At 63.9% G+C, this 56,077-nt stretch carries 56 protein-coding genes and 2 tRNA genes (2 of these 58 only partly in view); 29 read left to right on the forward strand and 29 right to left on the reverse strand.

Features of this window, described 5'->3' with window-relative positions; all coding sequences use genetic code 11:
• A protein-coding gene (locus F1C58_RS02230) for an aminotransferase class V-fold PLP-dependent enzyme (protein ID WP_185202406.1) crosses the window boundary here: on the forward strand, nt 1–697 show its 3' portion. 458 nt of this gene lie to the left of the window's left edge; the window shows 697 of its 1,155 coding nt (coding positions 459–1,155); its start codon lies beyond the left edge, outside the window; the stop codon is at nt 695–697.
• A gap of 137 nt (nt 698–834) precedes the next feature.
• Here F1C58_RS02230 and F1C58_RS02235 read toward each other — a convergent pair.
• The 3 genes from F1C58_RS02235 to F1C58_RS02245 all read right to left on the reverse strand — a co-directional run bounded on the left by F1C58_RS02235 (nt 835) and on the right by F1C58_RS02245 (nt 4,521).
• Nucleotides 835–908, reverse strand: a tRNA-Pro gene (locus F1C58_RS02235).
• A gap of 38 nt (nt 909–946) precedes the next feature.
• Nucleotides 947–1,909 (reverse strand): metallophosphoesterase, encoded by a 963-nt coding sequence (locus F1C58_RS02240; protein ID WP_185202407.1) that lies wholly within the window; start codon nt 1,907–1,909, stop codon nt 947–949.
• Nucleotides 1,906–4,521: a transglycosylase domain-containing protein gene (locus F1C58_RS02245; protein WP_185202408.1), complete on the reverse strand. Its 2,616-nt coding sequence runs from the start codon at nt 4,519–4,521 to the stop codon at nt 1,906–1,908. The genes F1C58_RS02240 and F1C58_RS02245 overlap by 4 nt, the downstream gene beginning before the upstream one ends.
• Nucleotides 4,522–4,571: 50 nt before the next feature.
• Here F1C58_RS02245 and F1C58_RS02250 point away from each other — a divergent pair, with 50 nt between their 5' ends.
• Together F1C58_RS02250 and F1C58_RS02255 are read left to right on the forward strand one after the other, a co-directional pair.
• On the forward strand, nt 4,572–4,733 hold the full coding sequence (locus F1C58_RS02250) for a hypothetical protein (protein WP_185202409.1): 162 nt from the start codon (nt 4,572–4,574) through the stop codon (nt 4,731–4,733).
• Nucleotides 4,733–5,194 carry a RidA family protein gene (locus tag F1C58_RS02255; RefSeq protein ID WP_185202410.1) on the forward strand — a complete coding sequence of 154 codons (462 nt, stop codon included), beginning with the start codon at nt 4,733–4,735 and terminating at the stop codon, nt 5,192–5,194. The genes F1C58_RS02250 and F1C58_RS02255 overlap by 1 nt, the downstream gene beginning before the upstream one ends.
• 85 nt (nt 5,195–5,279) lie before the next feature.
• Here F1C58_RS02255 and acs read toward each other — a convergent pair whose 3' ends face one another.
• On the reverse strand, nt 5,280–7,250 hold the full coding sequence (acs, locus tag F1C58_RS02260) for an acetate--CoA ligase (RefSeq protein ID WP_185202411.1): 1,971 nt from the start codon (nt 7,248–7,250) through the stop codon (nt 5,280–5,282).
• 364 nt (nt 7,251–7,614) lie between these two features.
• Between acs and F1C58_RS02265 the strand changes: the two genes are divergently transcribed.
• From F1C58_RS02265 to F1C58_RS02350, 18 genes are all read left to right on the forward strand, one after another.
• A complete protein-coding gene (locus F1C58_RS02265) occupies nt 7,615–8,670 on the forward strand; it encodes a TadA family conjugal transfer-associated ATPase (RefSeq protein WP_185202412.1) in 1,056 nt (351 codons plus the stop codon).
• Nucleotides 8,660–9,589 carry a type II secretion system F family protein gene (locus tag F1C58_RS02270; protein ID WP_185202413.1) on the forward strand — a complete coding sequence of 310 codons (930 nt, stop codon included), beginning with the start codon at nt 8,660–8,662 and terminating at the stop codon, nt 9,587–9,589. Before F1C58_RS02265 ends, F1C58_RS02270 begins: the two co-directional genes overlap by 11 nt.
• 103 nt (nt 9,590–9,692) lie before the next feature.
• Nucleotides 9,693–9,872, forward strand: a complete 180-nt coding sequence (locus F1C58_RS02275; RefSeq protein ID WP_185202414.1) for a DUF4244 domain-containing protein — start codon at nt 9,693–9,695, stop codon at nt 9,870–9,872.
• A 37-nt stretch (nt 9,873–9,909) separates the two neighbouring features.
• On the forward strand, nt 9,910–10,215 hold the full coding sequence (locus tag F1C58_RS02280; RefSeq protein WP_255461217.1) for a hypothetical protein: 306 nt from the start codon (nt 9,910–9,912) through the stop codon (nt 10,213–10,215).
• On the forward strand, nt 10,215–10,607 hold the full coding sequence (locus F1C58_RS02285) for an Rv3654c family TadE-like protein (RefSeq protein WP_185202416.1): 393 nt from the start codon (nt 10,215–10,217) through the stop codon (nt 10,605–10,607). The genes F1C58_RS02280 and F1C58_RS02285 overlap by 1 nt, the downstream gene beginning before the upstream one ends.
• A 164-nt stretch (nt 10,608–10,771) precedes the next feature.
• Entirely contained in the window at nt 10,772–13,666 is a 2,895-nt protein-coding gene (gene topA, locus F1C58_RS02290; protein ID WP_185202417.1) for a type I DNA topoisomerase, read from the forward strand.
• A gap of 8 nt (nt 13,667–13,674) precedes the next feature.
• Nucleotides 13,675–14,307: a dTMP kinase gene (tmk, locus tag F1C58_RS02295; protein WP_185202418.1), complete on the forward strand. Its 633-nt coding sequence runs from the start codon at nt 13,675–13,677 to the stop codon at nt 14,305–14,307.
• Between the two features lie 202 nt (nt 14,308–14,509).
• Nucleotides 14,510–14,890, forward strand: coding sequence for a hypothetical protein (locus F1C58_RS02300; protein WP_185202419.1), 381 nt, complete (start codon nt 14,510–14,512; stop codon nt 14,888–14,890).
• A gap of 211 nt (nt 14,891–15,101) precedes the next feature.
• Complete coding sequence (locus F1C58_RS02305) at nt 15,102–15,380, forward strand: hypothetical protein (RefSeq protein ID WP_185202420.1); 279 nt, start codon at nt 15,102–15,104, stop codon at nt 15,378–15,380.
• 4 nt (nt 15,381–15,384) lie between these two features.
• The gene (locus tag F1C58_RS02310; protein WP_185202421.1) at nt 15,385–16,335 is read left to right on the forward strand and encodes an FAD:protein FMN transferase; all 951 of its coding nucleotides are present in this window, start codon (nt 15,385–15,387) and stop codon (nt 16,333–16,335) included.
• Nucleotides 16,328–16,885, forward strand: a complete 558-nt coding sequence (locus F1C58_RS02315) for a ferric reductase-like transmembrane domain-containing protein (RefSeq protein ID WP_255461218.1) — start codon at nt 16,328–16,330, stop codon at nt 16,883–16,885. Before F1C58_RS02310 ends, F1C58_RS02315 begins: the two co-directional genes overlap by 8 nt.
• Nucleotides 16,882–18,141, forward strand: a complete 1,260-nt coding sequence (locus F1C58_RS02320) for an NADH-ubiquinone oxidoreductase-F iron-sulfur binding region domain-containing protein (RefSeq protein ID WP_185202422.1) — start codon at nt 16,882–16,884, stop codon at nt 18,139–18,141. The genes F1C58_RS02315 and F1C58_RS02320 overlap by 4 nt, the downstream gene beginning before the upstream one ends.
• Entirely contained in the window at nt 18,134–18,379 is a 246-nt protein-coding gene (locus F1C58_RS02325; protein WP_185202423.1) for a ferredoxin, read from the forward strand. Before F1C58_RS02320 ends, F1C58_RS02325 begins: the two co-directional genes overlap by 8 nt.
• Nucleotides 18,380–18,421: 42 nt before the next feature.
• Nucleotides 18,422–19,597, forward strand: coding sequence for a DNA polymerase III subunit delta' (locus F1C58_RS02330; RefSeq protein WP_185202424.1), 1,176 nt, complete (start codon nt 18,422–18,424; stop codon nt 19,595–19,597).
• Nucleotides 19,598–19,605: 8 nt separating this feature from the next.
• Nucleotides 19,606–21,144 carry an alpha/beta hydrolase gene (locus F1C58_RS02335; protein ID WP_255461219.1) on the forward strand — a complete coding sequence of 513 codons (1,539 nt, stop codon included), beginning with the start codon at nt 19,606–19,608 and terminating at the stop codon, nt 21,142–21,144.
• On the forward strand, nt 21,138–22,667 hold the full coding sequence (locus tag F1C58_RS02340; RefSeq protein WP_255461220.1) for an alpha/beta hydrolase: 1,530 nt from the start codon (nt 21,138–21,140) through the stop codon (nt 22,665–22,667). Before F1C58_RS02335 ends, F1C58_RS02340 begins: the two co-directional genes overlap by 7 nt.
• Before the next feature lie 49 nt (nt 22,668–22,716).
• Nucleotides 22,717–23,358, forward strand: a complete 642-nt coding sequence (locus F1C58_RS02345) for a TetR/AcrR family transcriptional regulator (protein ID WP_185202425.1) — start codon at nt 22,717–22,719, stop codon at nt 23,356–23,358.
• 43 nt (nt 23,359–23,401) lie between these two features.
• Nucleotides 23,402–23,477 (forward strand) — tRNA-Thr (locus F1C58_RS02350).
• 332 nt (nt 23,478–23,809) lie between these two features.
• On the opposite strand, the gene F1C58_RS02355 is transcribed toward F1C58_RS02350, so the two are convergent.
• From F1C58_RS02355 to F1C58_RS02380, 6 genes are read right to left on the reverse strand one after another with little or no spacing between them, the layout of a single operon-like run.
• Nucleotides 23,810–24,964, reverse strand: coding sequence for a site-specific integrase (locus F1C58_RS02355; RefSeq protein ID WP_185202426.1), 1,155 nt, complete (start codon nt 24,962–24,964; stop codon nt 23,810–23,812).
• Nucleotides 24,961–25,146, reverse strand: a complete 186-nt coding sequence (locus F1C58_RS02360) for a helix-turn-helix domain-containing protein (RefSeq protein WP_185202427.1) — start codon at nt 25,144–25,146, stop codon at nt 24,961–24,963. The genes F1C58_RS02355 and F1C58_RS02360 overlap by 4 nt, the downstream gene beginning before the upstream one ends.
• Nucleotides 25,147–25,156: 10 nt before the next feature.
• Complete coding sequence (locus F1C58_RS17050) at nt 25,157–26,599, reverse strand: replication initiator (protein WP_185202428.1); 1,443 nt, start codon at nt 26,597–26,599, stop codon at nt 25,157–25,159.
• A 2-nt stretch (nt 26,600–26,601) separates the two neighbouring features.
• Complete coding sequence (locus tag F1C58_RS02370; protein WP_185202429.1) at nt 26,602–27,024, reverse strand: hypothetical protein; 423 nt, start codon at nt 27,022–27,024, stop codon at nt 26,602–26,604.
• Nucleotides 27,021–28,421, reverse strand: coding sequence for an FtsK/SpoIIIE domain-containing protein (locus F1C58_RS02375; RefSeq protein ID WP_185202430.1), 1,401 nt, complete (start codon nt 28,419–28,421; stop codon nt 27,021–27,023). Before F1C58_RS02375 ends, F1C58_RS02370 begins: the two co-directional genes overlap by 4 nt.
• Before the next feature lie 5 nt (nt 28,422–28,426).
• Entirely contained in the window at nt 28,427–28,834 is a 408-nt protein-coding gene (locus tag F1C58_RS02380) for a hypothetical protein (protein WP_185202431.1), read from the reverse strand.
• 170 nt (nt 28,835–29,004) lie between these two features.
• Here F1C58_RS02380 and F1C58_RS02385 point away from each other — a divergent pair, with 170 nt between their 5' ends.
• Complete coding sequence (locus tag F1C58_RS02385; RefSeq protein WP_185202432.1) at nt 29,005–29,757, forward strand: hypothetical protein; 753 nt, start codon at nt 29,005–29,007, stop codon at nt 29,755–29,757.
• Nucleotides 29,758–30,025: 268 nt separating this feature from the next.
• Here the strand turns inward: F1C58_RS02385 and F1C58_RS02390 are convergent, their stop codons facing one another.
• The 3 genes from F1C58_RS02390 to F1C58_RS02400 all read right to left on the reverse strand — a co-directional run bounded on the left by F1C58_RS02390 (nt 30,026) and on the right by F1C58_RS02400 (nt 32,531).
• Nucleotides 30,026–30,262 carry a hypothetical protein gene (locus tag F1C58_RS02390; RefSeq protein ID WP_185202433.1) on the reverse strand — a complete coding sequence of 79 codons (237 nt, stop codon included), beginning with the start codon at nt 30,260–30,262 and terminating at the stop codon, nt 30,026–30,028.
• A 119-nt stretch (nt 30,263–30,381) separates the two neighbouring features.
• On the reverse strand, nt 30,382–31,212 hold the full coding sequence (locus F1C58_RS02395) for an endonuclease (protein WP_255461221.1): 831 nt from the start codon (nt 31,210–31,212) through the stop codon (nt 30,382–30,384).
• A 2-nt stretch (nt 31,213–31,214) separates the two neighbouring features.
• On the reverse strand, nt 31,215–32,531 hold the full coding sequence (locus tag F1C58_RS02400) for a DNA cytosine methyltransferase (RefSeq protein WP_255461222.1): 1,317 nt from the start codon (nt 32,529–32,531) through the stop codon (nt 31,215–31,217).
• Between the two features lie 57 nt (nt 32,532–32,588).
• Here F1C58_RS02400 and F1C58_RS02405 point away from each other — a divergent pair, with 57 nt between their 5' ends.
• The gene (locus F1C58_RS02405) at nt 32,589–33,056 is read left to right on the forward strand and encodes a very short patch repair endonuclease (protein WP_185202434.1); all 468 of its coding nucleotides are present in this window, start codon (nt 32,589–32,591) and stop codon (nt 33,054–33,056) included.
• Nucleotides 33,057–33,253: 197 nt separating this feature from the next.
• The gene (locus F1C58_RS02410) at nt 33,254–34,957 is read left to right on the forward strand and encodes an ATP-dependent endonuclease (RefSeq protein ID WP_185202435.1); all 1,704 of its coding nucleotides are present in this window, start codon (nt 33,254–33,256) and stop codon (nt 34,955–34,957) included.
• 109 nt (nt 34,958–35,066) lie between these two features.
• Here F1C58_RS02410 and F1C58_RS02415 read toward each other — a convergent pair whose 3' ends face one another.
• The 5 genes from F1C58_RS02415 to F1C58_RS02435 are packed head-to-tail and all read right to left on the reverse strand — an operon-like array spanning nt 35,067 to nt 37,589.
• On the reverse strand, nt 35,067–35,327 hold the full coding sequence (locus F1C58_RS02415; protein WP_185202436.1) for a type II toxin-antitoxin system RelE/ParE family toxin: 261 nt from the start codon (nt 35,325–35,327) through the stop codon (nt 35,067–35,069).
• Complete coding sequence (locus F1C58_RS02420; protein ID WP_185202437.1) at nt 35,324–35,572, reverse strand: type II toxin-antitoxin system Phd/YefM family antitoxin; 249 nt, start codon at nt 35,570–35,572, stop codon at nt 35,324–35,326. The genes F1C58_RS02415 and F1C58_RS02420 overlap by 4 nt, the downstream gene beginning before the upstream one ends.
• Nucleotides 35,573–35,617: 45 nt before the next feature.
• Nucleotides 35,618–35,848: a hypothetical protein gene (locus F1C58_RS02425; protein WP_185202438.1), complete on the reverse strand. Its 231-nt coding sequence runs from the start codon at nt 35,846–35,848 to the stop codon at nt 35,618–35,620.
• Nucleotides 35,845–36,921, reverse strand: a complete 1,077-nt coding sequence (locus tag F1C58_RS02430) for a hypothetical protein (protein WP_185202439.1) — start codon at nt 36,919–36,921, stop codon at nt 35,845–35,847. The genes F1C58_RS02425 and F1C58_RS02430 overlap by 4 nt, the downstream gene beginning before the upstream one ends.
• Entirely contained in the window at nt 36,918–37,589 is a 672-nt protein-coding gene (locus tag F1C58_RS02435; RefSeq protein ID WP_185202440.1) for a hypothetical protein, read from the reverse strand. The genes F1C58_RS02430 and F1C58_RS02435 overlap by 4 nt, the downstream gene beginning before the upstream one ends.
• Nucleotides 37,590–37,905: 316 nt before the next feature.
• Between F1C58_RS02435 and F1C58_RS02440 the strand changes: the two genes are divergently transcribed.
• The gene (locus F1C58_RS02440; protein WP_185202441.1) at nt 37,906–38,763 is read left to right on the forward strand and encodes a hypothetical protein; all 858 of its coding nucleotides are present in this window, start codon (nt 37,906–37,908) and stop codon (nt 38,761–38,763) included.
• A gap of 170 nt (nt 38,764–38,933) precedes the next feature.
• Here the strand turns inward: F1C58_RS02440 and F1C58_RS02445 are convergent.
• Nucleotides 38,934–40,087 (reverse strand): IS3 family transposase gene (locus F1C58_RS02445; protein ID WP_185202442.1). Its coding sequence is split into 2 segments (ribosomal slippage): nt 38,934–39,814 and nt 39,814–40,087, totalling 1,155 coding nucleotides; the frame shifts between segments, so codons are not numbered across the junction.
• 354 nt (nt 40,088–40,441) lie between these two features.
• Nucleotides 40,442–41,014 (reverse strand): dienelactone hydrolase family protein, encoded by a 573-nt coding sequence (locus F1C58_RS02450; protein ID WP_185202443.1) that lies wholly within the window; start codon nt 41,012–41,014, stop codon nt 40,442–40,444.
• A gap of 56 nt (nt 41,015–41,070) precedes the next feature.
• Between F1C58_RS02450 and F1C58_RS02455 the strand changes: the two genes are divergently transcribed.
• From F1C58_RS02455 to nhaA, 3 genes are all read left to right on the forward strand, one after another.
• The gene (locus F1C58_RS02455) at nt 41,071–41,676 is read left to right on the forward strand and encodes a transcriptional regulator (protein ID WP_185202444.1); all 606 of its coding nucleotides are present in this window, start codon (nt 41,071–41,073) and stop codon (nt 41,674–41,676) included.
• A gap of 288 nt (nt 41,677–41,964) precedes the next feature.
• Nucleotides 41,965–42,372 (forward strand): nuclear transport factor 2 family protein, encoded by a 408-nt coding sequence (locus tag F1C58_RS02460; RefSeq protein ID WP_185202445.1) that lies wholly within the window; start codon nt 41,965–41,967, stop codon nt 42,370–42,372.
• A 129-nt stretch (nt 42,373–42,501) separates the two neighbouring features.
• Nucleotides 42,502–43,680, forward strand: coding sequence for a Na+/H+ antiporter NhaA (gene nhaA / locus F1C58_RS02465; RefSeq protein WP_185202446.1), 1,179 nt, complete (start codon nt 42,502–42,504; stop codon nt 43,678–43,680).
• Nucleotides 43,681–43,746: 66 nt separating this feature from the next.
• Here nhaA and F1C58_RS02470 read toward each other — a convergent pair whose 3' ends face one another.
• From F1C58_RS02470 to F1C58_RS02490, 5 genes are all read right to left on the reverse strand, one after another.
• Entirely contained in the window at nt 43,747–44,220 is a 474-nt protein-coding gene (locus F1C58_RS02470) for a MarR family winged helix-turn-helix transcriptional regulator (protein WP_185202447.1), read from the reverse strand.
• 78 nt (nt 44,221–44,298) lie between these two features.
• Complete coding sequence (locus F1C58_RS02475) at nt 44,299–46,854, reverse strand: transglycosylase domain-containing protein (RefSeq protein ID WP_185202448.1); 2,556 nt, start codon at nt 46,852–46,854, stop codon at nt 44,299–44,301.
• A gap of 187 nt (nt 46,855–47,041) precedes the next feature.
• Entirely contained in the window at nt 47,042–47,944 is a 903-nt protein-coding gene (locus tag F1C58_RS02480) for a glycine betaine ABC transporter substrate-binding protein (protein WP_185202449.1), read from the reverse strand.
• Between the two features lie 43 nt (nt 47,945–47,987).
• Nucleotides 47,988–48,932, reverse strand: coding sequence for a proline/glycine betaine ABC transporter permease (locus F1C58_RS02485; RefSeq protein WP_185202450.1), 945 nt, complete (start codon nt 48,930–48,932; stop codon nt 47,988–47,990).
• A complete protein-coding gene (locus tag F1C58_RS02490; protein WP_185202451.1) occupies nt 48,929–50,239 on the reverse strand; it encodes a glycine betaine/L-proline ABC transporter ATP-binding protein in 1,311 nt (436 codons plus the stop codon). The genes F1C58_RS02485 and F1C58_RS02490 overlap by 4 nt, the downstream gene beginning before the upstream one ends.
• Nucleotides 50,240–50,741: 502 nt before the next feature.
• Here F1C58_RS02490 and F1C58_RS02495 point away from each other — a divergent pair.
• On the forward strand, nt 50,742–52,538 hold the full coding sequence (locus F1C58_RS02495; protein WP_185202452.1) for a chloride channel protein: 1,797 nt from the start codon (nt 50,742–50,744) through the stop codon (nt 52,536–52,538).
• A gap of 10 nt (nt 52,539–52,548) precedes the next feature.
• Here F1C58_RS02495 and F1C58_RS02500 read toward each other — a convergent pair whose 3' ends face one another.
• The 4 genes from F1C58_RS02500 to F1C58_RS02515 form a co-directional block, all read right to left on the reverse strand.
• Nucleotides 52,549–53,763: a redoxin domain-containing protein gene (locus F1C58_RS02500; protein WP_185202453.1), complete on the reverse strand. Its 1,215-nt coding sequence runs from the start codon at nt 53,761–53,763 to the stop codon at nt 52,549–52,551.
• Nucleotides 53,760–54,623 carry a cytochrome c biogenesis CcdA family protein gene (locus tag F1C58_RS02505; RefSeq protein ID WP_185202454.1) on the reverse strand — a complete coding sequence of 288 codons (864 nt, stop codon included), beginning with the start codon at nt 54,621–54,623 and terminating at the stop codon, nt 53,760–53,762. The genes F1C58_RS02500 and F1C58_RS02505 overlap by 4 nt, the downstream gene beginning before the upstream one ends.
• Complete coding sequence (locus F1C58_RS02510) at nt 54,620–55,603, reverse strand: cytochrome c oxidase assembly protein (RefSeq protein ID WP_185202455.1); 984 nt, start codon at nt 55,601–55,603, stop codon at nt 54,620–54,622. Before F1C58_RS02510 ends, F1C58_RS02505 begins: the two co-directional genes overlap by 4 nt.
• A 108-nt stretch (nt 55,604–55,711) precedes the next feature.
• Nucleotides 55,712–56,077, reverse strand: the end of a protein-coding gene (locus F1C58_RS02515; protein WP_185202456.1) for an ATP-dependent DNA ligase. Its footprint extends 2,142 nt past the window's final position; 366 of the gene's 2,508 nt are visible here — the last part of the coding sequence; its start codon lies off the right edge, out of view; its stop codon occupies nt 55,712–55,714.

A 56,077-nucleotide genomic window follows, 5' to 3' on the forward strand; every position in this document is an offset into this window, starting at 1 on the left:
CGATGACAGGACACGGGTTGTCGCGATCAGTGCAGTGCAGTACTCCTCGGGCTACCGCTACGATTTGGCGCAAATCGCTGCGCTGTGCAGGAAGCGCGACGCGCTGCTGGTCGTCGATGGAACCCAGGCCGTTGGCGCGCTCTGGGTTCACGCGGACAGGGACGGGGTCGACGTTCTCGCCGTCAGCGCTCACAAGTGGATGCTCGGTCCGCTCGGAGTGGGTTTCGCACATTTCTCTGAACGCGCGATGCATCGCATACAGCCCTCCGTGGTCGGCTGGTTGAGCGTCGCGGATCCCTACGCCTTCACGCACGAACCGGTCTTCGCGAGTGACGCCCGACGCTTCGAATCCGGCACCGAGGTAGTGGCCAATATTGCTGGACTTTCCGCAGCAGCTGACCTTGTCGCGGAGATCGGACGAGCCAAGGTCGAAGAAGTGGTTTTGGACCGCACAGCTGAATTGGCTGTCGCGCTCTCGGGCGTTGGATTGACTATCACCCGTGACAGCGACCGAGCACATTGGTCCGGCATTCTGATCGCCACCAGCGGTCAGGGCGACGCGATATTGCATCGCCGCCTCTTGGCGGCCGGGGTGCGCTGCTCATTGCGGAATGGGCTTCGATTCGCACCCCACTTCTATTCCGCAGCCGAAGACTTCGAGGTTGCGTGTGATGTACTTCGAGGCGGATCGAATTGATGTTAAAGCCAATTGCGGCAGGCAAGCGCGGCGCGCCAAGTGAAACAATGAAGGACCGGGATGGCCTTCAAACCATCCCGGTCCTTTATCGATCGAATTCCTAAAGGATTCCTAACGAATTCTAGAATTGCATTTTGTCGGGGTAACAGGATTTGAACCTGCGACCTCTTCGTCCCGAACGAAGCGCGCTACCAAACTGCGCCACACCCCGATGCCCAAGTATCGAGCCGATCCGCAAAACGGACCTTGTCAAGAATAGCTGATATCTCGGGCCGTGAGTGTCAACAGCGTCGCCTCGGGTCGGCAGGCGAAGCGAACCGGCGCGTAGATGGATGTTCCGAGCCCGGCCGACACGTTGAGATACGCGGTGCGGCGTGCGTGCGTCCAGAGGCTGAGGCCCTTCACCTGGTCCCGGGGGATGTCGCAGTTGGTCACCAGGGCGCCATAGCCGGGCACGCAGACCTGCCCGCCGTGGGTGTGGCCGGCGAAGATGAGCTCCGAACCGTAGTTGACGAGGGAGTTCAGTACGCGCTGGTATGGCGAGTGGGTGAGCCCGATGGTCACGGGATTCGGTCCGCCCGATTCATCCGCCCAGCCCACGTTTTCGCGCATCTCGTCCATCGCGCCCGGCAGCTTCGCGAGCTTGTCCCACCCGACGTGGGCGTCGTTCACCCCGAGGAATTCGAGTCGCGAACCCTTGATGCTCATCGCCCGGGCTGTGTTGTTGAGGTCGAGCCAGCCGAGTCCCTCGAGATAGGAGGTGAGCCTGCCGTTGTCCAGACGGGCTTGCGTGTGATCCGTCTTCGAGGGTGCGGTGAAATAGGTGAACGGGTTCTTGGCTACCGGCCCGAAATAGTCGTTGGAGCCGTGCACGAATACGCCCGGGATGCCGCGGAAGGGTTCGAGGGCATATTCCACGCCCTCGATCCCTCGTTCGTGACCGAGGTTGTCGCCGGTATCGACCACCAGGTCGGGCTCGTACACGGCGAGGCCGCGGATCCACTCCTGCTTCTCGCGCTGCCACGGGGCCATGTGGAGGTCTGCCAGGTGCAAAACGGTGAGGGGACGCGCCCCCGGCTGCAGCACCGGTAGGGTGTGCGTGCGCAGGGTGAACCGGTTGCGCTCGACCAGCGTGCCCCACGCGAGGCTACCGAGCCCGACCGCGGCGACCGCTAGGGCAGCCGAGGCCGCCCGTTCGGATGCCCTGCTCACTTGGGGCAGACCCCGCCCGGGTCACTTCCATCGGGCTTGCCATACACGGTGAGGGTGACCGGATCGGTCTTGGTGGCCGCCGATCCCGACGAGGGGTTCGAGGCCTGCACGATACAGACGCTGTCAGTCTGGCCGGGCAACGGATTGCCCTTCGCCCACTGGTAGCTGATCTTGCTCGGATCGAATCCCGCGCTCGCGATCGCCGCATCCGCTACCTGGCGGGTGAGCCCGGTCACGTTCGGCATCGTGGTGGAGAGGCTGCCATCGCTGGTGAAGACTGTGATGTTCGCACCGGAGGGCACCTTCGAGCCCGCGGCGGGATCCGTGCGGGTGATGCGACCGGCTGGCAGGCCTGAGGCCTCCGGGCCGCCATCCGTGTACTGGAACTTGAGGCTGGTGAGCAGCCTCTGGGCCTGGTCCGAGGTCTGGCCGGTGAGGCTCGGCACGATCGCCGACGAGCCACCGAGCATCGCAGCGGACGCCGCGGGGAACGACTTCTCTCCGCCGTACTTGGCGTCCGCCGGCTTCATGATGGCCTTGAAGATGTTGAAGCGCGCGTAGGAGGCGTAGTTCTGGCGCGTGATCGGGTTGGTGTTCCTTCGAAGGCTGGTGTGTCCCGAGATGTTGCCGGTCCAGACCGCGGTGCCGATCTTGGTCGTCGTTCCCATGATCCACACGTGGTCCGCCGTGTCGCTCGTACCGGTCTTTCCACCGATCGCCAGCCCGTCGCGAGGGTTACCGGGGGAGCTCGTTCCGCTCTGCATGCTTCCGGCCATCGCGTTGAGCGTGCCAGCAGCGACGTCGGCGGAGATGCCCTGGTTGCAGGTCTTGGCCTGCCCCGGCAGTGTCTTGCCCGCGGCATTCACCACACTGTCGATGATGATCGGCTCGCAGTGGTTTCCGTTCGCCCCGACGGCGGCGGCTGCGGCGGCGATGGTCAGCGGCGCCTGCTCGTTGGAGCCGAGGATGGTGTTCGGGTTGGTGTTCAGCGGGGTTCCGTCGGCGCGATGCGCACCGAGACTCGCGGCGGTGTCCCGGATCGAGCAGAGGTCCTGCCGCTGGGCCATTTGCATGAACGAGTTGTTGACCGATCCGATCAGGGCGGACTTGACGGTCATGTAGCTGCCGCTGCCGCTGTCGTTCTTGAGGAGGAAGGTACCTCCGTTGTCCAGCGGAACGCCTCCGCAGTTGAAGCTGGAGAACTTGTAGGTCTGCGGGCTGTGACCGTCGACGAGGTCGTTGAGGCCGTGTCCGGTCTGGAGCCAGTTGGCGAGATCGAACACCTTGTAGGTGGAACCGGTGGGGAAGCCCCGTGACCCGCCGTAGGGGAAATCGGTGCTGAAGTTCACCGCAGTGGTGGTCTGCGGATCTGCGCCCGGCGCGTCGTCGAAGAGCTTGTTCTGAGTCATCACCAGGATGCGACCGGTGCCACCCTCCACAGTGTCGGCCGCTGCGCCGAGCGGGAAGCGCGCTTCGGTCGGGGGAGCCTGCTGCGCGATGCTCGCGGAAGCGGCGTCCTGCAGGTCGAGGTCGATGGACGTATAGATCTTGTAGCCGCCCATGTCCCAGTTCGCCTGGCGTTCGGCGGCTGTGGCTCCGAGTGACTCGAGCACCGGAGCCGCCCCGGGGAACTTCTTGGCGTCGGCGGTGATTACCTTCGAGACGTAGTCGCAGGGCCACTTCGCGTTGGCCTCGATGGCGTTGCGGCATCCATTGAACTGGGGGGTGAGCTTGACGTACGACTCGATCGGGGTGGCGATCGCGTCGTCATGCTGCTTCTGGGCGATGTCCTTCTCCGCGAGCATGGCGTTGAGGATCTGGTCGCGGCGCAACTTATTGGCCGGATACCGCTTCGGGTCGAGCAGATTCTGAGCGGTGGGCTGCTGCACGATCGCGATCAGGCTCGCAGCCTGCGGAAGCGTCACGTCTTTCGCAGACACTCCGTAATAGAGCTGAGCCGCGGACTCCACACCATAGGTGTTCGAGCCCATTCCCACGATGTTGAGATACCCGAGCAGGATCTCCTTCTTCGTGTAGGCCTTGTCGAGGCCGATCGCGAGCTTCATCTCCTTGAGCTTGCGGTCGATGGAGTATCCGCTCGCTGCCGCGATCGCGGCGTCGCGCTCCTTGCCGGTCTTCGTCGTGAACGCTTCCTGCACGAGGATGTTCTTCACCAGCTGCATGTCGAGGGTAGAGCTTCCGCTCTGTTGGCCGCCCTGGGTGTTCGTGATCGCGGCGCGCGCGATCGACGGTACGTCCACTCCGCCGTGGTCGTAGAAGCGGCGGTCTTCACCGTCTACTGCGCCCTGTTTGAGGAACGGCGAGACGGCATCCCATCCAACTACCTGCCGGTTCTGCTTGTAGATCGTCGCGATCTTCTCCGGCTGTCCTCCGCGCATGGCGAAGATCTGGTTCTGTTGCGATGGCGCGCTGATCTTGATCGAGTCGGGAAGGTTCTCGAAGATGTCGATGGAGCCCTGGGCCGTCATGCTGGTGACGGCGATGGCAGGGGTGACCATCGCGGTGACCAGAACACCGGCGAGAACGCTGAAGCCGAGGAGGCCGAGCAGGCCTCCGAGCACGCCGGACGGCTTCAATTTTTGGGCAGACATAGAATCAGGGTAAGGGATGATCGCCCTGTCGAACCTGAAGGGATGCCGGGATGACCACGTGGGAATACGTCACCACTCCGCTTATCGTGCACAATACCGCCGCGATTCTGAACAACTGGGGTTCGGAGGGCTGGGAACTCGTGCAGGTGGTCACCGGGCCAGAAGGCGGCCTCGTCGCCTACCTGAAGCGTGCCAAGAACGAGGAGAACTGATGTCTGCGATCGACGACCGTCTCACCGAGCTGGGGTTGGAGCTTCCCGCCATCGCCGCTCCCGCCGGGGTCTACATTCCCGCTGTCGTCAGCGGCAATCTCGTGTTCACGTCGGGCCAGCTGCCTTTCACCGCGGGCGCGCTTCCCGCCACTGGCAAGGTCGGTGCGACCGTCACCGCCGAAGACGCGAAGACCTACGCCGCAACCTGTGTGCTGAACGCACTCGCTGCCGTGGAATCCGCGATCGGATCGCTGGACCGGGTCACCCGCGTCGTGAAGGTCGTCGGTTTCGTGTCGTCCGACCCGGCGTTCACTGGCCAGCCGGGCGTCATCAACGGGGCATCAGAACTGCTCGGAGAGATCTTCGGCGACCGGGGGGTGCACGCCCGGAGCGCGGTGGGCGTAGCGGTGTTGCCACTCGATTCGCCTGTCGAGGTGGAGTTGATCGTCGAGTTCGCTTGAGCCGGTCTCGATACGCGCCGTAGACGGCGCTACTCGGCCGGCGGGATTCGATGATCGAGTCGGCCGCCCAGCGGCCGGATCGAGATCACTTCATCCGGTCGCTGATGATCTGCATGACCGATGTGTCGGCGAGCGTTGTCGTATCGCCGATGTCCCGACCCTCCGCGACATCCTGCAGCAGCCGTCGCATGATCTTGCCTGAGCGTGTCTTCGGCAGTTCCGCGACGATGAAGATCTCGCGCGGGCGGGCGATCGCTCCGATCTGCTCGGCGACGTGGCCGCGGAGCAGCGCACTGGCGTCGTCCGCTCTGTAGGCCTCGGCGTGTTCGCCGCGCAAGATCACGAAGGCGACGACGGCCTGGCCGGTCGTCTCATCCGCGGCTCCGACGACCGCCGACTCCGCGACGATCGGATGCGACACGAGTGCCGACTCGATCTCCGCGGTCGAGAGCCGGTGGCCTGAGACGTTCATCACGTCGTCGACGCGTCCGAGCAGCCAGATGTCGCCGTCTTCGTCGAGACGCGCTCCGTCGCCGGCGAAATACAGCGGGCCACCCGGTGCATCCGCGAACTTCGACCAGTAGGTCTCGACGAAGCGATCCGGGTCACCCCAGATCCCGCGCAGCATCGAGGGCCACGGCTCGGTCACGACGAGAAGGCCGCCACCTCCGGCCGGCACCGGATGGCCCGCCTCGTCGAGCACATCGATCGAGATCCCCGGCAGCGCTACCTGCGCCGAACCCGGCTTCAGAATCGTGACGCCGGGCAGCGCGGAAACCATGATCGCGCCGGTCTCTGTCTGCCACCAGGTGTCGACGATCGGAGTCGTGCCTCCACCGATGACATCGCGGTACCAGACCCAGGCCTCCGGGTTGATCGGCTCTCCCACGCTGCCGAGCACGCGCAGCGAGCTGAGGTCGAAATCATCCGGAACCTGCCGTCCGAGCTTCATGAACGAGCGGATGGCGGTGGGTGCCGTGTAGAAGATGGTCACCCCGTATTTCTGGATGATCTCCCACCACCGCCCGCCGTGTGGCGCATCCGGGGTGCCCTCGTAGAGCACCTGGGTCGCACCGTTGGCGAGCGGTCCGTAGACGACGTAGCTGTGGCCGGTGATCCATCCCACGTCGGCGGTGCACCAGTAGACATCGGTCGCCGGGTTGAGGTCGAACACGTTCTTGTGGGTGAACGCCGCCTGCGTGAGATAGCCGCCACTCGTGTGCAGGATGCCCTTCGGCTTGCCCGTCGTGCCGGAGGTGTAGAGGATGAACAGCGGCGTCTCGGCGGGAAAACCCTCGGCCTCGTGTTCGGTCTCCGCCGCGGCCATCGCCTCGTGCCACCAGAGGTCGCGACCCTCGAACCAGTCGATCTCGTTCTCACCGCGCTTGACCACGAGCACGTTCTCGACAGTGTGGTCGCCCTCCTTGGCGAGGGCGGCATCCACCGCGGGTTTCAGGGCGCTGACCTTGCCCTTGCGCCATCCGCCGTCCGCGGTGATCACGAGCTTTGCACTCGCGTCATCGACGCGCGAGCGGATGCTGTCGGCACTGAAGCCTCCGAAGATCACCGAGTGCACCGCTCCGATGCGGGCCACGGCGAGCATCGCGATCACGGCCTCCGGGATCATCGGAAGGTAGACCGCGACACGGTCGCCTTTCTCGATGCCGAGGGAGGTGAGCAGGTTTGCCGCGCGCTTGACCTCCGCGGTGAGTTCGGCGTAGCTGAGGTCGCGGCTGTCGCCGGGTTCTCCCTCCCAGTGGAGGGCGATCCGGTCGCCGTTGCCGGCCAGCACATGCCGATCGAGGCAGTTGAACGCGACGTTCAACTCACCGTCTTCGAACCAGGTGGCGAAGGGGGCGTTCGACCAGTCGAGATCCTTGGTGAAGTCCTTGTTCCAGTGGAGCAACTCGCGGGACTGGGCGGCCCAGAAGGCGAGACGGTCGGCGAAGGCATCGTCGTACAGGGCTGCCGTTGCGACCGCGTCGGCTCGGAATTCCGGGCTCGGCGGGAAGCGTCGCTCTTCGTGCTGCAAGCTGTCAATGGAAGTGTTGGACATCGGTATCCCTCGCGAAGGCGGCGGGCGTCGATGCCCGAGCAGAGTAGTGATCCGATACTAGGCCGCTAGCGGGTTGCGCTCCGTTGCGCCCATTCTGGGAGTGTCCCCTGATCGCGGGGGTTTGTCTCTTGCGCCGGTGTTCTGCCGGAGTACACTGGGGTCGTTGAATGCAAATTCGATAAGCAACGCGCAGTGATTCCCCCCAATCCAGCGTTGCTGTGGCGGCGCCGGTTCCCCCCAACAGGCGCCGCCCCTCTTTTTTAATCGCCGTTCCTCCTTTCCTCCCCCGCACTCTCGGGCGCGAGTTCTCCCCGGTGGGGGAGCGAGGGCACCGGAGGCGCGAGGCGCGCTCTACCGTCGTGTCATGCCGACCGCTGCTCCGTTCGATCCGTCCACCTCGCTCGCCTCGGGCAAGGAGCGTTTCGTCGCACGCCGAGCGGGGGCGCAGCCCGCACCGGCAGTGCGACGGCGCACTCTCGCCGGATTCGAACTCGACGGGTTCGGACCGCTTTCTGACTTCGTCGCCGAGGCGGCGGTCACGGATGTCTTCGTGAACGGGCCGGCGGAAGTCTGGGTCGACCGCGGGCACGGCGCCGTGCGGCAAGAGCCCCTCGGATGGGACGAAGGCCTGCTGCGCGATCTCGCCGTGCGACTGATCGGGCTGGGCGGACGCCACATCGACGAAGCGACTCCTTGCGTCGATGTGCGCCTGCACGACGGCATCCGCATCCACGCGGTTCTTCCCCCGATCTCCCCGGCCGGCACACTCCTCTCTATTCGCCTTCCCCGAGTGGAGAGACTCGGGCTCACCGACCTCGACGCGGCCGGCTTCTTCTCGCGGATCGACCTCGAGACTGTGTCGCAGTTGGTGGCCCGGCGCGAAAACGTGCTCATCACCGGAGCGGGCGGCAGCGGCAAGACCACCCTGCTCGCGGCGTTGCTCTCGAGTGCACACGCTGGTGATCGGATCATCGCCATCGAGGATGTCGGAGAGCTGCGGGTGACCCACCCGCATTTCGTCTCACTCGAGGCCCGCCAAGCGAATCTGGAGGGTGCCGGGCACCTCGGACTCGATCGCCTGGTGCGGGAGGCTCTGCGGATGCGCCCCGACCGCCTCGTGCTCGGCGAGTGTCGCGGCGCGGAGATCCGGGAGCTGCTCGCCGCGCTCAACACCGGTCACGACGGGGGAGCGGGCACCCTGCACGCCAACTCGCTCGACGATGTTCCCGCGCGCATCGAAGCGCTCGGTGCGCTCGCCGGCATGACCGCGACGGCGATCGCGAGGCAGACGGTGAGTGCGATCGGCACCGTGTTGCACCTCGAGCGCGATCGCGACACCCGGCGACTGGCGCAGATCGGGCGATTCGCCCTCGATCGGCGAGATCGCCTCTGCATGGTGGAGTCTCGTGGTGAGGCGTGACCGCCGGGTCGATCTAGAGCCGCTCGCCGCCGTCGTGCAGAGGCTCGGAGTGCTGCTTGCCGCGGGAGTCGCTCCCGCATCGGGCTGGGCGTATGTCGCGGAAGCCGCCCACGGCTCCGCCGCCGCCGGAGCCCGAGCAGTCGCCGATGTCGCGGCCCGCGGTGGATCGGTGACCGAGGCGATCGTCTCCGTCGCTTCGGCACGCCGCGCGGATCGGGCGGCCTGGCGCGGTCTCGCCGCCGCCTGGCTCGTCGCAACAGAGGCGGGCGCCCCGCTGGCCCCGACCCTTTCCGAACTGTCCGCAACGCTCCGTTCACTCGCCCAGAACCAGCGGGATGTCGAGACGGCGCTTGCCGGTCCGGTAGCGACGGCCCGGATGGTGATGGTGCTGCCGGCCGTGGGAATCCTGTTCGGCCTCGCCCTCGGGTTCGACTCGCTCCATGTGCTCGTCGCCACGCCGCCCGGGCTCGTCTGCCTCGCACTCGGAATACTGCTGATGGGACTGGCCCAGCTGTGGAACCGGAAGCTTCTTCGCGGCGCCCGGCCGACCAACCTCACCCCGGGCCTCACGCTCGATCTCATGGCGATCGCGGTGTCGGGCGGCGCATCCCTGTCCCGAGCGCAGGGTGCGGTCGCCGGTGCCCGCGAGGCCTGCGGCATCGATCCCGACGACGGCGACGCGGCGATCGCGGAGGTGCTCGAACTCAGCCGACGGGCAGGCGTGCCGGCGGCGGCACTGTTGCGCGCGGAGGCTGTCGAGGCTCGCCGCTCCGCCCGGAGCGCCGGAGAGAGGGCGGCCGCGACGCTCGGGGTCACGCTCATGCTGCCGCTCGGCGTGTGCATCCTCCCTGCCTTCATGCTGCTCGGGGTGGCGCCACTGCTGATCGCCGTCCTCTCGTCCACAGTGACCGGATTGTGACGCCGGTGCACCGATGGGCGAGCGCCGACTCGGAGCAATCGCTTCCGGTTGCACGCTGAGGGGGCACGGCAGCCCGCCGGGCGCCTGACGAAAGGAATGATCGATGGGGAAGAGATTGCGTTCGAGGCTCCGTGAAGAAGACGGGGCGGCGACCGCCGAATACGCCATTGCCACTCTCGCCGCTGTCGGATTCGCGGGGCTGCTCGTCGCCATCCTGCGCAGCGACGAGGTGCGGGGCATGCTCACCGAGCTCGTGCATCGTGCGCTCACGTTCGCCGGGTGACCGGCCGGGCTGGCTAGGCCACGACGAGCGGGGCAGTGTGACCGCAGAGTTCGCCACTGTCCTCCCGGCTGCGCTGCTGGTGCTGGCTGCGTGCCTGACCGGGCTGCAGCTCTCCAGCCAGCACCTGCGGCTGCAGCAGGTGGCGGCGATGGCTGCACGCGGTGTCGCTCGTGGCGAGCCGGTCGGTGCCGCGAGCGGTCTCGTGCCCGGCGCGACCCTGCGGGTGGAGCACCGGGGAGAGCTGGCCTGCGTCACGGCATCCGCTCCCGGTTCGCGAGCCGTGGGGGTGATCGGTGCCGTCACTGTGAGCGCCGTGAGCTGCGCACTCGACGGGGGACGCTGATGCTGCGGGCGCCCGAGAGTGAGAGCGAGCGCGGGTCTGGATCGGTGCTCGCCGTCGCGATCGTGGCGGCGATGCTGATGCTCTTCTCGCTACTACTTCCGGTCGTCAGCGTGTTGTCGGTGCAGCAGCGCGCGGCCGGGGCGGCGGATGCTGCGGCGCTCGCCGCAGCGGATGTCGCGGTGGGCATCCGCTCGGGAAGCCCGTGTGAGGTGGCATCCACGGTCGCTCTCGCGAACTCGACCCGCCTGGACGGATGTGTCGTCGACGACGCCACCGCGACCGTGCGTGTCACGGCCTCCGTGCTCGGTTTCGAGGTGTCCGCCCGAGCCACTGCGGGGCGTCCGCCCGGCGGGACGGCGCAGCGGGTCGGGCTGACTGGGGGTGGTGGATGAAGCGGCCGTCAGGTTTCTGTGTGTATGGTGTGCGTGTCGGGACCACCACCGATATCTCCGATGCCCGGTGAAGAGCATCAGCGGGGCCGCCCTAGGCTGGGCGAGGTTTCGTTTCACCCGGAGACCCACAGAGGCGGCGGCAGTCGCAGTAGTCGAGGAGTCAAGTGCCTGGCACGAAGAAGCTGGTCATAGTCGAGTCGCCCGCAAAGGCGAAGACGATTGCCCAGTACCTGGGCGACGGATACGAGGTGCTGGCCTCGGTCGGTCACATCCGCGACCTGATCGAGCCGAAAAACCTGCCGCCGGAGCTCAAAAAGGGGTCTCTCGGCAAGTTCTCCATCGATGTCGAAAACGGCTTCCAGCCCTATTACGTCGTGTCGGACCAGAAGAAGAAGACGGTCGCCGAACTGAAGCGCGCGCTCAAGGGCGCCGACGAGCTCTACCTCGCAACTGATGAGGACCGCGAGGGTGAGGCCATCGCGTGGCACCTGCTCGACGAGCTCAAGCCCAAGGTGCCGGTCAAGCGCATGGTGTTCCACGAGATCACCAAAGAAGCGATCGAACGTGCCCGCGACAACACCCGTGACATCGACACCGCTCTCGTCGACGCGCAGGAGACCCGGCGCATCCTCGATCGTCTCTACGGCTACGAGATCTCGCCGGTGCTGTGGCGCAAAGTCGGCCCCGGGCTCTCCGCCGGTCGCGTGCAGTCCGCCGCCACCCGACTCGTCGTCGACCGGGAGCGCGAACGCCTCGCCTTCGTCGCGGCCGGCTACTGGGATCTCTCGGCGCTGCTCGCGGCATCCGATTCCTCCAGCCCGTTCGAATCCCGTCTCGCCCGCCTCGACGGGGTTCGCGTGGCCACCGGCCGCGACTTCGACGACAAGGGTCAGCTAAAAGCATCCACGAACGGCAAGGCGGATGCCGTGGCGCTCGATGAGCAGGCGGCCACCTCCCTCGCCGAAGCGTTGCGCGACCCCGCTGTGCCGGTGATCGTCTCGTCGGTCGACTCCAAGCCCTACACTCGGCGCCCGGCGGCGCCATTCAGCACCTCCACGCTGCAGCAGGAGGCCGCGCGCAAGCTGCGTTTCTCCGCTCGCCAGACGATGAGTGTTGCGCAGGGGCTGTACGAAAACGGGTACATCACCTACATGCGTACCGACTCGCTCAACCTGTCGCAGCAGGCGATGTCTGCCGCCCGCAGCCAGGCGGCATCCCTCTACGGCGCGGAGAGCGTCTCCGAGAAGCCGCGGACCTACGCCAGCAAGAGCAAGAACGCCCAGGAAGCGCACGAGGCAATCCGGCCGGCCGGGGACACCTTCCGCACTCCGTCCCAGCTCGAGGGAACCCTGCGGGGCAACGACTGGAAGCTGTACGACCTCATCTGGAAGCGCACAGTCGCGTCGCAGATGGCCGACGCCAAGGGCATGACCGCGTCCGTCGTCATCACCGCCGGTCCCGTGCAGGGCACGACGATGGCCGAGTTCGCGGCGAGTGGCACGGTCATCACCTTCCGCGGATTCCTTCAGGCCTACGAGGAGAGCCGGGACGAGGAGCGCAACGACGCCGCCGAGCCCGCCGAGGCGAAACTGCCTCCGCTCACGGTCGGCCAGAAACTGACCGTCGCGGATGTCGAGGCCAAGGGCCACGAGACCAGCGCGCCGCCCCGTTACACCGAGGCGAGCCTCGTGAAGACTCTCGAAGAGTTGGGGATCGGGCGCCCGTCCACTTATGCGTCGATCATCTCGACCATCATCGACCGCGGGTACGTCACCCCGCGCGGCACCGCCCTGGTGCCGAACTGGATCGCCTTCTCGGTCGTACGGCTGCTCGAGGAGTTCTTCTCCGACCTGGTGGAGTACCACTTCACCGCGGGCATGGAGGATGACCTCGACCGCATCGCCGACGGCAAGGAAGACCGGGTCGACTGGCTCAACAGTTTCTATTTCGGCAGCGAGAAGCACCGCGGCTTGCGCAGCGTCATCGACAACCTCGGTGAGATCGATGCGAAGAGCATCAACTCGATCAAGCTCGACGACGAGGTCACGCTGCGCATCGGCAAGTACGGTCCCTACCTCGAAGTCGTGGATGAGGATGCCGCCCCCGAGGCGACACCGCGCCGCGTGAACATCCCGCCGGAGCTCGCCCCGGACGAGCTCACCATTGTGAAGGCCCATGAGCTGATCGATGCGCCGGTCGTGGTGGATCGGGTGATCGGGGTCAACCCCGAGAACGGCAAGAACGTCGTCGCGAAGGACGGTCGTTTCGGTCCGTACATCACCGAGGTGGATCCCGAACCCGCCGCTGAGGCAGTCGAGACTCCGGCAGCCGAGCCGGTTGTCGATCCCGCCACCGGCGAGATCATCGAGCCGAAGAAGAAGCGGGCCGCGCCGAAGAAGGCAGCGGCGGTGAAGCCGCGCACCGCATCCATCTTCAAGTCCATGGATCTCGCGACCGTCGATATCGACACGGCGCTTCGCCTGCTCTCCCTGCCCCGCATCGTCGGCCAGGACCCCGAGAGCGGCGAGGAGATCACCGCCCAGAACGGCAAGTTCGGTCCGTACCTCAAGAAGGGCGCCGATACCAGGTCGCTCACCGAAGAGGACCAGATCTTCGAGATCGACCTCGCCGGGGCGATCGAGTTGTACGCCCAGCCGAAGTACGGCGCGCGCCGGGCATCCAGTGCGCTCAAGGAGTTCGATGCCGACCCCGAGAGCGGAAAGCCGATCCGTATCAAAGACGGGCGTTTCGGCGCCTACGTCACCGACGGCGTCACCAATGTGACGATTCCGCGCGGTGAGACGATCGAGGAGATCGACTTCGAACGCGCCGTGCAGATGCTCGCCGACAAGCGCGCGAAGGGCCCGACGGTCAAGAAGACCGCGGCCAAGAAGCCGGCGGCCAAGAAGCCGGCAGTCAAGAAGCCCGTCGCCAAGAAGCCCACCGTGAAGAAGGCCGTCGCGAAAAGCGCTGTCGCTGCGAAGCCGGCCGTGAAGAAGCCGGTAGCGAAGAGGCCGGTCGCGGCGAAACCGCCCGTGACCACAGAGTCCGCGCAGTAGGCGCGCGGGTGGATCGCGGCGGGAACGGCCTGTTCATCACCTTCGAGGGAGGGGACGGATCGGGCAAATCGACTCAGGCGAGCCTGCTCGCGGACTGGCTCATCGCAGCCGGTCATACGGTCGAGCGTTCCCGCGAACCGGGTGGCACGGAGCTCGGGCTCGAGCTGCGGGAGATCGTGCTCCATCGGCGAGGGCATATCGCCCCGCGCGCCGAGGCCCTGATCTATGCGGCAGATCGCGCCCACAACATCGCCACAAAGGTGCGCCCGGCCGTGGAGCGTGGCGAGATCGTGATCCAGGACCGCTACCTCGACTCCTCCGTGGCCTACCAGGGTGCCGGGCGCGTGCTCGATCCAACGGAGGTGCGGGATATCTCCCTCTGGGCGACCGAAGATTTCATGCCGAACCTGACGATTCTGCTCGATCTCGATGAGACGATCGGCCGGGAGCGACTAGATCAGGCACGCACTGCGTACGACCGCCTCGAGGCCGAGCATGGCGAGTTCCACGCGCGGGTGCGCGCCGGATTCCTCGCACTCGCGGCTGCCGATCCCGAGCGCTTCCTCGTGCTGCCGGCAACCGACTCGATCGAGTCGATCGCCGCCGCCATTCGCGATCGGGTCGCCGCACTTCTCGGCTGAGAGACCCAGCAGTTCGCAATCGGGGCCGTTCGCAACCGCGGCCGTTCGCAGCAGTTCGCAACCGCAGCAGTTCGCAGCAGGGGCCGTTCGCAAGTTGCTCTCGGCGATTCTTAGCGATTCCTTAACGGGCATGCTGCGAGCCTTGGCGTACCGAGAGGGAGGGCGCCGGATGGGCTTGCATCGCAGGGGAAGACGAATCGCCGTGACCATCACGACAGTCGTGGGCGTGACCAGCCTGGTGGCGACGACCGCCGGGTCCATCGTGCTGTGGCAAGACACACTCGTATCCCAGGCGAAGGCTCGCGCCGCCGCCGCGCTTGTGCCAGCGGTCGCACCCACGCCGTCCGCCGCGCCATCCAGCGCTCCGCCCGCGGCTCCACCGCCTCTTCCCGCGCCGACGATGAGCGCGACGCCCTCCGCACCCATCGCGCCCTCGAGCGACCCGGCCCCGGTGGCGCCTCCGGTCGTCGCCTCGGCTGCGCCGCGCCCGGCGCCGGTCGTCCAGCCGCCCGCGCCGGTCGCGCCGGTGCAGCCTGCGCCTGCACCCCCACCGCCTCCGCATTCGAAGTCGGGCGGGTCCTGAGAGTCCGCAGAGCCAGACCGCAGTCTTAGATGATTCTGGTATCGAGGATGGCACCGTCGGTAGCGGGTGCTCCAGCCAGCCCTTGGGTCGAATTCGGGGCATCCGGGATGTCTCCGGATGCTGTCAGCATCTACACCTGACTATCCAAGCAAGTGCAGAGAATCGGGTGGAACCGTGTGCGACAGAGTGATCGAAAGAGAGTGAGGGTGACATGAGTATTCGTGCAGAGGGCAAGAGGCTCGCGCTGCGTGTCACCACGAGTGTCGGAGTCGTCAGTCTCGCAGTCACCGGAGTCGCGTCGATCGCCCTCTGGCAGCAGACGGTGAGCCACAGTTCCCCCGGCGACACCAATGTGCAGGACGGCACGAATCAGGGCCCGGATGGCTCGAACCACGGTGACGATGATGGGGGATTCACGCGGCAGCAGCAGGTCGCACCCGTCACTCCGGGCCAGGGCGGCGGCTCCCACGCGCTGTCTTCCGGGTCGTGAGCTGATGACCGTGCGCCGCGATTGGCGCGACTGGAGTTGCGAAATCTCCGTCGTGGTGCCGGCATCCGCCGATATCGAGGTCGCAGAGAGCATCGTTCGGCAGGTCATGGACGATGTCTCCCGGGCGTGCAGTCGGTTCCGAGCCGATTCCGAGCTGTCAGTCGTCGCCTCGCAACTGCCCGACGGAGCCATAGTGAGCGAGCTGCTTGCGCGCCTCGTGCGCTCCGCCCTCGATGTTGCCGCGCTGACCGAGGGGGATGTCGACCCCACTCTCGGGAGCGCCCTCCGGGCCGTCGGCTACGACCGTGACCTGTCGGAGCTGCCGACTGCGCTGCCTGGCGAGCAGGTCGATCCGCGAGTGACCGTGGTGACACGGCGCACCCCGGGCTGGACGCGCGTGATGCTGGATCAGCGACAGCTCGCCGTGCCCGCCGACCTGGCGCTCGACCTCGGGGCGACCGCGAAGGCGATCGCTGTCGACCTGGCCGCAGAGAGCGTCGCGACCCGACTCGGCTGCTCCGTTCTGGTGAACATCGGCGGCGACCTCAAAACCTCTGGCCCTGCCCTTCCGGGAGGATGGCAGGTGCTCGTGCAGGACCTGGCCGGGGACCCCGCCCAGCAGGTTTCGGTCGGCGAGGGCGCGGCGATCGCGACCTCCAGCACCCAGAGGCGCACCTGGGCGCAGGGGGGATACCTGCGTCACCACATCCTCGACCCTCGATCCGGACTGCCGGTGGAACCGGTCTGGCGCAGCGTCTCGGTCGCAGCGCGCGACTGTCTCTTGGCGAATGCCTACAGCACCGCCTCGATAGTGCGCGGCCACGCCGCTGTCTCCTGGCTCGAGGGCTCGGGGGTGAGCGCGAGGCTGGTGGACCGCGCCGGGCGCGTCATCACCACCGGGTCCTGGCCGTCGCAACTCTCGCAGCCCCAGCTGGTGGGGGTGGAGGATGTCTGAGCTGCTGTGGGCCTTCGGGCGGGTCAGCGGTGTCGTCTCGATCCTCCTGTTCACCGCGTCCGTCGTGCTCGGGATCATCACGCGGTCGGGTCGGCCGCTTCCCGGCCTTCCGAGGTTCTCGATCTCGCTGGTCCATCGCAATGTCGCGCTGATCGCGAGCACCTTCCTCGTGCTGCACGTGGGCACGCTGTTGCTCGACACCTACGCGAGTCTCACGGTGGTCGACATCCTCGTTCCGTTCCGTGGAGTGTTCAAGCCGTTCTGGCAGGGTCTCGGCACCGTGGCCCTCGACCTGGTGATCGCCATCGTGGTCACGAGCCTTCTGCGCCGGCGGATCGGGGTGCGGATCGCCACATTCGTGCACTGGTTCACCTATGCGATGTGGCCGGTCGCGATGGCCCATGCCATCGGCAACGGCACCAATGGTACGAGCGGCTGGTTTCTCATCATCGCGGCCGCCTGCACTCTCGCGGTCGTCGTCGCCGTCATGTGGCGCACCTCGGTGCGGTTTCTCGAAACGTCGACGGCCCGGGCGCGGTCCCTCCGATGAGCGGCACGGCGGTAGCGGGGGCGATCCGCCCGCCCGGGGGGCTCAACCGGCTCTTCTCGGCCGGCCAGGATGCCGACTATCGCGCGCACCTCGCCGCTTTCGGCGCACTGGCGCCCTCCAGCCTCACACCGGAGCTGGTGGACGAGCTGGCGCGATCCGGGCTCTCGGGCCGGGGTGGGGCGGGATTCCCGGTCGCCCGCAAGGTCGGTGCGGTGAGCCGTCACAGCGACCGGCTCTGGGCTCGCAGCCCGGTCGTCATCGCGAATGGGGCGGAGGGCGAGCCACGGAGCATCAAGGACTCCACCCTGCTGCGGCACGCTCCACACCTGGTGATCGACGGGCTCCTCGCTGCCGGCGCCGCGGTGGGAGCATCGAAGCTCTACCTGTATGCGCCCGCCGGTTCGATCGACTATGCGCGGGCGGCGGCACGGGAACGCAAGGATGCCCGGTCTATCGTCTTCGTCGAGGCGAAGGACAGTTTCATCTCCGGCGAGGCGAGCGCGGTCGTCAACGCCATCGAGAACGGGATCGCCCTTCCGACCGATCGGATCGTGCGGCTCACCACGACGGGGCTGCGGCGGCTTCCCACGCTCGTGCACAATGTCGAGACCCTCGCGCAGGTGGGCCTCATCGCCAGATTCGGGGCGGCGTGGTTCCGGTCGCTCGGATCCGAGCGGGACCCCGGAACCCGGTTGGTGACGGTGTCGGGGTTCGTGCCGCAGGAGCGGGTGCTGGAGGTCGCGGGCCACACCTCGATCGCCGACATCCTCGAGTCCTGCGGTGTGCCCCTCGATGGTGTCGCGGCCGTGCTCGTCGGGGGATACCACGGGGCCTGGATCGCGCGGGACAACCTCACTGCGAACCTCTCGGCCGGCGGACTCGCACCTCACGGCGCCCGATCGGGGGCTGGGATCCTCTATGTGCTGGGACGGCACGAATGCCCGCTAGTCGCATCGGCGTCGATCGTGCACTACCTCGCGAGCGAATCGGCGAGGCAGTGCGGTCCGTGCCTCTTCGGCCTGCCCGAGATGGCGAGCCTGCTCGAACGCCTGGCAACGGGAGATCGCGAGCAGGGCCTTCGTCGCCAGCTCGAGGCCCTCACCCAATCGGTGATCGGGCGTGGGTCATGCCACCATCCCGACGGCACCGCCGGTCTCGTGCTGAGCACGCTGTCGGTGTTTGCTGCCGATGTGGATGCCCATCTCACCGGCAGGTGCCTGCGTACCGCGCAGCCGTCGAGGAGAAGCAATGGCTGAGCCGCCTCTCGGTCCCGTGCTCCACATCGACTGGACCCGGTGCGATGGCCGCGGCCTCTGCACCGAACTGCTTCCAGAGCTTCTCGCTCGTGACAAGTGGGGCTATCCGGTGGCGATCACCGGCGCGCCGACCGCGCGGTCCGACGTCGCGATCACACCTCGCCATCTGGATGCGGCGACGGATGCCGTCGCGCTGTGCCCCCTGTTGGCACTCACCATCGTTGGTTCCTCCCGCTAGCGCGGGCGGCTCCGGTCAGCCGCTCCACTTAGGCTTAGCCCCATGACCGTGTGGGACGAATTGACCGGCCAGTCGGAGGCGATCGCGATCTTCCGCGCTGCCGCCGCCGACTCGACGCTGGGCGATTCACCCATCGGCGATTCGGCGATGACCCACTCCTGGCTCATCACGGGTCCGCCCGGCTCCGGGCGATCGAACCTGGCGTACGCCTTCGCGACCGCGCTGCTCAGCCCGCCCGCGACCGGTGGAGTCGACGCCGGCGACGGCGCTGAGGCCACCCGCCGTCAGGTTGCGGCCCGCACTCATCCCGACCTCGCAGTTCTCAGCACCGAGGGCGTGATCATCAAGATGGATGACGTGCGCCGACTGGTCTCCAGCTCCAACTTCTCTCCCTCGGTGAGCCGTTATCGCGTGATCGTCATCGAAGACGCCGATCGCATGCAGGAGCGCACCTCCAATGTCTTGCTGAAGGCGCTCGAGGAGCCGCCGCCGAGAACCGTGTGGATCCTCTGCGCGCCGAGCGAGGCAGACCTGCTCCCGACCATCCGTTCCCGGGTACGCACCGTTCGGCTTCGGGTTCCGGATGTCGCGGAGGTGGCAGAGCTCATCGCCCAGCGCGACGACGTGGACATCGCCACGGCCACCCGGGCTGCGCGCGAGGCGCAGAGCCACATCGGCATGGCCCACCGCCTCGCCACCAATGAGGATGCCCGTCGCCGTCGCGAGCAGACCCTCGAGATCGCCCTCGGTATCCATACCGTGTCGGGGGCCGTGATTGCGGCGGCACAGCTCCTGGAGCTCGCCGGGCAAGACGCCAAGGCCATCACGGAGGAGCGCGATGCCGAGGAGCGTGAAAGTGCGCTGCGATCGCTCGGCATCGAGCCGGGCGGCACCATACCGCCGGCCCTCCGCGCCCAGCTGCGCACGCTGGAGGAGGACCAGAAGAGGCGCGCCACCCGCAGTCTTCGCGACGGCATCGACCGCATCATGGTCGATCTGCTCTCGCTGTACCGAGACATCCTGCTGCTGCAGCTAGGAGTCGACAGCGAGCCGATCAATCTGGCGATCCTCCCCCGGCTGACGACCGCGAGCGGCGCTTCGACGGCCGCCGAAACACTCGCCACGATGGATGCCATCGCCACCGCCCGCAAGCGCATCGAGGGAAACGTGGCTCCGGCCCTCGCCCTCGAAGCCATGCTGATCTCCACCGCTCGCTGAGGGATTCCGTGACAACCAGAACCACACGCACGCTGTTCATTGCGGCTGCACTCGCCGTGATCCTTCCGCTCAGCGGTTGCGTCGCGTCGTTCCTGCCGAAGTCGCCCGCAACGAAGTCGACGCCCACCAGCGAGAAGGTGGCGGCGGATCTCGAACCGTTCTACAGCCAGGTGCTGAGATGGAAGCCCTGCGAGGGCGGCGACTTCCAGTGTGCGACAGCCAAGGCGCCGATGGACTGGAAGAATCCGGCGACGAAGTCGATCGATCTCGCGCTCATCCGCAAGACCGCCACCGGCACGGCCCTCGGTTCGCTCCTGGTCAACCCGGGAGGTCCGGGCGGCTCAGGCTACGACTTCATCCGCGACAGCCTCGACTATGCGGTCGACGCCAAGCTGCGACAGAACTACGACATCGTGGGCTTCGATCCGCGCGGGGTGAACAAGTCCTCGGCGGTCAAGTGCTACCAAGACCCTGCCGAGATGGACAAGTTCCTCTTCGGAGTCTCGCCGAGTCCCTTCGGCTCCGATGCGTGGATCGCCGACCAGCGGGCCAGCAACACCGCGTTCGGTGCGGCCTGCCTCAAGTACACCGGTGACCTGCTCGGTTTCATCGATACCGACAGCGCCGCCCGCGATCTCGACCTGCTGCGCGCAACACTCGGCGACAAGAAGCTCAACTACCTCGGCTACTCCTATGGCACCCTGCTCGGCGCCACCTATGCCGAGCTCTACCCGAAGAAGACCGGCCACCTGGTGCTCGACGGCGCGCTCGATCCGGCGACCACCAGCTTCGAGGTGGGAGCGACGCAGGCGCAGGGGTTCGAGAGTGCGCTCCGGGCCTACATCAAAGACTGCCTCACCGGCAAGGACTGCCCGTTCAGCGGGTCCGTCGACAGTGCCATGACCGACATCCGCTCCCTGCTCGACAGCCTGAACGCCAGCCCGCTGCGCGCGGACGATGGCCGCGAACTCTCGAGCAGTGTGATGTTCAACGCGATCATCTTCCCGCTCTACAACAAGACGAACTGGCCGTACCTCTCGCAGTTGTTCAGTTCGGTGATGCAGGGCGATCCGACTGTGGCTTTCCGACTGGCCGACAGTTACTACGGCCGCACGGCCAAGGGCACCTACAAAGACAACTCCACCGAAGCCTTCATCGGCATCAACTGCCTCGACTACGCCGCCGAGTCCACCACCGATGCGAGCCTGAGAGCGGATGCCGCACGGCTGGCCGCCCTCGCCCCGACCCTTGGCCCGCAGCTGTCCTATGACACCTCCTGCGCGTCCTGGCCCTTCCAGCCCACCCGTCAGCGTGGTCCGATCGCGGCGGATGGTTCGGCGCCCATCCTCGTCGTCGGCACCACGAACGATCCGGCGACCCCCTACGTCTGGGCGAAAGCACTCGCGAAAGAGCTGCAGAATGGCCATCTCATCACCTACAAGGGCGAGGGCCACACGGCCTACAACAAGTCCAATTCCTGCGTGAACAACGCCGTCGACGATTTCTTCATCGGGGGAACCGTGCCGAAGAAGGATCCGCAGTGTTGAGGAAGTCCGTGACCCTTGCCGTCCTGGCGGTCGGGATGTTGTTTCTGGGTGGGTGCACGACCGCCCTCTTTCCGAGCGTCGAGCACAGCTCGATGCCCACCGGCGAGAAGGTGTCGGCGGCAGAAGCCCCCTACTATCACCAGGTGCTCGACTGGAAGAGCTGTGGGAAGAGCCAGCAGTGCGCCACCGCGACGGCACCGATGGACTGGGATCACCCCTCCAAGTCGACGGACATCTCGCTGGCCCTCACTCGGGCCTCCGCCACCGGCACCCGCCTCGGTTCGCTCTTCGTGAATCCGGGCGGCCCCGGGGCCTCGGGCTACGACCTCGTGCACGACGACCTCGACTATGCGGCATCCAAGACCTTGCAACAGAGCTATGACGTGATCGGATGGGACCCGCGAGGGGTCGGCCGTTCGACTCCCGTCACCTGTTACGACGACAAGAAGCTCGACCAGTTCATCTACGGGGTCGCAAAGAACCCGGTGAACAGCCCCGCCTGGGTCACGGAAGTGACCGACCAGGCCAAGGACTTCGGGGCATCCTGTCTCAAGAACACCGGCCCGGCACTGCAGTTCGTCGATACCCAGAGCACCGTGCACGACCTCGACATGCTGCGCGCGGCGGTGGGGGATACGAAGCTCAACTATCTCGGTTACTCCTACGGCAGCGACATCGGCATGTATTACATCGACCGTTTCGCGAAGAAGGTCGGTCATGTCGTGCTCGACGGTTCCACCGACTCGACACTCTCGATCTTCGACATCAGCCTCACCCAGTCCACCGGATTCGAGGAGGCACTCAAGGCCTACCTCGCCGACTGCCCATCGACGAAGAACTGTCCATTCCCCGGCTCGGTCGACGACAGCCTCGCCAAGATCTCGGCTCTGTACGACCGGCTCACCACCACGCCGATCGATGCGCCGGATGGGCGGGTCCTCGACCAGAACCTGCTCGACACGGCGATCAATTCGGCACTGTACGACAAGTCGTCGTGGCCATATCTCAGCGATATGTTCAGCGAGATCAGGAAGGGCACGACCGACACCGCGTTCCTCCTGGCCGACTCCTACAACGGCCGCAATCCCGACGGCAGCTACAAGGACAACTCGCTTGAGGCCTTCATCGCGATCGGATGCCTCGACTATCCGACCGAGACGGATCCGGCTGTGCTCGCGAGCGAGAGCGCCCAGCTCGTGCAGGCTGCTCCGACGCTGACGCGCCCTTCCGTGATCGGCGACGTGACCTGCGAGAACTGGCCGTTCCACAACCGCACGCCCCCGCCCGTGGTGACCGGAGCCGGTGCCGCGCCCGTGCTCATCCTCTCCTCCACGGGGGATCCCGCGACACCGTATCAGTGGGGTGTCGCGCTCTCGAAGCAGCTGCAGAGCGCGCATCTCGTGACCCGCACGGGCGAGGGGCACACGGCCTACAACCGCGGGATCCCCTGCATCGACAACACCGTCGACCGGTACTTCGTGTCGGGAACAGTCCCCGGGAAGGACCCACTGTGCAGGGGATGACCGGCCCGATCGGTTTGTGCATAATTGCAGAGAATGCAACAATGTGGGCATGACACTCGACCACGCCCATGCGGGATTGCGCGAGCGTAAACGCCTCGCTACGGCTCGGGCGATCGAGATGGCGGCGCTGGACCTGGTCGACGAAAAGGGCATCGACAAGGTGACGGTCGACGAGATCAGTCGCATCGCCGACATCTCGCCGCGCACCTTCTTCAACTACTTCGCATCCAAGGAGTCTGCTCTCGTCGGAGCGACCCCGGAGCTTCCCACGGCAGATGCTGTGGCTGCCTACGTGAACTCTTCGAGCGGCACCGTCTTCGACGGACTCGGGTCTCTCCTCTCGGCGGCCGTCGAGGGAAGGTCCACCGATTCGGAGCTGATGCTGAAGCGCCGCAGCCTGCTCAAGGACTACCCGCAGCTGTTCGCGATGCGGATGGCGGCGATGCGCGAATACGAGGACCGGTTGCGTGAGATCGTCGCCCTTCGCCTGGCGGCGGATGACCCGGCGCTCGCCGCGGATTCCGATCTGCTCCTCAGCAGATCCCGACTTATCACGAACGTGGCCTTCGGAACGATGAAGCACGCCTGGGTGTGCTGGGCCGACAACGAACGCGGGAGCACTCTCAGCGAGAGGCTCAAGGATTCGTTCGAGGAGCTGGGCCGTATCCTCGCGCCAGCACCCGCCGTCTGATCGGCTAAGCTTTCATGCGTTGCCCGCGAGAATTCGCGTGCACGCCGCCTTAGCTCAGTCGGTAGAGCATCTCACTCGTAATGAGAAGGTCGTCAGTTCGATTCTGACAGGCGGCTCCAGTAAACGCGGGGAAGTGCGGCCTCCAGCTCGTGCCTCCGTCGCGTTTGACAGCAACCGTGACAGCAACGTCGCCAGACTTTGCGATTTTCAGGTCATTCATTTGTAGTTCCTCCTTGTTTGTTCGAGGCCGTTGGTGGCTTGACTCCTTTTCGCATTCTTGCCTCGAGCCGAAACCGAGCCACGAAGGCGACGTGTCGCTGGATCGAGGTTCGGGCATCCTTGATTGAGACGCCGGTTAGAGTGAGCCCGCAGCTACACCGGGCAGTCGAGGTGGCCCGATCCTTCGGAGAGATGCGCACAGGTTCGTGCACGATCATCTCGTCGAGGTAGTTCATTTTGTCTCCGTTTCGCTCGGTACCAGCAGAGCGCTGACCGCCGACACCGCGCTGGCCGTCGCGTTCGGTGAGACGTGGGTGTAAAGGTCCGAGGTGATCGACATCGTCGAGTGACCGAGGATCTCCATGACCACTCGCATCGGCACGCCCTGGGCCAGCAGCAGCGATGCGCAGGTGTGCCGCAAATCGTGAAAGCGAATCTGCCGAAGCCCGGCTAATTCGATCGCACGATTGAAACTTCTCCGCAGATTGCTTGGCTCAATTACGGTGCCGATGGTGGTGGTGAACACGAGGTCAAGCTCCGTCCATCCTTCACGAATGATGCGCCTGTCTTCGTCTTGCACCCGGTGCCGCGCGATCAGGGCATCGACGCACAGCTGGGGGAGTGGTATCGATCGACGCGACCGCGCAGTTTTCGGCGGACCCATGACTAGCCCCTCTCCTCGACCAAGCCGCTGCACTGTTTGGCGAACATGGAGCTTGTGCTCGTCGAGGTCGACGTCCTGCCATCGTAGCCCGAGCAGTTCACCACGACGCATCCCCAATGCGAGAGCAAGCGTGAACAGACCAGCGAACGGATGTCCGTCGACGCTATCGAGGAAAGTCGTAGCCTCTTCGGCCGACCACGGCACGACATCGACCTTCTCGATCCGGGTTGGGCGTGTGAGCAAGGCGACATTGCGGTCGACGTACTGTTCGCGCATCGCCTCGGAAAGCATCGAACGCAGAACCGCATGAGCGAGCTGCACCGTGCTCGGAGAAGAGCTGAGCTCAAGCACCTCACCATGAAGCTTTCGAACGTGATCGGGGCGAAGACTGCGGAGCTTGTTGCGCCCCAGCAGCGGCACGATGTACTTGCGCATCACCCAGGCGTAATTCGCCCTCGTGGATGGCCGAAGAGCCGTCGGCGCGATCTCCTCCAGCCAGTGCGAGGCATACGTCTCAACGGTCCACGAGTCGACAGCGGCCGGGATACCCCGATCCGTCTTCGAATTCAGCTCGCCGAGTTGCTGAGACACCGCCTTCCTCGTCGCCCCATAAATCTGACGTCGACGACGACCTCCATCAAGCGTCAGCACGTAAGTCGCAGCGGTCCACCGCCCGTCCTTGCGCTGGTAAATCGACCCCTCGCCGTTCGCTCGCTTGCTCATTGCCCAACTCTCGACGAGCCGAGATTGTCGACATACTCCTGGACGTCGCTGACGAGCACTCGCCTGGACCGCCCAATCTTGAAACTGCGCAACAGGTGCTCGCCGATGAGGTTGTAGACGGTCGAGCGACCAATCCCCAACACCTCAGCGACTTCCTCCGGAGTCAAGAGCATCTTTTCCATTTCATTCACCTCACTCTGTCTTGTTGGATTGACTTGTGCGACGCTGCTCTTCCTGCCATTCACGAGCAGCGGCAGCAGCCTCAGAGGCGAGGAGTGCGTCTCCAGAATCGAGCCAGCCCATTCCGACGAACGACCACTCACCAATCACAAGAGTTGTCTCGTCCTCGAGGTCGTCCGACATCGAATCGGTCGCAGGTCCGGTTCCGTGCAAGCGCTGAACAGCGAGCCTTCTCTGCCAGTTGCGCCGAGCCGATCGGAGCTTGCCCAAGGTCGTCGAGTAGCGCCGTGACTTGGTCGCGAAGTGACCGCGAAAACCGAGCATTCCGACCCACTTGCCCAACAGCGAGTACTGGTCATCCTCGACCGAACCGCGACGGGCGAGCGAGGCTAGATCGTCAATAGTGCGCTTCAGATTGGCGATATGCGGGCGCTGCCCCGCCGATGCGGCGCCCGGATCAACATCCTCCGTTGCCTTCGTCGCATATTTGGCGATATAGGCAGCAACCGCCCGATCGGAGAGTTCGCCCTCGACATCGCCGCCGCCCCGAACGACCACTCGAGCATCACACTGCTTGCCGAAGCGCAGGAGGCGGGCAGGATCACCGGTGACGATGGGATCGGCGACGATCGAGACCGCGGACGCGCTTTCGATAGCAATCGCAGCGAGTCGTTCATCAGAGAGGTCCACCGCGGGCGGCGGGAAAGCATTTTCGTCGGTGGGATCGCCGTCCAGACGGATCAGCGCGTGAAAGTGGATCAGCCCGCGCTTTTGAAACTCCGCGACCTTAGCGAACTGAACTCGCACAAGTCGGCGCGTTGCGGTTTCGGAAAGTCCTAGCGCCTGTGCCAACCGTCGACGCAGAACGATCGTGAACCGTCGCCACAGTTCGGGGGAGTACCACTGCCAGGCGATCTGCCCCACGTAGTCGTAACACTCGTAGCACAACGGCTCACCCGCGATCCGCGAGTCAGGAGAGTGGACCGACATGCACCAGGTCGGCCGGCCGTGAGGGCAAAGTTTCTTATCGGATCGAGGTCGGCATCGAACTGTGCCACCGCGGCCAGGCTTCTTGATTGCGTGCACAGCGCCGAACGTCGGAGCCGTGAGAGTCACGAAGATCAACGGATGCGCGCCCACACCCTCGGGGATGTCTTTGCTCCCTCCGATAGCCCCAGCGACCACGAGGTGCCACATGTCGCCCTTATATTCGTGACTGCATGACGGACACCGCACCGCGCGACGATTGCCGCAGCGAACATACGTGATGCCGTCCGGCTCTGTGGCCGACTCGTAGGACGAGATGACTTCGCCGGAGTGAGCATCGACAACCCTCGAGGAACCGACAAGACGAACCGGGTTAGCGCAGTAGCCGGTGCCTGCAGCTTGCTTGAGCCATTGCTCGAAGTCGGGACGCCGCATCCGATTCGTGGCCGACTTGGCCGAGGTCTGCATGATCAGTTAAGGGAGTCGGTAGCGACGCATTCAGCCGCGGCAAGAACCCCGGTGATGCGCGCAACATCGAGGTCAAGCTTGCACGCGCGTTCCGGAGATCCTGCGGCCCTTTGCGCGGAATTCCACGCCTTCACCTGGTCATCAGTGCAGACCGCATCAGCTACCAGAACGTTCTTGGGCACGTACTCGTAGACGCGGATGTCATCCGAGTAAGCCTTCCCGGCGTCGACGCCAATAGAGAACTTCAAGTTGCAGAAGTTGTAGCTCGCCTGGCTATAACCCGTCTGATATGCCGAGTCTGCTAGTGCGGAGGATTGGCTTCCGATGAGGAATCCACCGACGCCAATCCCTGTAGCTACGGCAAGCGATCCGAGGGAAAGGCCTACTCGGAATGCGACTCTTTTCTTGTTCGAAGTGATGCTCACTGTTCTTCTCCTGTCTTCTGAGTACGACGGCTTCGCCGGGGGCGAGGACTCGTCTGTTCTTCCGAAATGTCCGGCGTAGGGATCGTGATATCCACGTGATGGGGAGCCTCGAACGCGTCAGCTACTTGGGCGATCAATTCGTCGTTGGCATGACCAGCCCGCACGCGAATCGGGTCGCCTCCGTTATCAGGCACGACATAGGCCACACCGGGAAGAGAGGACGGGATCTGGTGACACAGAGCGCCCTTCTCTCGCATCCCCTCGCCGAGCACCATCGACGTCTCAAGGGCGTCGCGAAGTCGAAGCCCAATGGTTTGGGTGAAAAGGCCTCGGGAAGGGAGCGTCTCTTTGCGCGGATCTTGAAGGCAGGCAAAGACTGTGAACCCGGGCGCACGGCCCTGCGAACAGAGCAAAGCAATCGCCACATTCGCCCGTTGTTGCAACTGCCTATCTGAGAGATACGCGGTGAGCGCAGCCAGTTCGTCAATGACGACGAGAACGTGCGGGCTGTTTGTTGTCGCAGCGTGTTGGCGACTCTTTCCCGCAAGCTCGCCGGCACGCCGCTTCATCTGCGAGACAACGTCCTCGAGAAGTTGTACAGCTTCGGCGGGATCGGTCGCGTAGCTCATGAGTAGCTTTCGGCCCATCGTCAGCTCCATCCCGCCCTTGAGATCGATACCGTGCACCTGAATCAGGTTCGAGTGGATCGCTGGTGCAAGCCCGATGAGCAGGCTCCAGATCATGGATGCCTTACCAGAGCCGGACGATCCCGCTACGAGCGTGTGCGGCCCGAGACGAATCGACCAAGGCTGACCTGATGCCTCGACGCCCATCGGGATGGCACGAAGGTCGGCGGACTTCGGCCATGCCGTCGAGAACGGGATGACGAGTGGATCGAGATACTGAACGACACACTCTGCACCGCCAGGTGCAACTGACACCGCCACGGAGAGCGCAGAGAGCGATTCGGCAAGTGCCGGAGCGGCAAGCGCCAGCGAGCGGCGTTCCATGCCCAAAGGCAGTGCGACTTTCAGAACGAGGGACGCACCGCGCCAACCGTAAGTTGTTACGGCTGGAACCTCGAGGCGGCCCGATGCGCCACGTACCGAAAGACCGAGGCGAAGCATCAGTTCCGGCCAGGCTTGAAGGGCGCCCCTCGCGTTCTCTCGCTCCCAACGCCTACGAGCAAGATCCGCCAGTGACAGACCCCGCCCGAATCGCCGCAACATCAGGACGGCAACAACCACAACGACCGATGCGAGGAGAGCCATGTGGACAAAGGCAAACTGATTGAACAGCAGCCCGAAGATAACGACCACAACGATGGCCACTTTGAACCGCCGCCAGGCGTCGCGGGCTTGCAGGCCAAGCCAGCGCAGCTCTCCTCGCAAATCCATGATGGTTATTCGCCCGCCTTGCCCTTGACGGCCGGACGGACGCCGGTCGACCACCACGACATACCCAGGCGGTTCGTCTGACGGTTGACGTAAGGGCTCATCGTCAAGTTCTCGAGCGTGATGAGAATGTGCGGCAGATTCGGCAGTGTCGACGGCAGCTCAGGCTGGAACTGAGAGACGACTTTCACCTCGAGGATGTCCTGGCCTCGCCCGGCGGTCGCCTCTGGGTCCCAAGCACGCAGGTTCCATATCGGAAGCCCTGTCTCTTCGTCTCGGCGTTGCGGACCGGGTTTCCCTTCGATCCAATCGATCGCTGGGGAAACGCCGCCAGCCGTAGTGGTTAGAAAAGGCGGTGTCGGGACCGCGATCCCCTTCCTCGAACTCCGAACGGTCGTTGAGTTTATTTCTGACATTGCCGCAACCTCCTGGGATGTTTGTGCACGGGTCTGGACGCGATTGCGTTCTCCCGCGCGTTCTAATTGAATAAATTCAAGTTAGCCCAATACTTGAATAAATTCAAGTCACGGCGCAAAGGAGAGATCTCCAGGTATATGCGAAAATGAGAAGGACAAGGCCGGAGGGCGTGCAGATGCCGATTGAGCTAATGGAAGACATTCCTGAGCCTGTCCGTCACCTGATCGAGGCGGTAAGCCGTCCAGGCGTTGAAATTAGTCCAACCTCGCTGCGACGAGCTCACCAGGCGGGCCGCAATTTCGGGCCAGAAGGAGCTCGACTTTCAGGAGTGAATCGAGGAGACGACTTCCTCTTCGCAGCAGCCGGAGTGAGTACGCGCCTCGCGGAGGCCGCCGGAAATGTTCGTGCGATCATCAATGCCTATGGCCAGGTTGTTGCCAACCCTCGACCGGATCTGACTCAGTTGGCGAGATGGCAGGATGTGTCGCCAGGTGGCCTTCGCCACCGCTATACCGAAGCGCACGTCATCGCAATCCGACATGTGATGAGCGATGATCCCCTTGTGGATGCCATTCTCGATCCGCTGCCCGGTGTTTTCGATGAGGACCTTAGGGGAGTGAGCCCCGCCATCGACAGACAGCTTGAGGTTCGCGCAGAGATGCGCGTTCGCTGCGGCGAGGAGATGGAGAAACTGTTCGGTAAAAATCCTCAGGCAGTCGTTCTGGATGCTGCGGGAGTTAGCAGCTTTGACCTGGGGCGTTATCGGCTGATCGCTGATCTCGGAGACGTCATGCGGGTTACGTTGGCACGTATTGAGCCAGTGTTAGCAGAGCAGTACGTGAGGTGGGTTGAGGATTTGCTTGTCGTACGCAAACAACAGCAACAGCAAGAGCCTCGCAGGCGGGATCGAAAGAACTCTTAGATCCTGGCTTGGGACAGTTGAGCGGTTCCGCCTTGGACTTCAATAATGGCTTCAAGCCGGGACTAAAACAGAGTTGCTGGCTCAAGGATGCAGCCTGTTGGTCGATTTCGGACCGAGACCCGCTTTGCCCCGTTATTGCGATGCAGTTCGTCGAGACAACATAGCGCCTAGCAGCCAGCACGTCAGTGCCGCGCGGAGTCTCTAGCTCTTTAACCCAACGAGCCTCATGACGGTCCGAATTCGCGTGTCACCGAGCCCACGTCCAGATTTAGGCTGGCCATTCGTTCGTAGAGGTAATCATCCCTGCCACCAGCAGTTCGACAATCAATTCCCGGCGGAGAGCCGGGGAAAGCGACCGTGCAAATTTTCTCGCCGCGTCGCGTTTTTCGGCGTCTGGTCGCGCTTCAATAATGCTTGCAAGAACTAGCACTTCGTTCACGGCCGCCGCGGTCGTCCCTGCCAGAGAGATCGCGGATTCGAGGTCTGCGCCTTTTGAACTGTCCATATTCTTAGGGTAAACATCGCACAAGGCGACTGACGCACAAATAGCCCAAGCTTTCGCCAGAATGAGTCCAGTTAATCAGCGCCCGGGTGGCGTCATTGAGATCAAACCAGCGACACCAGCTATGCGCCCTCGGGTCCGGCGGCCAGGCGATATTCCAGGAGGTCCGACGTCGTTATGTCTTTTCCCTGCACTAGTACGTAGTGAGACTCACGGCGCACCCGAACCTGATCGTCCTGAATCGCGAGTTCGAAAAGCGCTATCCGCCCGTCGTTCGCGAACTGAGCGGAGATTGGCCGGCAGATCATTCCTGGCCATTTCTCAGCGCAAACTGCGATGTCCTGCTCAGTTTGGGTGATGCCGATCTCATCCGAGCCGCCCTTGGCCTGTACGGGCAGGATGAATTGTTGACCGTGCCTGTCAACGGCGACATACACCTCGTCTACTTCAACCTGACCTACGCCCTTTGCCGTCGTCCTGAGGTGATTCTGGAGCGAGTAGGACGCAACGCCGAGGAAGATGTCGATCAATCGGTTATATCGAACGAGCGCCAACAGTGCCTGCTCATCGCCCAGCGCGCTAGCCGCGATGATTTCCGGTGTGGCATCGGGAATCTTGGTAACGGTCAAAGCGAGGTTAGGCTTCACACGTACCTGAGCTGGGATCAAGTCAAAAGCATACTTGGACATCCCGATCGAGCGAATTATCCACTCCGAGCCGTCAGGGGCGGCATCCAGCAAAACCTTGGGAAAGGCGATGCGGTAGCGGATCGCGTAGAGCACATCTCCTAGGTTTTTTGGGACTTTGATGCCGAGAGCATCAGCGGCTTCTGGTAGCTCATCCCGGGTCCACTCAACGTGAGTTTCTCCGACCTTAAAGTGCTTCGCGAAAATCCACGCAGCGAGCTGCTGGTAGCGATTTTCTTTCGAAGGCTTAACTGGCACATCGGACACAATCAACCGACCTTGCGGTCACGCTGTGGAATGACGCGCTCTTTGATCCCGAAATGATCGTGAGCTACTCGAGCTGTCATATAAAGCAAATCCGTATCTCCTAGCTCAATTGCTTTGCCTTTGGTTGGCGTCACACCGTCTGCTTGCAGGATGGCCGATCCCACTGCGCGGGCGAGGCGGGCGGGGACCGAATTCCCAATCTGACGGAAGCCATTCCATTTTGTCGCGTGGAATCGGAACCAATCTGGATAGCCGTGCAGGCGGGCCGCCTCGCGAACTGTAATGACGCGCGGGTACACAGGATGTATCGGTCGAGGAGCAGTGTAGGCGCCGCGGTCCGAGGCCGTGCCAGCCCGTAGGGTGTTGCTGAGCCCATCCGGATGTAAACGCAAGAAGCGGCTCACGACTTCGGTCGTGCCCGGCAGAGCGGCGGCGAAACGGTCGATGGACTTCTTCGTATGAATGGTTCGCGCCGACGAGCTCAGCGCATTTCCCGTGGTCGGACGCGGCCGCGAGAAGTCCGTAGGGTCCTTCTTCGCTCCTCGAAGTTGAGCGGCATAGACGCTTGAAGCGCCGTAAGTAACATCACCAATGTTGTCGTCGTGAAGCAGCTCTTCAAAACCGTCGGCATCGGGAAGATCGCTGAGCGCCTCTAGAACGCTCGGTCCAAGGGGCAGCATGCCCTGGTTTGGCAGCACTCCGCTTATGGTGCGAGCGGTATGGCTCGCAGTTGGATAGGCGGGCAGGTCCACGTCTCTCCGGGCGCCGAGCACAAAGACTCGCCGCCGGGACTGGGGAGTACCGAAGTCGGCAGCTTGAAGAACCTGAATCGGGTCGACGACGCGATAGTCGCCGCCGGCCTCAACCATCTCCACAACCTCGTCGACGAGCTGCCGGTGTCCGCCGACCATAAGGCCCGCGACGTTCTCCATCAGGAAGTAGCGGGGGCGAAGCTCCAGGACGACACGCACGAATTCCTTCAGAAGAGCATTCCGAGGGTCGTCGATCGCACGCCGACCAATCATCGAGATGCCCTGGCAGGGCGGGCCACCTGCCACAAGATGGATCTCGCGATCGCCGATCTCTGATTCCTCACGGATTTGCTGCCCGGTAATCTTCGAGACATCTGCACAAAAAGTCGTGCCGTAAGGGAAGTTGAATTCGTGAACAGCTGCGTGGATGGGGTCATACTCCACAGCTGCCGCGATTTCATACCCGGCCTGCTCAAGTCCTAGCGAAAGTCCACCTGCCCCGGCGAAGAGGTCTACGGCAAGAGGACGGCGAACATCGATCGACATGGTCACCACCGTACCGGTCATGGGTGACATTGCTTACCCGAGCCACGCCTGTTACCGGATCGGCCTATTCTCGAAGGCATGAGTGCGTCCTGGGCCACTAGCGCGACTGCGCGCAAGGTGATGCAGGGCAACCGCGGACGGGACACGAAGCCCGAGCTGGCGGTGCGTCGCTTGGTCCACGCCAGAGGCATGCGCTACCGCGTGAACGCTCGTGTCGAGCCGGACATTCGGCGTAGCGCCGACATGCTGTTTACTCGCAAGCGGATCGCCGTTTTCATCGACGGCTGCTACTGGCACGGCTGCCCAGCGCACTTCGTCTTGCCGAAGGCTCATCCCGATTACTGGGAGGCGAAAATTGCGGGTAACCGTAAAAGGGACGCCGAGACGAATTCGCTGCTCGAGCTCCGAGGATGGACGATTCTTCGCTTTTGGTCACACGAGTCGCCTATCTGCGTCGCGGACAAGGTTGAGGCTGCAGTTCGCGACCGCAACGTGGAGCGAACTGAGACAGTGATTCGCCTAATCAAGCACAAAACATTGCGCTAACGCCAGCTCGCGGTTTGGTCGGCTTAGAGAGAGCCAATCCGCACACTATTTCCGGCCGCCACACCCGAGGCACTTCGTCACGTTGACCAAGCCGGCAGCAATCCCTTTGGTTCTTGACGCGGCCTAACCCTCTCGAATCTGCGAATTCGGATGCTTATCTGCCGAGTCGGAGCTCTGGTGGCAGATAGTTTGAGCACGTGAAGTTAACCCACATACACATCGCATGTTTCCGCGCGATTCGTAAGGCAGACATCGCCGTCGGTAACGAGGTGGCGTTGGTCGGCCAGAATAGCGCGGGAAAAACCTCGATTTTGAGGGCACTCAACGCGTTCTTCAATTTTGAGGACGAAAGGATCGCGTTCGAGAGCGGCCAGCACACATTTCAGGCATCGTCTTTTGCCGTCATCGAACTCACATTCACCGAAGTTCCAGCTACTAGTACGCTGCCTCGAACGTCTGCCGCTGATGAAGTACGAGCCAGGCTGAGATTTCGGAAGCAGGCTCAGTGGCAGATCTTCGATGGACACACCTGGGTCGCCGCCCCCCTCGATCTTCATGCGCTGTTAAGGCAGCACATTTCATTCGCCTTCATTCCGCTTCGGCGAGACCACGAAATCGCAGGCTGGGGTCCGGGCGGTCTCATGGAGCGAGTTGTCGAAGCATCCGTCCGCGCGACCAGGCAAAGGGATCACATAACCCCGGGGATCCGCGCGCTGGGCGAACGTCTGCAGAAACAATCGCTGAACACCTTGGCGACGCAACTGCGTAAAAAAACGCCGCTTCGTGGAAACTTTGAATACACGCTCGACTACGCGATAGCCCCTGACTACTCGGTATTGCTAAGAAATTTGATACTGCACGTTCGAGAAGGCTCGCAAACCGTGAGCCTGGCAGATAGTGGAAGCGGTACCCAGAGTCTTGCTGTTTTCGCTCTCTATTCGTACCTCGCAGAAATCGAGAACAGTACTTATATTCTCGGGTTCGAGGAGCCCGAACAAAATCTGCACCCGCAGGCTCAAATACAACTCCTGACCAAGCTCAAGTCGTTTGGCCTCCAGGTGATTTTCACAACGCACTCTCCCACGATGATCGACGCGCTGGATCATGAGCAGGTGGTTTTGTGTCGTCGTGCGGCATCAGCCACGAGGGCCATAGAGACTCAAGTTACCCAGCTTCCCTCGTCGTTTTTTGCGAGCCGCTCTCTGAACCGGGATGACTATTACAGATTCCATCGACGACGCAATTCCGAGTTCTTCTTCGCGGATCATGTGGTTGTCACGGAGAGTCCTATTGACGCTGCTGTTGTCGGTCAAATGATGGCTGATAGCGGCACGGATCTCGCGTCATCAAGCGTGTCGGTGCTTCCGCTCGATGGAGTTGGGAGTTTGAGCTATGTGTTCCACTTACTTCGAGCGCTTGACATAAAGTCGACGTTCATCGTCGACAAGGACTACTTCTTGCCCTACGTGAACAATTATCGAGACACTAGTCTCGATGCTCACGGGTATCCGAGGTTTGGGAAGACGCTGAAGCACGCGACCGTGGTCGACTGGATCTTCCCCAGAAGTGTGGATAAAAGCAGACTAGAGCGCAATCTCTTCTCAGACCATGCGGCTGCTGCAGCGATGCTTCAATCTGTAGGTTTTCATTGTTTCCGCTGGTCTCTCGAGGTGGATCTTGTCTCATCGCCTTCGACGCGAACGAAGCTGTATGCAGCGATGAATGTTCCGCCTCAGCTTCAATCGGAATACGAGCTCCTCGTGACGAGAAAAAAGACTCTTAAAAAACAGACAACATTGATCAACGGCATCGATGGTGTCCCGGCGAGAGGCCTCCCGATTGCCTACAAAGGTATTCGTCGAGAACTGATGCGAGTTACCGACGAGATTTTGCACGCTTGAACACGTGAGAACTTTCTTTACTCGTTCAAGCCCCGGGCTGCGCCCGGCGAGACCCGGCTGCGGTGCGTCCGGTCCTCGCTCCGCTGCGGTCCGGGCGCTCCTCGCCGGATCAACGGTCGTAGACGTCTTTGCGAAGTCCCAGTGTCACAACGACGATCAACAAAAGGTCGTCCTGCACGGTGTAAACGATCCGATAGTTGCCGATGCGAACGCGCAGACCATCCCGGCCTTGTAGCGCCTTGGCTCCTGGAGGGCGCGGATCTTCACCGAGTAGAGCGATGGCGCCCTGAATGCGTCCTCGATCTTTGGCATCGATCTTCCGGAGAGCCTTGACCGCCGCTGGTCGTAGTTCGATTCGGTATTTGCTCACTCCCAGCCGAGATCCGCTTTGACCTGGGCCCAGGGAATGTTGTCGCCCTCTTCAGACATCGCGGCATCGAATGCGTCCACGTCGGATGCATCCTCAAGGGCGTCCATCATCCGTCCATATTGCTCGGGACTAACCACGACCGCTTCAAGCTTGCCGCGGCGTTCGAGGAACACCGCTTCGCCATGAGCTTGCTCGATCAGTTCGGGGAGACGACTACGCGCGTCGGTGATGCTGACTGTGGACATGCTTGCAGTGTACATTCAAGCCCTCCAGATGTACATATGTCCGCTTCAGGCGTCTCCGCTTTCGCGCGCTCCTATTTCGAGGGCACGCTCTCGATCACCGGTCCGAATCGAGTCGAGGACCATTTGTACGTCTAAAGCGGTTGGTTCCGCGAGGCCAGCACGCTGAAGCTCGACCCGAATTTCGTCTTTGCTCATCTTGTAGCGGTCGATAGCGCGAGCGACAAGAAATTCGTGAGCTGCACGGCGATGCGGGTCGACGACATCTGATTCGTTCACAGCCCACGCCTATCCCGTTCGATGTGAACTTCTGCCATCACGTCGAAGTCAATCAGGTGATCGAAGTACGCGTCCAGTAGTTCCCCGACGGGACCCGGCTCGGCTGGTGCCTGTCCAAATGAATACTGGTGGTTGACCAGCGCATAGATCAGCGAGTCCCGGCTCACCTCACCATCCTTATATAGTCGGCTCCATTCGCGGGCCGTCGTGTGCAGACGGTCGATTACCTCCTCGGGCATACCGGCTTCGATAAGAAAGCGCCGCCCTTCGCCCGGCTCGGCTTTACGGAGCGGCCCGATCATCGGGTCTAACTCGCCTCTTTCGGCGGCCTCTGCCAATCGCAAATATCTCGCTTCATCTTCATCGGTCAACTGGGCCGATGCCCCGTCGTGACGTTGCTGAGCTTGAGCTCGCGCTTCACTCAATCGTTCTAGCAACGCCGCTCGAGATTCTTCGCCTTCAAGCAACACTGTGTCCGGCCCAGTATCGGCCAATTCTTCAGCCCAGCCAGTCGACTTTTCCGCCGCAATTCTCCGACGAACGTCCTCGGAAACTACCGCGTTCGACAGCGCCCGTTGGGTGTTTCTCGCGCTCTGGATTTCGTTGTAGAGATTCGCGTCGAGTGTGCCAGCTTCGAGAGCATCGGTCACCTCTGCCCAGCTGCCTGGAGGGAACGCGTCGGCTCTCTCGTCGACGGCAACAACTTCAGCGATCGTGGCCAGGTGATCCCAGCCCGCGAGAGCGAGGACAAGGTCGTTGCGGGACAGCTTCCCGTGAGTCCATCCTTTGATTAGCTCAGCGGGAGAGACCAAAGCCAAAGGTCTCTCTTGACCAGAGACCCGGGGATCGTCATCGTCGACTTGCGACGCATTGCTGGCGGTAATTGCATCCGACACACGCCCGAGCTCAGCATCCGTTGGATTTGAGATGCCTGCGTACCTGAGCGCATCGCGGATCTCGTCCACGCTCGGTACATGCCCGTTAAGCGAGAAGACCGCAAGGGCATCCCCGATGACCTGAGCGAATGGATCAGACTCGTTCGGGTCGAACATGAAGCGCAATTCTTTGCTCATCGTTTTCCTCCGCTCTCATCCTCGTCGTCGGTTCCGACATCGAATAGCGTTAATGCCGAACCTGTCTCGCTGCCAGACTTTTTCTGTCTGCTCAAACCAAGTGCCTCGCGTTCGGCGGCCGGGATTACAAGAGCCGGATACCCGGGGATGTTGATCTGGCTGAGAAGCGCGGAAAGGTCAAGGTCGAATTCGAGCGACTCCATAATTTCGTACCGAGACTCGGCCCAACGCAAGTCCGCCTCAGCGATTGACCTGGTCCATCCATTTACCCGCTGCAAGGTCGCAACCAGCATTGGCGTGGTGCCTACAGTTGCCGCGAGTCCAGCGTGCTGCACGGCGTGACACGACTTGCACAGAGCAATCAGCCGTTCGAGACGCTGCACATAGACGCCGTCGCGTCGCTCGAAGACCCACAGTTCGTGGCAATCGGGGCGCTGGGATTTGCCGTGCGGGCCGAAGGACTGTTCGTCACAGACCTCACAAACCCCACCGGCCGCGTAACTGGTGTCGCTGCTCAACCGTGCCCACTGCGACCAACTGAGGATGCCGCGCAAGTTTGAGTGGTGGGTCGATGGCGGCAGCATGTCAGCGTGAAGCTTGGTCTCGTTCCGCCCCGCATTCGGAATTAGTCTCGGCGAAGTCACCGTCTCCCAAAAGCGGTCATGCATGAGACCCGCCAAGGTGAAGAGAACTGACAGCAACGGTGACAGCAACCCGAGCGAATCCGAGTGGATTCAAGCGACTCGACGGGACAGCAGATCGCCGGAATTCCGGGCGTGACGGACTGTTGCAGACCCGTCGAACCTTTCTCGTAATGAGAAGGTCGTCAGTTCGATTCTGACAGGCGGCTCCGTAGAACATCGGACCGGCCAGCACTTTTGTGGTCACGTCGTTCGATACACTCGGCAAGGTACTGCCCAGACACTCCGCGGAACACTCCTGTTAGGTGCTGCGGGTGTCGGATGTCTCAGCCAGAATGAGCACATGACTTGGAACCCCTTCGGCGCGGAGCTTGAGCAGAATCAGACGCTCGTTGACGGCGTACCCGAGTGGATGCTCAGTTCCTTTCGAGAACGAGTAAAGATCGAGTTCACCCGGACGGTGCGGTCCGGCAACTACGTAGGCGCGACGTACAACGAAAACCGGGTTGACCGGATGCGACAGTTCGATCTTGCATCTCGCGGGAGACCGTTTGCAGACGTGCTCGCCAAACACAGCCCCAGTGCCGTCTTCGATTCCATGACATCGGATGAACAGCTACGCCTTATCGATTGGCTCGTCAAAGATAACGCGAATTCAAATGAGTCTGGCAACGCTGAGATCGAGAAAATTCTGGCTGCGGGCGGCTCAAAGTGGAAGGTCGGCACCCGTGATGGTTCTCCCGGACTAGAGTCCCGCGTTCCGCTCGGCGTGCAAGACGCAGCCGAAGCCGCTATCACAACTCCCGGCGACGCCGGTCGCCTTTTGTCAGATGCGTGGCATGGCGTCTACGGGATCAACCCGCAACCAGACCTTGGCTATCGGAAGTCCATAGAAGCGGTTGAGGCGTTGGTCTTGCCGCTCGTGATGCCGAATGACGACACTGCAACGTTGGGAAAGGCAATAGGGAAGATGCGCGTCGACGGCGACTGGAAGCTTCCTTTTATCAAAGAGCATAAGGAGAACCCGAGTCCAGCAGTCGTTCTCGGGATGATGCAGGCATTGTGGTCGGGTCATAGCGATCGGCACCCGGGAACTAAAAGTTATGTGCTCTCTACATCAGAGGCCGCCGAGGCGGCGGTATCTCTGGCTGTCACTCTCGTCAACCTGTTTGCATCGGGATCAATCGCACGCCGCCCGTAGCTGGCCTCGAAGAGACCGCTCCGAGCTTGTCCATGTCTGAGTCGTGGTCGCCGTTGAACAAGTGCGTGTAGATGGAGTCCGTGGTGTTGATGTTCGCGTGGCCCATCCAGCGGGACACTTTGCGAATGTGGGACTGCTGACGATTTAGTTGACTCGTCTTATTTGGGGTTTCAGGCCGCATGGGCGGCTTGTGAATTGATTATCTCGAACTCGATCGGAGTGAGCCTGCCGAGTCCTCGCTGTCGGCGCCGGCGGTGGTAGGTCCGCTCGATCCAGGTCACCATCGCGAGGCGAAGTTCCTGCCGGGTCCGCCACTTCTTCTTGTCGAGAACGTTATTCTGCAGCAGCGCGAAGAACGATTCCATAGCGGCGTTGTCACCGCACGCGCCGACCCGTCCCATCGAACCGGTGATGCCCTCCTGCCGCAGCAACTCGACGAATTTCCTGGACTGGAATTGCGATCCGCGGTCCGAATGCAGGATAGTTCCGTCGACATCGCGGAGGGCGACGGCGTTGCGCACCGCCGCTACCGCGAGCTCCGCCGTCATCCGCGAATCGATCGAGTAACCAATGATCCGGTTCGACCACAGGTCCTTGATCGCGCACAAATACAGCTTGCCCTCGTCGGTCCAATGCTCGGTGATATCGGTCAACCACAGCTGGTTCGCCCGCTGCGCGGTGAAGTCGCGTTGCACGAGGTCGTCATGGACGGGAGGGCCAGCTTTGCGGTTCAGGCCGCGTTTCTTCGAGAAATGCGACCAGATCCTCTGCTGTGAACACAGCCTCCACACACGCCGCTCCGACGCCGGAATGCCGGACTCCGCCTCGATCTCGTCCGCGATGAACCGATACCCGAACCCCGGCTCGTCGCCATGGATAGCGAGGGCGGCGTTGATCAGGTGGGCGTTATCCCAGTCGCGTGACAACACCGGGTTCCTCCGCCAGACGAAATATGCCTGCTTCGAGAAGCCCAGCACCCGGCAGGTCACCGCGACCGGAATCTTCCGATCGACGGCCAGTTCGAGGACCAGCGGGAACATCATTTTGGGAGCGACGACTGCGACAAATACGCGGCCGCCCGGCGCAGGATCTCGTTCTCTTGCTCCAGCAGCCGGATCCGTTTCTTCGCCTCCCGCAACTCGGCCGCATCAGCCTGCGTCACCCCGGGCCGATTCCCCTCTTCAATATCGGCCAGTTTCAACCAGCGTTGCAGACACGATTCGGAGATCCCAAAGCCCTTCGCCACCCGGGCGATCGGAGCCTCGTTCTTCCGGGCGACGGCAACAACGTCGCGACGGAACTCCAAGGGAAATGCTTTCGGCATACTGAACATCCTTTCGTGAGAATCGAAATCCTCACAAATCAGGAGTCAATCAAACCGACAGCAGTCCCAGGATTCGCAATTTGTGTGTCAGTGGGCGCGTGGTGGAGATTTGCGTGGAGCCCCATCGGTACTCAATCGGTCCCGTAAATCCGATACTCAGCGAAATTGAAGATGTTGACGCCCTAGCTTGCAACGTATGAAATTGTAGAAACCAGAAAATCGGCCTTAGATTCGCACTCGTAATGAGAAGGTCGTCAGTTCGATTCTGACAGGCGGCTCCCCTCGGAGCTCGACTATTTCGCTGTTCCCTGTCACAAATCTTCGGCCGCCCGATCGCCATCGAGCGACTATCGGTCATCGATCTAGGAAGTTCACGACCCTGCTCAGCAGTAGTTCCGTCGATGACTGGTCGTATTCCGGCAGTGACGAATCGGCGAACAGGTGTCCGGATCCGGGGTAGAGGAACAGCTCGCCGTCTTGTGCTTCGGCAACCAGCGCACGCGCGGCATCCTCGTCACCAGAGTCCGCGAATTCGGGATCGGATTGGGACCCGTGCACCTGTACGCGCACGCCCGAGGGCCATCCGTCGCCGAATTCCTCGGCCGGAAGGCAGGCACTGAAGAACAGTGCGCCCCTCGCTCCGACCCGGGTCTGCGCGAGCTGCTGGGCCGGAATGACGCCAAGCGAGAATCCCGCGTAGACGAGATCGGGATCGAGAGCTGTTGCCGCGGCGATTCCCCGCTCGGCGATGTGATCGAATCCCATCTCCTTCGCGTGCGCGATCCCCTCGTCGAGCGTCGCGAAGGTGAGGCCGTCGTACAGGTCGGGGAGGTGCACTGTGTGTCCCGCATCCCGAAGCAGCTCCGCGAAATCGACCATCCCAGCAGTCAGGCCCTGCGCGTGATGAAACAGGATGATCTGACTCATGGATCTCCAATGATCGAAGTTTGTCGGACAATCGACAATGTTGGCCTCTTCTCGCGATGGCCACCAGCCCCGAAGTTCGAGACTTCGAGCTCGACGACGAGCTCGAACTGTCGACGGTCGCGCAGGTCAAGGCAGTGGGTGATCCACTTCGCACGATGATCCTTGGTCTGCTTCACGAGCGGGCGGCGACCGTGTCGGAGCTCGCCATCGCGGTCGGTCGGCCGAAGGGCACGGTGGCGCACCACGTGAAGGTGCTGACGGATGCGGGACTGCTGCGCGTCGTGCGCACCCGAAGTGTGCGGGCGATCGACGAGCGTTTCTCCGGTCGAAGTGCACGCATGTTCTCCGTGGGGCTCGGCCGACGCGCGACCGATGGGTCCGCGCTCCCTGTCGACTTCAACGACTTCGAGGTCGCTGCCGTCGAGTCTGCTGCCTCATTCGAAGCCGGCCGGCTGCGTGCCTTCATCAGGCACGCCCGCATTCCCAGTGATCAGGCATCGATGTGCCGGGAGCGGATGCTCGACGCCGTTCGCGAGTTCGAGCGGCTTCCGCGATCGGGCGACAGGCTCTACGGCATCACCGTCGGCCTCTACCCTATGCTCGGTCACCCCGTGATTCCCGCCCCGGAAGAGGGTGGCGGGGAGGTCCCGGCATCGCCGTGATCCGCTCGAACGACATCGTTCGCGATTCTTCACAGCTCGCTGCGATTGCCGGAACCGTTGAGGCTGGCAGTGCAGACAATGCCCCAGAGAGAATCGCGGCAGGGCCGGTCGGAGCAAGCGCGCACTGTAGCCAGCGCGGCGTTGTTAGTCGATGATTGCCGTGTGCTGCCGGAAACAAGCAGGAGCCTCTTGATCCAACCGAGCCTGGGGCTCGCGTCGCTGACTCTGGAACGGCCCTTTCGACAGCCAGAGATGACGGTGAAAGACGACACAAGGAGCGCGATCCGAATGAACTCGAATCAAGAAGAATCGAACGGCGAGACTCGCCTGGCCTACATCCTGGGCGTGCCTCTAGCCGAGGACGTTGTGCGGCAGTGGCCCCAGATGGGCGAGATCGTGCGAACACGCCGGCTGATCGGCAGCGTCGAGGGCAACTTCCCCGAATTGACCCTCGAAGTCGGCCGACGCCTCCACCTGACGGATGTGGTGGTGGTCGAGTGGACGTGCAATTACGGCGACGGTCGTCTCTATCGCAACGTGACCATCGGGGAACTCGAGGGAGGGAAGGCGGTGCGGGTCACCGACTACTGGGGTGAACCCACCGATACCCCGCAGTGGCGCGAGTCGGTGACCGACCGGCTCGACATGCCTGGCGACGGGATCTGGAAGGACGACGAACACCTCAATCATCACTAGTCCTCCCCAGCGGGACCCGCGGGGGCGCACGGTACGATGGTCACTGGTGTGCCGGGAAGTCTGGTCGGTGGGCGGTCGCGTGATCGCTCTTCCGCCTCACTGAACCCACTTCCGTGGGGAGGGAGCACCATGAGCATCATCCGTTCCGAGCGCGTCGCTGCCGTTCTCCTGCTTGTCGCTGCGGCGCTTGGCCTTCTGCTCGCCAACACCCCCGCCGGCCCATCGCTGATGGCGCTGCAAGATCTGCACCTGGCCATCCCGGGTACACCGCTCGACCTGTCGGTGGGGCACTGGATCAGTGATGGGCTTCTCGCCGTCTTCTTCTTCGTGGTCGCCGTCGAGTTGAAGAACGAACTGATGGTTGGCCAGCTCAATTCGGTCTCGAGGGCCGTCCGTCCCGCGATCGCGGCGCTCGGCGGTGTCGTCGTGCCGGCCGCGATCTACCTCGCGTTCACGGCGGGCAGCAAGTACCAGGGCGGATGGCCGATCCCGACCGCCACGGACATCGCCTTCGCGCTCGGCGTGCTCGCGGTCTTCGGCCGGGGAATTCCGTCCCGGCTGCGCATCTTCATCCTCGCCCTCGCGATCCTGGACGACATCGTCGCGATCCTGATCATCGCGGTGTTCTTCACCTCCGACCCCGATCTCGTGCTCATCGGCATCGCGGCGGTCGGCGTCGTACTCTTCGGTGTGCTCAGCCGCTTTCTCGGTTCACGATGGCGGATACTCGTGATCGCGGGCATGATCGCGGTCGCGCTGGTCACCTGGTCGCTTGTCTACCTTTCGGGTATCCACGCGACGATCGCCGGAGTGGCGCTGGGCCTGGCGATGGCCCGCAAGCCCGGGATGCACGTGCGGCATGCTCTCGAACCGGTGAGCAATGGTGTGGTGCTCCCTCTGTTCGCGTTCTCCGCGGCCCTCGTCGCCATTCCCCAGGTGGCGATTTCGCAGCTTCCCGCTCCCTTCTGGGGCATCCTCGTCGCCCTGCCCGTCGGCAAGATCGTCGGTATCAGTCTCGGTGGATGGCTGTCGTCGCTCATCGGCGCGCGCGGGTCGCGACCGCAGCTGACCTTCCAGGGGCTCGTGACGGCCGGAGCTCTCGGCGGGGTCGGCTTCACGGTCTCGCTCTTGATGAATGAACTGGCTTTCGCCCGCAATCCGGAGGTCGCCGATGCGGGGACCCTCGCGGTGCTGCTCGGATCCATGGTCTCCATCGTCATCGCGGCGATTCTCGTCTCGCGACTGGCGGCGTACTACCGTCGGCTGCGCGAGCTGAGGCAATACGCGATCGAGAAGCGCGAGAGTTGAGTGGGCAGCGGGGTCCCGCTCCGCGATGGGCAGAGGTCGCCAGCGGAGCAGTCGACTAGCGGCGGCTTAGAGGCCGAGGATCAGGAGCTCTTCCACAGCGGGTTCGCTCGCGGCATCCGCGAAGATCTCGAGGGCCGAGACCACCGACTGCTGGTCTTCCGCAGACATGGTCGCGATGATGTCGGAAACCGCATGTCGACGCCGCGCGGTGACTTCGTCCACGAGGGCCCGCCCTGATTCGGTCGCCCGGATCAACACTTCGCGACGGCTGTCGGGACTCGGTCCCCGTTCGACCCAACCGCCGGCGACCATGCGGTCGATCGATCGGCTGAAGGTCGACGAATTCGCCCCCATTCGCTCGGCGAGACTGCCCATCCGAAGCGGACCGGAACTGGTCAGCACCACGAGCACCCGAAATTGGGGGAGAGTGACGAACTCGAGAGCCGGTGACACCGACCGGGCGACGACGCCCAAGAGTGCCCGCGACGAGGTGAGGATCGCTTCTGTGGTCTGGGCTCGGAGACGGGGAGTTTGGTTCACAGTTTTCCTGTCCTGCGGGTATGGCACTTCGCGGAATGCATACGGGCAACTATTGCAAGATTACACCGGGAGGGTGGTTCAGGGGCAGGCGGTGGCCGGTGGGCCGGTGCCCGACTGGGGATCGCCGCTCAGGACGGTGAGGGTCACGGCCGAATCCACGCTGGTCGCCGCCCCGGGTCGCGGGGAGCTCGCGTCTATCTGGCAGTGGCCACTCGCGCTGGCCTTCCAGGCGAATTCGATCTGTCCGCGGGAGAACCCGCGATGAACCAGGTCGTCGACCGCGGCCGACCGTTGCTTGCCCACCTCGTCCGGCATGGTGATGGCCAGGGAGCCGTCGCTGGTGTACAGGGTCACCGCGCTGCCCTTGCTGACGACAGAGCCGGCCGCGGGAGCGGATCGGGCGACCTGGCCGGCGGGGAGGCCGGACACGACGGTTCCTCCGTCGACGAATCTCAGGCCTCTGCTGGACAACGTGGCTGCGGCGACGCTCAGGGTGTTCCCCGTGCTGGCGGGCACCGGAACCCCCTGGCCAACGAGGAGCCCCGGGTCGGGAGCGGGGAAGTCGCCACCGCGATACTCGGGGTTGGCATTGAGCGACGCGATCGTGGTCCGGAAGATGTTGAATTTCGTGTTGTAGCCGTTAGTACCCGCCACGGTGACGCGCCTCAGGTCCTGATGTCCCGAGATGTTTCCCACCCACACCGCAAGGGCGACCTTCGTCGTCGTACCGATCAGCCAGTTCTGGTCTGCCGTGTCGGTGGTGCCCGTCTTCCCGACCAGTGGAACACCGTCGCGGGGGTTGCCGCTGGTTCCGGTGCCTCCAGTCATCACGGTGCTGAGGGCATAGGCGACGGTGTTCGCGACCTTGGGCGACATCGCCTCGCTGCAGGCATGGCCCTGGCCCACGAGTGTCTTGCCGGCGGGGTCGATGATCGTGTCGACGATCACCGGCGTGCAGAAGGTTCCGCCCGCGCCGATCGTGGCGACCGCCCCAGCCATCGTGAGCGGAGCTATCTCGTTGACGCCGAGCACCGAGGAGGGCTTCACCACCAACGGATTGCCGTCGGCGCGATGCACGCCCATTGCCGTCGCATCATCCCGGATGTCACAGAGGTCGAGTTGCTGGGCCATCGTCATGAAGGCCACGTTCACCGAGTCCTCCGTTGCCCGCAGCACCGACATGTACCCGCCCTCGTAACGCGAGGAGTTCTGCGGGCGGTAGGTGCCAACGAACGGCTTCGAGCACGAGGCTGAGAATGAGCTCTGCTGGAAGGTGCGCACGCTCCCGTTCACGTATTCCCTCAGTCCGTGGCCGTTCTGCAGCCAGTCGGTGAGGGTGAAGATCTTGTAGGTCGAACCGGTGGGGAATCCGGATGACCCCCCGTAGGCCCTGTCGGTGTTGAAGTTCACCGCGGTCGTCGAGGACCCCCCTCCCTGGGCGGAGTTGTCGAAGGCCTTGTTCTGCGACATCACCAGGATGCGTCCGGTACCCGGTTGCACGGACACTGCCGACGCCCCGAGCGCGAATCGGGTGGTGGAGGCCGGAGCCTTCTGCCGGAGTGCCGCCGTCGCGACGTCCTGCTGATCGAGGTCGACGCTGGTGTAGATCTGGTAGCCGCCGCGGGCCCAGTTCGCCTCCCGTTCGGTGGCATCGGCGCCGAGCGCGGTGAGCGTCGGCACCAACCGCGTGACGTAATCGCACGCGAATTTCGCATCGTTGGCGTAGAGGCAGCCACTGTGCTGCGAGCTCAGGTGCACCTCGTCGGCGATCGGGGTCGCGAGGGCGGCGTGGTATGCGGCCTCGTCGACGTACCCCTGCGTGAGCATGTCCGCGAGAATCTGATCGCGACGGACTTTGTTTGCGGCGTACATCGAGGGATCGCCGAGGTTCTGCAGGGATGGCTGCTGCACGATGGCGATGAGGCTGGCGGCCTGTGCGAGTGTCACGTCTTTGGCGCTCGTGCTGAAATACTTTTGCGCCGCAGCCTCGACGCCGTAGGTATTGCCGCCGAACCCGACGATGTTGAGATAGCCGAGCAGGATGTCCTGCTTCGAGTACGCCTTGTCGAGTCCCACGGCCAGTTTGATCTCGCGCAGCTTGCGGGAGAGCGTGTCGGTGATCGCGGCCTTGTAGGCCTCTGCTCGAGCCGCCGGATCCTCGATCTTCACGGCGCGCTGCACGAGGATGTTCTTCACCAGTTGCATATCGATGGTCGAGCTGCCGCTGGTGATCGCATTGTCGGCGACGTTGCCGGCGGCGGCCCGGACGATCGACTTGAGGTCAACCCCGCCGTGCTGGTAGAAGCGCTGGTCCTCGCCCGCGACCAGGGCGTCCTTCACGAGCTTCGACACACTGTCCCAGGCGACGATCTGGCGATCCTGGTCGAAGACCGTGGCGATCATGACCGGCTTCCCGGCCCGGTTTGCGAAGATCTCGTTCTGTTGGGAGAGGCGGCCGATGGTGATGTAGTCCGGCAGATTCTCGAACACGGAGATCGCCGCGGCCGAGGCTCGGCTCGGAACCAGCACCGCCGGAAGGGCGAGAGCGGCTACGAGCACGCCGGCGAGAACGCTGAATCCGACCATCCCGAGCCAGCCGAGAACGGCACTCCGGGCGGACTGCGCCCCGGTCATCCGGCCTGCCCGACCTGTCTGGACAGGGGGAGAATCATCACAGGATTCACGGGCAGCCTTCCGGATGGTCCAATATCTGCATATGTACAACAGTTGCTATGTTACATAAATAACCGATGGCCCCGCTCCCTCTCGCGTCCGGAGAACAAGGCCGTCCGGACGCGAGAGGGAAGTCGGGGGAAACGAGTTACTTCGTGAGACCGTCTACGTAGTCCTGGTTCTTGGCGATCCACTTCTCGACGATCGGCGTGTAGTCGTCGACGGACCCGTCGACGTTGTACATGTCGTTCTCGAGCGAGAACAGCAGTTTGGACGGGAGCTTGAAGTCCTTGATCCAGCCGGCGAGCTTCGGGTAGTCAGCGGTGAACGAGGTGCTGCCGAGGGAATGGATGGACTCCGCGGTGCCCAGGGTGCCCTTCGGGTCCTTGAGGTCCTTGATCGGGAAGGCGTCGTACGCCCACTGCGGACGCCACAGAGTGACGGCGATGTTCTCGTCCTTGCTCGTCGCGGACTTGAGCTCGGAGAGCATCGCGGGAGTGGAGGAGGTGATGAACTTCATCTTCTCGAGCCCGTAGCCCGGGATGACCTTGTCGGTCATCGCGGCGGTGAGGCCGGCGCCCGGCTCGATTCCGACGATCCGGTTGTCGAACTTGCCGGCGTTCGCAGCGAGCTGGTCGAGGGAGTCGATCGGCGCATCTTTATTCACCGCGACGGTGAGCTTCGCGTCGGAATTCCAGGCACCGAGGTCGGTGATCTTGTCGCCGTACTTCTTCATGTAGGCCGCGTGAGTGGTCGGCAGCCAGCCGTCCAGCGCGAGGTCGTAGGCACCCGTGCTCACTCCGGCGAATACCGGTCCGGCGTCGGCGTTCTTGAGTTCGACCGAGTAGCCCTTCTTCTCCAGGATGGTCTTCCAGAGGTATGACGCGGCTTCGCCCTCTGGCCAGCCGTTGAAGACGCCGATGCTGAGGTCGGCCTTGTCGCCGTTGGATGGGCCGGACGAGGATCCGCTGTCGGCGCTGGAGGCGCAGGCGGTGACGCCGACCAGAGTGACGGCGGCGACGGCGATTGCCGCAAAGAGACGCTTCTTCATAGATATTCCTTTTCTTCCCGAAGCTGTGGATCGGGAGATGGGGTTATGCCGCGCTCGGAACGGCCGGGGTGGCCTCTGGCGAGCGTGGCGTGTGTTCGATCGACTCGTCGACGATCGAATTCTTGGGAGCCCGGTTCGGGAAGAACAGGCGCCGCAGACCCGGCCGCGACCCGCCGAGGGAGGCGGTCAAGCGGTCGAGGATGATGGCGAGGATCACCACGGACAGTCCGGCTTCCGCACCGAGGCCCACGTCGATGCGGCTGAGAGCCTGGATGATGTCCTTGCCGAGCCCATCCGCCCCGACCATGCTCGCGATGACGACCATGGAGAGGGAGAGCATGATGACCTGATTGATACCGGCCATGATCGTGGGCCGAGCCAGAGGCAGCTGGATCTGGAGCAGGATGCGACCGGGCGAAGAACCGAAAGCGTGACCGGCTTCGATCACTTCCTTGTCGACTCCACGGATGCCGAGCTCGGTGAACCGCACCCCCGGGGCCATGGCGAAAGCGATGGACGCGACGATCCCGGGCACCGCCCCGATTCCGAACAGGATGATGGCGGGAATGAGGTAGACGAATACGGGCATGGTCTGCAAGAAGTCGAGGATCGGCTTGAGCACCGCTGAGACGGTATCGGATCGAGCCGCCCAGATGCCGATCGGAACGCTGATGACCACGGCGACGAAGGCCGCCACGAGGGTGAGCGCCAGGGTGTCCATCGCGTTTCCCCACTGGTTCAGCCCGGCGATCAGGCCGAGCCCGACTGCCACGGCGATGCCGAAGCGCCAGCCTTTGGCGAAAACAGAGATGCCGACGATGACGAGCAGGATCACCCAGAATGGCGGGGCGGACAGGGCGAAGTCGACGGCGTCATAGAGGCCGCCGAAGACCGTCGAGATGACGTCGAAGAACCCGCCGAGATGCAGGGTGATGAAGTCGACGATGGTGGTGACCCAATCGCCGACGGGGATACGGAAGCCGTTCACTTGGATTCTCCTTCTACGGACTCGAACACTCCGTTGGGACGCTGGGCGGTCGCGAGCAAGGTCTCGGTGATGACATCGACGGGGATGGTGGAAGGAGGCTCGACCACGTGGATCTCGCCGGTAGAGGTGGGGATGTTGCCGAGCGCACCGAGCAGAGTCACTCGCGGGATGACACCGAGGAGTCGGTGCCGCGCATCGACGACGGCGACGGCGAGGGAGCTCTCGACGGCAGCCTCGAACAACTCGGACAACGCGGTCTCCCCGCTGACCGAACTGACCTTGCGCACGACGGGCACCAGGTCCGTCTCCGAACTCTTCACCAGCCGCATCACGTCGCGGTCACGCACGACCCCGAGGAACCGGCGTCCTTCGCCCACGACGAAGACCGTGGAGGTCTGAAGGTCCCTCATGACCCGGAGGGCGGCTCGCGGCCCGGCGGTCGAGGAGATGAGAGCACGCACGGGCTCCATGACGCTCGCGGCGGTGAGAACGCGAGCGCGGTCGACATCCTTCACGAACTGGGCGACATAGTCGTTTGCCGGGTCGGTGAGGATGTCTTCTGGGGTTCCGACCTGCACTATTCGGCCGTCGCGCATGACCGCGATACGGTCGCCGAGGAACATCGCCTCGTTGAGGTCGTGGGTGATGAAGATGATGGTCTTGCCGAACTCGGCCTGCAGCTCGACGAGCTGCTCCTGCATCTCACGACGGATGAGCGGGTCGAGTGCCGAGAATGCCTCGTCCATCAGCAGGATCTCCGTGTCTGCGGCGAGCGCCCTCGCTAGTCCGACGCGTTGCTGCATTCCGCCGGACAACTGCCCGGGGAGCTTGTTCTCCCAGCCCTCGAGGCCCACGCGCTTCACGACGGTGAGGGCGCGTTCGCGGCGCTCGGCCAGGGGGACCCCCTGCACTTCGAGGGCGTACGCGGCATTGTCGAGCACCGTGCGGTGCGGCAGGAGGGCGAAGTGCTGGAAGACCATCGAGATGCTTCGACGGCGCACATCCCGCACCTGAACGGGTGACGCGCCCGTGATGTCGACGTCGTTGATGGTCACCGATCCGGCCGTCGGCTCGACGAGCCCATTGAGCATGCGGATGAGCGTGGACTTGCCGGATCCGGAGAGGCCCATCACCACGAAGATCTCGCCGCGCTTCACGTCGAACGAGGAGTCGATGACGGCGGCCGTGGTGCCGTCGCCGAGTGAATCGCGGGTCGCTCCACCCTCGAGGCGCTTGACGCCCTCGCGGGGTCTGCGGCCGAAGACCTTGTAGAGGCCTCTCACTTTTACTGCGGTGGAATCTGACATCGGATCTCCAGACGCGCGACAGCGATCCGTCGGATCGCGAACGCGTTTCATGTTGGTAACGACCGGGTCTGCGACGCGTCCCGCAAACTCCCACATCAAGCAATTTCGACGGTTTCCCGGCGCTGCGATCGGAGTGTCACGGTGGTGCTGCCCTGGGGCGGTACCGACGACGCCAGACCATACGTTGACATCCCACCGGGGTGTGGGACGGGAGCGCGGACTGGGCTCTATGGGCCAAATGGGCCACGACGAGGCTAGCAACATCCGCACGGTCGAAGTAGGGCGGAGTGCCCGAAACCGCTCGGTTCCCGGTGCGGACCGGGTAGGAATTCGCCGTGCTTGCAGGCATCCGGCAGCGTTTCAAGGAGTTGCAGTTTTGTTACCTTCACCCGGCGGATCGGCCAGACGGACATCGCTCTGGCGGGTCCGTGCTACGGTTATCAGTGCACATTTGCAACTATTGCATGAATACAGATTGCGTACGACTACAGAGGGTGAAGTGATGGCGACATCTGTGCGAGAACGATGGGTCGAGCCCGGCCGACGATGGTGGACTTTTCGTTGGCTGCGGGGGGCGAAGCCCTTCGGCGACCGGCTCGGCCTCGCATCCCTCCAACTGGTCGTGCCTGCGGTCATCGTGGGCGCCGGCGCTGGCCTCGCCGCGGTGGCATTCCGCTGGCTGGTCACGGCGGCGACTTTCGTGTTCACGGGCACAAAGGACTATTCGTCGTCCGTCGGCCATCCGGCGAATCCGTGGCTTCCGTGGCTGGGCGGGGCATTCGTCATCATCGCTCCCTCCGTCGGCGGCCTCCTGTACGGACCCCTGGTCGATCGCTTCGCCCGCGAGGCCAGAGGTCACGGTGTGCCAGAGGTCATGTACGCCGTGACCAAACGCGGGGGGCGGATCCCCGGCAAGGTCGCGGTGGTCAAGGCCCTCGCCTCTGCCATCACCATCGGGTCCGGTGGTTCGGTCGGCCGCGAAGGCCCCATCGTGCAGATCGGATCCGCGATGGGATCGACTCTCGCGCGGGTCATGCGCATGCCGGAATCTCGAGTGCGCACCCTCGTCGCGTGCGGCGCGGCCGGGGGAATCGCCGCGACCTTCAACGCCCCCATCGCGGGCGTCTTCTTCGCTCTCGAGCTTCTTCTCCGTGATTTCGCCGCCGCGTCCTTCGGCGCCGTGATGCTGGCCTCGATCACGGCATCCGTCGTCGGCCGTTCGATGCTCGGCGATCACCCGTTCCTCACTCTGCCGACCTTCACCGTGGCGAATCCCTCGCAGTTCGCGCTATTCGCCGTGCTCGGCCTGTTCGCGGGGCTCGTGGGAGTCGGCTTCACGAGGTTTCTCTACGCGATCGAGGACTTCTGCGACTGGGCCTGGCGCGGACCGGAGTGGCTGCGTCCGGTCGCGGGCGGTCTGCTCTTGGGGTTGCTGCTGTTCGCGATACCGCAGATGTACGGGGTCGGCTACCCGGTGCTCGAGAAGAGCGTCATGGGCGGCTATGCGCTCGGCATGCTCATCCTGCTGCTGGTGGCCAAGATCATCGCCACGAGCCTGACCATCGGGATCGGCGGATCCGGCGGGGTCTTCGCGCCGTCTCTCTTCATCGGCGCCATGCTCGGAGCTGCCTTCGGCGACGTCGTCGGGCTGGTGATCCCGAGTCTCGCCGGTCAGGCCGGGGCCTTCGCCCTCGTCGGCATGGGCGCCGTCTTCGCCGGGGCGACTCGCGCGCCGATCACCGCCGGCATCATCCTGTTCGAGCTCACCGGCGAATACAGCATCATCCTGCCCCTGCTGCTGGCCATCATCGTGGCGACGGGCACGTCCCGACTGCTCACCAAAGACACGATCTACACCCTGAAGCTCCGGCGCCGCGGAGTCAATATCGGCACGGCACCGGCCAACACGGCCCTTCACGCGGTGCACGTTCGAGACGTCATGGGTACGCCGCCCACGATTGCGGAGAGCACTCTCGCGAAAGACGGCGCGGGTCTGCTCATCGCATCGGGCAGGTCGGCCCTGCCGGTGACCTCGGCCGGTGGCGGCTATGCGGGGGTGCTCACCGTGCGAGCGGTCACCGACGCCCTGGCCAACGACGACGATGCGTCCAGGCTCACCGCGGGGGAACTGAGCGAACTCATCGATTCCGTGCTGCCCGGGTCGACCCTCGACGGTGCCCTCGACACGGTGTTGGCCACGACCGACAACGACGGCGTGCCCGTCGTCGACGATGCGGGGATACTCCGGGGCTGGCTCGACCAGAACGCGGTGCTGCGCGCTCTCGCCGGCGAACGTTAGCCTCGCTCGCTCAGGAGCCGCCCAGCGCAGGGTCGAAGGTATCGAGCACATAGTCGAGCTGTTCGGCGGTGAAGGCTCCGGGATGTCTCACGAGCACTGTGCCCGCCGGATCGAGGATCACCGTGTAAGGAAGCCCGGTGATCTGGAACTCGCCAGCGAGCGTTCCGGATCGGTCCGCGGCCAGAGGGTAGGTGATGCCGGCGTGCGCGGCGAAGGCGACTGCGGACCCGGCCGCGTCCGACACGTCGACGCCGATGAATTCCACGGTTCGGCCGTCCTTGACGAACTCGGACTGCATCTCGGGGAGTTCCTGTACGCAGGCGGTGCACGTACTCGACCAGAAGTTGATCACCTCGTATTTTCCGGCCGCCGGAGTGGTGCCGATCAGGGAAGACGACGTGCCGAGGGACGGAAGTTGCGCCGGCGCCGGGCTGTCCCCGAGTTGTGCGGAGGCCTTCGCCGATGCCGTCATGGCCGGGCCGCCGACCGGTCCACCTTCGGCGGCCGGCAGAAGGGAAACCGCCAGCTGGGCCATCGCGTGACCGAACAGGGTCGTGCTCGCCGCCCCGGTGCCGAAGCCGCCTACCTGGGCTTCGTCGCCCTTCGGATCGATGAAGAACAACTGGGCGCCGTGATCCACCGTGCGGGACTTCGCATGCAGAGTGATCGGCACGCCGTACTTTTTCGCCACGGAAGCGAGGGTCGCCGCCGGGCCCGTGCCGAAGTACCAGTTGCTCGCCGATGCGAGGCCATGGGCATCGGTCCAGGTCTTCACGGCATCGACCGCGGGATAGTACGGATTCGCATTGACCGACACGAAGGCGACATCCTTCGCACGGGCGCCGAGATCGTGGTCGGCGGCCGCGACGTCCTGAGCGAGCAGGGTGCAGAGATCCTCGCACTGGTCGTCGTTGAAGCTGAGCACCACCGCGCGCCCGGCGAACTGGGACAGGCTGAGTGGCTTTCCCCGCTGGTCGGTGAGAGCGAAGTCGGGCATGCGGGTGTGGCTCACCCCGAGGTTCGCGAGTTCGAGCAGTGATGAGGCCGGCCGGCCGATTCCCACGGGGTCTTCTGCGGCGGATCCGGGCGTCGACGGTGCAGCGGGCACCAGCGCGACGATGGCCACGACCACGAGTGCGAGGGCGACCACTCCTCCGATGGTGGCCCAGAGAAGGCCGCGCGGGCCGCCGGTCGGATTCGTGGCTCTCGCCTGGTCGTTTTTCATCTGAGCTGCTCTCCCTGGCTGTCGGGGTGCGGATGCCGCCGTGCCGAGAAGGCGGCGATGGCGAAGCCGACGATGACCGTGGCCCCCAGGGCGCAGGCGACCACGAACGGTGCAGTCGATACGGCGTTGCTGACGGCCTGCTGGATCGTGCCGACCGCCCGGGTCACAGCGGTCACTGCGTGCGGATCGACGAGGTCGGTGACCCAGTAGAAGACCAGATACAGACCAACGGTGGCCTCGAGGATATTCGCGACGATCGGGACGAGCCGGCTCGCTCGCCGCAATCGACGGGAGATTCCCCCACCCGCGCGCACAGTGATGAGGCTCAGACCGGTCACGAGCGTGCCCATGCCCAACCCGTAGGCCACGAAGGTGGCGATCCCGGGGAGCAGACCAAGGCGGGCGAAGGTGCCGGAGACTCCGGCGAGGAACAGGGGGAACGCACAGGTGAGTGAGCCGACGGCATAGGCGACGCCGAATCCGGCCATCGAGACAACTCCTGTGCCGGAGCGGAATCGGACGGCGGGAAGGGAGATCCGCGGGTGCCTGCCCCAGAGACCGGCCACCCCGAACACCGCGAGTGCCGCGCCGAACCCGATCATGAACCAGGGCGCGGTTGCGATGATCCATTGGGCGGCGACCGAGGCGAGCAGTCCGACCGTCGCGAAGACGGCGATGAAGCCGAGGGTCACGCCGCCGCCCGCGATGAGAGCCGCTGCCGCGCGATGACCCGGTGCGGTGCGGAGATCTCGCCGGGCGAACATGGCCAGGTAACCGGGGAGCAGCGGGAAACCACAGGGGTTGACCGCCGCGATCAGACCGAGGGTGAAGGCGTAGACCATCGCGGTGGAACCGGTCACCGGACATCCCGGCGGGCGAGGGACGAGAGGTATGCGTTGTAGGCGTTCCGTTCGGCATCGCCGTCGGCATCCGCCTTGCGGTTCGCCGTGCGTTCGTGGCGCCGTTCGTGCCCCTGCCACTGGAAGAACAGCACCCCGAGCACGATGAGGGTCGGCAGTTCGGTGAACCCCCACGCGATGCCTCCGCCCAGTGCCTGGTCGGCCAGCGCGCTGATGCCCCAGCTCGGATCCGGGTGCGCATAGAAGCGCACGAGAAGATCGACGGACATCATCACGATCACCCCGAAGAAGGCATGGAATGGCACCGTGATGACGAGTTCGAAGATCCTCAGCACGGGGGCGCTGAGTCGCCGCATCCCCCGGCTCGCCTGGCGAGGGGACGGGTCGACGCCCATGACGCCCCAGAAGTAGAGCGCACCGATGGCCAGGAAGTGCAGGAGCATCACGTTGTGGCCCCACATCGATCCCATCAGATAGTCGAAGGCCGGCGTGAAGTAGAGGCCGTAGAGGCTCATCAGGAACAGGGCGACCGTCACTACCGGGTGGGTGAAGAAGCCCGCGATTCGAGAGTGCAGAACCCGCAGGATCAGCTTTCGCAGGTTGAGCCCGCCGCCGTGTTTCGCCGGGAGCGCGCGCAGCAGCAGGGTGACCGGAGCGCCGAGCACGAGGAAGACGGGGGAGAGCATGCTCAGTGTCATGTGCTGCATCATGTGCACGCTGAAGAGTTCCATGCCGTAGCCGTCGATGCCCGTCGCGGTGACGAGCAGAACGGAGGCGATTCCGGCGATCCACCACACGGTGCGCTGCACCGGCCAGGCGATCCCGCGGCGATGGAGCCGCCAGACCCCGAGGAGATAGAGCGCAAGCAGAGCCGCCATGAGGAGGGGGATGACCGGAATCGGCTGCGGATGCCAGGCCAGGAGCCGGGCGAGCGTCGGCGGCAGCTGCGGCATCCACATCGGGCCGGTCATGTCATTCATTGCCCGTCACGTGCCACCCTGTCTCGCTTGCAACTACACAACTGTTGCAAGAATACACTCAAGGCCGATGGATGTTGCCTGAATGGACAGGGGCCGATCCTGGCCGGGTCAGCCCTCGAAGGTGATGTCGTCGGGTGACTTGTCCGGGCGCCACCCCCGCCAGGTGGGATGGCGGAGTCGCGTCGTTGCGGTCCATTCGGCGAACTCGACTTCACCCACGAGCCGGGGGGTCACCCAGTGCGCGCCGGTGGAATCGGCGCTATCGATGTCTGCGAACGGGCTTGTGGTGCGGGCGAGAGGAGCGAGTCGCTTCAGTGCGGCGTCCAGATCCGCATCGCTGAACCCGGTTCCGACCTTCCCGACGAAGCTGAGACCGCCGTCTCTCGGCACGCCGAGCAGGAGCGCTCCGATCCGGCCCGCACGGTTGCCCCTGCCGGAGGTCCAGCCCCCGACGATGACCTCTTGTGTGCGGTG

This window comes from Glaciihabitans sp. INWT7, assembly GCF_014217685.1.
In the GTDB taxonomy this organism is placed as follows: domain Bacteria; phylum Actinomycetota; class Actinomycetes; order Actinomycetales; family Microbacteriaceae; genus Lacisediminihabitans.

What these genes read in the sequence shown, in the direction of transcription:
- F1C58_RS02330 (WP_185202424.1), top strand. Translation starts at nt 18,422, where the DNA reads ATGACCGTGTGGGACGAATTGACCGGCCAGTCGGAGGCGATCGCGATC.
- F1C58_RS02495 (WP_185202452.1), top strand. Translation starts at nt 50,742, where the DNA reads ATGGCGACATCTGTGCGAGAACGATGGGTCGAGCCCGGCCGACGATGG.
- nhaA (WP_185202446.1), top strand. Translation starts at nt 42,502, where the DNA reads ATGAGCATCATCCGTTCCGAGCGCGTCGCTGCCGTTCTCCTGCTTGTC.
- F1C58_RS02360 (WP_185202427.1), bottom strand. Translation starts at nt 25,146, where the DNA reads ATGGAAAAGATGCTCTTGACTCCGGAGGAAGTCGCTGAGGTGTTGGGG.
- F1C58_RS17050 (WP_185202428.1), bottom strand. Translation starts at nt 26,599, where the DNA reads ATGCAGACCTCGGCCAAGTCGGCCACGAATCGGATGCGGCGTCCCGAC.
- F1C58_RS02245 (WP_185202408.1), bottom strand. Translation starts at nt 4,521, where the DNA reads ATGTCTGCCCAAAAATTGAAGCCGTCCGGCGTGCTCGGAGGCCTGCTC.
- F1C58_RS02435 (WP_185202440.1), bottom strand. Translation starts at nt 37,589, where the DNA reads ATGCATGACCGCTTTTGGGAGACGGTGACTTCGCCGAGACTAATTCCG.
- F1C58_RS02275 (WP_185202414.1), top strand. Translation starts at nt 9,693, where the DNA reads ATGGGGAAGAGATTGCGTTCGAGGCTCCGTGAAGAAGACGGGGCGGCG.
- F1C58_RS02325 (WP_185202423.1), top strand. Translation starts at nt 18,134, where the DNA reads ATGGCTGAGCCGCCTCTCGGTCCCGTGCTCCACATCGACTGGACCCGG.
- F1C58_RS02345 (WP_185202425.1), top strand. Translation starts at nt 22,717, where the DNA reads ATGACACTCGACCACGCCCATGCGGGATTGCGCGAGCGTAAACGCCTC.
- F1C58_RS02310 (WP_185202421.1), top strand. Translation starts at nt 15,385, where the DNA reads ATGACCGTGCGCCGCGATTGGCGCGACTGGAGTTGCGAAATCTCCGTC.
- F1C58_RS02420 (WP_185202437.1), bottom strand. Translation starts at nt 35,572, where the DNA reads ATGTCCACAGTCAGCATCACCGACGCGCGTAGTCGTCTCCCCGAACTG.
- F1C58_RS02285 (WP_185202416.1), top strand. Translation starts at nt 10,215, where the DNA reads ATGCTGCGGGCGCCCGAGAGTGAGAGCGAGCGCGGGTCTGGATCGGTG.
- F1C58_RS02480 (WP_185202449.1), bottom strand. Translation starts at nt 47,944, where the DNA reads ATGAAGAAGCGTCTCTTTGCGGCAATCGCCGTCGCCGCCGTCACTCTG.
- F1C58_RS02355 (WP_185202426.1), bottom strand. Translation starts at nt 24,964, where the DNA reads ATGAGCAAGCGAGCGAACGGCGAGGGGTCGATTTACCAGCGCAAGGAC.
- F1C58_RS02440 (WP_185202441.1), top strand. Translation starts at nt 37,906, where the DNA reads ATGACTTGGAACCCCTTCGGCGCGGAGCTTGAGCAGAATCAGACGCTC.
- F1C58_RS02500 (WP_185202453.1), bottom strand. Translation starts at nt 53,763, where the DNA reads ATGAAAAACGACCAGGCGAGAGCCACGAATCCGACCGGCGGCCCGCGC.
- F1C58_RS02255 (WP_185202410.1), top strand. Translation starts at nt 4,733, where the DNA reads ATGTCTGCGATCGACGACCGTCTCACCGAGCTGGGGTTGGAGCTTCCC.
- F1C58_RS02460 (WP_185202445.1), top strand. Translation starts at nt 41,965, where the DNA reads ATGAACTCGAATCAAGAAGAATCGAACGGCGAGACTCGCCTGGCCTAC.
- F1C58_RS02510 (WP_185202455.1), bottom strand. Translation starts at nt 55,603, where the DNA reads ATGAATGACATGACCGGCCCGATGTGGATGCCGCAGCTGCCGCCGACG.
- F1C58_RS02315 (WP_255461218.1), top strand. Translation starts at nt 16,328, where the DNA reads ATGTCTGAGCTGCTGTGGGCCTTCGGGCGGGTCAGCGGTGTCGTCTCG.
- F1C58_RS02475 (WP_185202448.1), bottom strand. Translation starts at nt 46,854, where the DNA reads ATGACCGGGGCGCAGTCCGCCCGGAGTGCCGTTCTCGGCTGGCTCGGG.
- F1C58_RS02320 (WP_185202422.1), top strand. Translation starts at nt 16,882, where the DNA reads ATGAGCGGCACGGCGGTAGCGGGGGCGATCCGCCCGCCCGGGGGGCTC.
- F1C58_RS02390 (WP_185202433.1), bottom strand. Translation starts at nt 30,262, where the DNA reads ATGGACAGTTCAAAAGGCGCAGACCTCGAATCCGCGATCTCTCTGGCA.
- F1C58_RS02305 (WP_185202420.1), top strand. Translation starts at nt 15,102, where the DNA reads ATGAGTATTCGTGCAGAGGGCAAGAGGCTCGCGCTGCGTGTCACCACG.
- F1C58_RS02400 (WP_255461222.1), bottom strand. Translation starts at nt 32,531, where the DNA reads ATGACCGGTACGGTGGTGACCATGTCGATCGATGTTCGCCGTCCTCTT.
- F1C58_RS02380 (WP_185202431.1), bottom strand. Translation starts at nt 28,834, where the DNA reads ATGTCAGAAATAAACTCAACGACCGTTCGGAGTTCGAGGAAGGGGATC.
- F1C58_RS02375 (WP_185202430.1), bottom strand. Translation starts at nt 28,421, where the DNA reads ATGGATTTGCGAGGAGAGCTGCGCTGGCTTGGCCTGCAAGCCCGCGAC.
- F1C58_RS02250 (WP_185202409.1), top strand. Translation starts at nt 4,572, where the DNA reads ATGACCACGTGGGAATACGTCACCACTCCGCTTATCGTGCACAATACC.
- F1C58_RS02490 (WP_185202451.1), bottom strand. Translation starts at nt 50,239, where the DNA reads ATGTCAGATTCCACCGCAGTAAAAGTGAGAGGCCTCTACAAGGTCTTC.
- F1C58_RS02405 (WP_185202434.1), top strand. Translation starts at nt 32,589, where the DNA reads ATGAGTGCGTCCTGGGCCACTAGCGCGACTGCGCGCAAGGTGATGCAG.
- F1C58_RS02455 (WP_185202444.1), top strand. Translation starts at nt 41,071, where the DNA reads ATGGCCACCAGCCCCGAAGTTCGAGACTTCGAGCTCGACGACGAGCTC.
- F1C58_RS02450 (WP_185202443.1), bottom strand. Translation starts at nt 41,014, where the DNA reads ATGAGTCAGATCATCCTGTTTCATCACGCGCAGGGCCTGACTGCTGGG.
- F1C58_RS02430 (WP_185202439.1), bottom strand. Translation starts at nt 36,921, where the DNA reads ATGAGCAAAGAATTGCGCTTCATGTTCGACCCGAACGAGTCTGATCCA.
- F1C58_RS02265 (WP_185202412.1), top strand. Translation starts at nt 7,615, where the DNA reads ATGCCGACCGCTGCTCCGTTCGATCCGTCCACCTCGCTCGCCTCGGGC.
- acs (WP_185202411.1), bottom strand. Translation starts at nt 7,250, where the DNA reads ATGTCCAACACTTCCATTGACAGCTTGCAGCACGAAGAGCGACGCTTC.